Here is a 57671-nt window from a genome sequence, read left to right on the forward strand (position 1 = left end):
TCCCTGTTTACATAGCAGAAGGTGAAGAGGCTGCTCGCCAGTGGTTGCGTACTGAAGGCTTTAGAAATATTGATGAGCTCAATAAGGTTCTAGAGAAAACGGCCACTTCCTGGGAAGAGAAAGTAAAAAGAGATTGAAGAAAAGAACTCTTTCTTCAATCTGATCACTTGAAAACTTATGAGCTATTAATAATGACTTGACGATAACTCGAATTTGAAAAATGTCCAATTCTTATAGACTTCTGCATATTCTAGAATACGATTTGTTTTACTATCCTTGGTACTTTTGATTTGCCGAACACAAGGTTCGCCATCTTTCAATTGTAAAAAATCTTTGACTTCTTTAGGGTAGTCAGTGGTGATATCTGTTTCTTGCTTAAAGTTCTGCTCTGCCATTTGAATTTTGAAATCCTTGAAGAAGCGATGATAAAGAGAGTGGTAGTGATCATAGTCCGTCTCAGGGTTAAGGATATAATCATGAGCAATATAGGATTTCTGATAGAGGTAGGGCTCTTGATCAATGAAACGTTGGCGACTAAGGATATAGTAATATTCTGTTTTGTGCAGGTTCAAGAGTTTTAAATAGTGGGGATCATTTCCCTTCTCCAATGATAAGACCTTGATTTCCTCCCTGTGATTGGCGGTATCGTTTGTATAGGAAAAATGAACAATTTTATCCTTGGTACTGCGTGAGATGAAGGTTCCCTTCCCTCGCTTTCTGATGAGGAATCCATCTTTAACTAGCTCTTTTAAGGCATTTTTAACAGTTATTGAACTAACTCCATATTTGGACATTAATTCTGTTTCTGTGAAAAACTGGTCCCCTTTTTTGTAGTGGTTAGAGAGAATCAGATTATACAATTCATCTCTTATCCGTTGGTATTTGGGTTTGATTAGTTTGGTCATGTTTTTCTCATTTCAATCTATTGGTAAACAGTCTTATTATATCAGAAATAGCTTAGAAAACTCAAAAAATGATAGGCTGATAGCAAAATTATCATTTTATTTTCAGCTTTTAAATGAACTCTTAATTTAGGAGGTAAAGAAGTGACGCAATTTACCATCTCTGATGATTTTTATTTGGATCATAAAGCTTTTAAAATATTGTCAGGAGCTATACATTATTTTAGGTTGCCACAAGAGTCTTGGTATCACTCACTCTATAATCTAAAGGCACTTGGTTTTAACACAGTTGAGACCTATGTCCCATGGAATTTACATGAAAAAAAGGAGGGCCAATACGATTTTACAGGTAATCTTGATATCGAACGCTTTTTAACTTTAGCAAAAGAGCTGGGACTCTACGCTATTGTCAGACCCTCTCCCTTTATCTGTGCAGAGTGGGAGTTTGGTGGTCTACCTGCCTGGTTACTGACCAAAAATTTGAAACTCAGGTCTAGTGACCCCCAATTTCTTCATTATGTCAGTCGTTATTATGATCAGTTGATTCCCATTTTAAAAAAACATCAGCTTGATCATCAGGGTAATATCCTAATGTTCCAAATTGAGAATGAATATGGTTCCTATGGTGAAGATAAGGCCTATCTACTGGCTATCAAAAATCTCATGCGTGATAGAGGCCTAACTCAACCTTTCTTTACTTCTGATGGACCTTGGAAAGCTGCTATGGAAGCTGGAAGCTTACTAGCAGAAGACGTTCTTGTAACAGGAAATTTCGGATCAGATCCAAAGAAAAACTTTACAGCTATGAGGACCTTTTTCCAAGAAAATGGTAAAAACTGGCCCTTGATGTGTATGGAATTTTGGGATGGTTGGTTTAATCGTTGGGGAGAAGCCTTAGTTAGAAGAGACCCAGAAGAGACCGCCCAAACCATTATGGAAGTCATAGAAATGGGAAGTATCAATCTTTATATGTTTCACGGGGGAAGCAATTTTGCTTTTATGAATGGCTGTTCTGCCCGTGGTCAAAAAGATTTACCCCAGGTTACTTCTTATGATTATGGTGCACTTTTAGATGAAGCTGGAAATCCAACCCTAAAATACAGTTTGCTTCAGGATAAGATGAAAAAGGTCTACCCAGACTTAGATTACAAAGAACCTCTAGTCAAGAAAAGTATGGCCACAAGCCATATAAAGCTGACTCAAAAGGTTTCCTTGTTTGCTAGTCTTGACCAGCTCACTAATCCTAAAGCAAGTTTTTATCCTCAAAATATGGAAGCGCTTAACCAACAAGTGGGTTACCTTTTATATCGGACAGAGGTTAAAAAAAGTAAGGACGAAGCAGAGAGATTCCGTATTATTGATGCCAGAGATCGGGCTCAGGTCTTTGTCAATGAAAAGAAAGTAAGCACCCAGTATCAAGAAGAAATTGGTGAGGACATCTTTATAGATCTAGAAGAAGGGACCAATCAGCTTGATATTTTAATAGAAAATATGGGTCGTGTTAATTATGGGCCTAAACTAGAAGCTCCAAGCCAAAGTAAGGGTCTGGGAAGAGGTCTTATGCTGGACTTGCATTTCGTAGGTGATTGGCAAATGTACCCCTTGCCTTTAGAGCAAGTTGATAGTATTGATTACAGCAAGGGTTGGAAAGAAGGTCAACCAAGCTTTTATCACTATTCCTTTGATTGCATGCATCCAGAAGATAGCTATATTGATATGACAGGCTTTGGTAAAGGTGTTGTCTTTATCAATAATTTTAATCTTGGTAGGTATTGGGAAAAGGGTCCCATTTTCACTCTCTATATCCCTAAGGCCTTTCTAAAAACAGGTCGTAATTGTATTACCGTTTTTGAAACAGAAGGTAAATACCAAGAAGACATTCAATTAGTAAAAAATCCCATAATTAGGGAATAAAGGAGAGAAATTATGGCAATTATTGCATCTCGTATCGACGGTCGTCTAATCCACGGCCAGGTAGCAAACCTATGGACTACAAAGTTAAATATCAGCCGCATTATGGTTGTTGATAATGACATTGTTAACTCTGATTTGGAAAAAACAGCTCTAAAACTAGCAACGCCTAGTGGGGTGAAATTATCCATCTTGACAGAGGAAAAAGCAGCCACCAACATCTTAGCTGGTCGCTATGATTCACAACGGCTTATGATTGTTGCCAAAAAACCAGATTGCTTTTTAGCACTGATTGAACAAGGGGTTCCCATTAAAGAACTTAATGTAGGTAACATGTCACAAAGTTCTGAAACCCGTTCTGTGAGCCGTTCTATTAATGTTGTTGATAAGGATATTGCAGACTTTGATGCTATCAATGCCAAAGGTGTAAAACTTTATGCACAGATGGTTCCTGGTGATAGTCCAGCAGATTTCATGACTTTACTTAATAAAGTAAGGTGAGTTTACTTATAAGAAGAATATAATTCGGAGGAATGCACTATGATACAATGGTGGCAAATTTTACTACTCACTCTTTACTCAGCCTATCAAATATGTGATGAGTTGACTATTAACACCTCAGCTGGTTCGCCGGTCTTTGCTGGTCTAATAGCCGGAATCGTCATGGGGGATATTAAGACTGGGCTAGGGATCGGCGGAAGCTTACAACTGATGGTACTTGGTGTTGGAACCTTTGGGGGAGCTTCACGTATTGATGCAACTTCAGGAGCTGTCTTAGCAACGGCATTTTCAGTGTCGCAAGGTATTAAACCTGAGTTAGCCATTTCAACAATTGCTGTTCCAGTTGCAGCTTTGCTAGTTTATACTGACATTTTAGGACGTTTTTCAACAACCTACTTTGCTCACCGTATTGACAAACATGTTGAGAACTTTAACTATGCTGGTATCGAGCGTAACTATCTTTTAGGTGCTATACCATGGGCTCTATCACGCGCCCTTCCTGTTTTTCTTGCCCTAGCTTTAGGAGGCGGCTTTGTCAAAGCCCTAGTATCTGGAATTGGAGAGGTACAATGGATAGCTGATGGTCTTACCTTGGCCGGTAAAATGCTTCCAGGACTTGGTTTTGCCATATTACTTCACTATCTTCCTGTTAAACGTAACCTGCATTACCTAGGTTTAGGTTTTGCCATTACAGCTATTCTCACAACTATTTATAGCAATCTAGCCAGTGCAGGAGGAGCTATAGCAACTCTTTCCAAGAATTTTGATGCAACACCATTTAAGGGACTTCCTATGATTGGTATTGCAGTTATTGGGGCAGCTCTGGCCACCATTCACTATAAAAACAGACAGGGAGTCCTTCCTCCTGAAACTTCTCATGAGGCCGTGGTAACAGAAAGTGGGGAAATTGAAGATGACGAAATCTAATTATAAGCTAACTAAAGCTGACTTTAAGCAAATAAACAAACGTAGTCTATTTACTTTCCAACTGGGTTGGAATTATGAAAGAATGCAAGGGTCAAGTTACCTTTATATGATTCTTCCTCAATTACGTAAAATGTACGGGGATGGGACACCAGAACTTAAAGAAATGATGAAAACACATACTCAGTTCTTTAATACATCAAACTTCTTTCATACCATTATTACAGGTATTGATCTAGCCCTTGAAGAAAATGAAGGTCTAGCAGCCAAGGATGCCGTTAATGGGGTCAAAACAGGACTTATGGGGCCTTTTGCTCCAATAGGTGACTCTGTTTTTGCATCATTGGTTCCTGCTATTATGGGTTCTATTGCAGCTTCTTTAGCAATCAATGGCAATCCTATTGGTATCTTTCTCTGGGTTGGTTTAACTTTCTTAATTAATATTTTCCGTTGGAAACAATTAGAAATTGCCTATAAGGAAGGTACAAAACTTGTAACAACCATGCGTGATAAGCTATCTTCACTAGTTGATGCTGCCTCAGTAATGGGTGTCTTCATGGTTGGTGCCCTCATTGCAACAATGATTAATTTCAAGTTTATAATGGCACCAAAAATTGGTCAAAAAGTTATCAATATTCAAGACCTCTTTGATCAAATTTTCCCACGTTTGGTTCCAGCCTTGTTTACTGGACTTATCTTCTGGCTCTTAGGACGTAAAGGTATGACCCCAACTAAAGCAATCTTTATGATTATCATCTTTGCCCTAGCTATGGCCTACTTTAAGGTGTTAGGAGTTTAGGATGACTAAGAAATTAATATTGGTAAGTCATGGAAACTTTTGTCATGAGCTGAAAAAAAGCACTGAAATGATTATGGGGCCACAAGATGATCTGATCTCCATTGGATTAGAAGCAGAAGAAGCTGCTGAAGATTTTAAGGCTAAGTTTTTAAAAGAGGTGCAAAACTTATCTGATTCTGACTTTATAGTCTGTGCAGACTTGATGGGTGGAACACCTTGTAATGTCTTATCACGTCTTATTATGGAAGGTCGTCAATTTGAGCTCTATGCTGGAATGAACATGCCTATGGTTATTGGTTTTCTAAATAGTCAGTTGCTTGAGCAAGCAGTTGAGTTGAAAGAATTTGCTTGTCAGAACATTCATAAGGTTAATGATCTCTTGCAGTCCATGGATGAAGACGATGATGAGCTATAATATCAGATCCAAATAATAGAAAAAGTCATTTTTTTGCTACTCTCCTTAGGTTCTGTGGTCGGTAACGATTTCTTTCAGAATTCCATACCTAACTTTCGAGCCTAAGGTCTGGCAAGTTCCCAGTGTCTAAAATGTTAATATTAAAGGTATTTTAGACACTTTCAGCACGGCGGAGCTAGCCTTAATAAGCTCGCTTTGCTCGCAAAAATAGGAAATCTATTGATAGCTTGCAGAGCTTCTTAGCCTATTGGTCTAGGTAAATTGGGTTTGTCTACAATTTGAAAAAACAAGGCTAAAGGTCCTTGTTTTTTCTATTTACTATGGTCATATAGTAAGAACTTATAAAAAAGCCACTTCCTTGAAGAGAAGTGGTAAATCTTTAAAATCGTGCTTATTTTGCAGCGTTTTCGTCTTTGAGACCGTACTTTTTGTTGAAGCGGTCCACACGTCCGTCTGCTTGTGTGAATTTTTGACGTCCTGTATAGAATGGGTGTGAATCTGAAGAAATTTCAACACGAATAAGTGGGTAAGTTTCCCCTTCGAACTCAACAGTTTCATTGCTATTTTTAGTAGATCCACTAAGGAATTGGTAACCTGTAGTTGTATCTAGAAAAACAACTGGACGATAGTCTGGATGAATATCTTTTCTCATCTTAAATATATTTCCTTTCTGCCATGGCACTTGTGCCCCATAGTTATTAACCTCACTAGTTTAACAAAAAGTAGATGATTTGACAAGTCTTTTCTTCCCTTTAGAAAAAATAATTATTCTTTTTTCAAAGCTTCCTTTATTTCTTCAAAGATCTGATCATTTTCAGCTAGGCTATAAGAGTTGGCACCGCTGGCCAGAGGGTGTCCTCCTCCTTCATGTTTTTTAGCAATAGCATTGATAGCTTTTGATTTGCTGCGCATTCTAACACGGTAATGTCCATCAGCTTGTTCCACAAAGATAGCCCAGGCTTGGACAAGGTCAATTTTCCCCGGTGTGGCTACAATAGCAGAGCTTTCTGCATCTGTTACGCCATAGGATCTGAGGATGTCCTGGGTCAGAAGAACTCTGGCAGCTCCCTGTTCATCCATTTCTAAGTGATCAAAAACGTAGGCTTGTAGCTTTGCTATTTTCAAAGAAAAGGAATCCATCTGACGAGAAACTGTAGAGAAATCAAAATCAAATTCTCTTAATTGGCTTGCAATTCTAAGTGTTTTGCTACTTGTGGACTGGTATAAGAAACGTCCTGTATCACCAAGAATGCCGATGTATAGGAGGCGCGCTATCTGTGCTGACATTTTCAGGTTGTTGGTCAAGGCAAGGTCAGCGACTATCTCACTAGCACTTGAGGCTTTGGTATCCACCAAGGAGATATCACCGTAGATGTCCTCGTCAGGATGATGATCTATTTTGATAAGGAAGTCTCCCTTTAGATAGCGGTCATCATCAATGCGGGGACGGTTGGCAGTGTCAGTGACAATGACAAGGGCACCTTTATAGAGGTCATCAGAAACGGTATCCATCTCTTGGATCCAAAGAAGGCTAGGTTCGTTAAAGCCTGTTGTATACACTGCTTTGTCTGGATAATTCTCTTTAATGAGGGCTTTTAGTCCGGTCTGACTACCTAGAGCATCTGGATCGGGATTCTTATGCCTGTGAATGATAATGGTTTGGTATTCTTCAATTTTCTTTAAAATGTCTTTATATGTGTTCATTTTTAGCTTTCTATATCTTTAATCATATCAATGTGGGGAATATTATCTTCTAAGTAGACCTGGGAGCTTGCCTTAAAACCAAAGGTATGGTAAAAATCTTGTAAATAGGCTTGGGCATAAATGGTTTTATCAGGGAACTGCTTTTGACTATAATTGATAGCATTTTTTACTAAGTCTCGGCCTAAACCTTCTTTACGCAAGTCTTTAAGAACAAGGACACGTCCCAACTTAGTCATCTGATCAGTAGGAATGAGGCGGCAATAGGCCACAAGTCTTCCTTGATCACTTTTAAAAATATGGATGGCTTCTTTATCAATTTGGTCTATCTCTGGGTAAGGACATTCCTGCTCAACGACAAAAACATCAAGGCGGGCTTTAAAAATTTGGAAAAGTTCCTCAGTTGTTAATTGCTCAAAGCTTTTATAGTGCCACATTACATTTCTCCCTTAACTTATTTGTCTACCACAATTATATCACAAAATACTTTTAATCAAGTGGCCAGGCTATTGTCTATAAGGATAGAAATCACAGTAGGATATGATCTGATCAAGGCCTGTGGGCAGTTTGTGAGAGTAGTTTAGAGGTAGATCCTTAGTTTCTTGTACTAAAAGAACCTCCTAGTCATTGACTAGGAGGTTCTGGACTGACTGGTATCAGATCGTTTTCAGTGTCACATCCAGAGCTCTTTTTACAGCAGGACGGTTGCTAATCTTTTTTGACCATTCCATGAGGTGTTGGTATTGGGAAAGATTTAAAAATTCAGCTGCGTTTTCATAGAGTTTATTCTCAGCTAGGCGGCCATACCAAGACCAAATGGCAATGTCAGCAATACTGTAGTCATGTCCAGCTATATATGGTTTTTTAGCCAATTCTTTATCAAGAAGATCCAGCTGACGCTTACTTTCCATGCTATAACGATTGATGGGGTATTCTAGTTTTTCTGGAGCATAGTGGAAGAAGTGTCCGAAACCACCTCCAAGAAAGGGAGCTGCCCCTGTTTGCCAAAATAGCCAGTTGAGGATCTCGGTTTTTTCCTGATTATTTTGGCCTAATAAGAGCTTATATTTTTCTGCTAGATAGAGTAAAATGTTTGACGATTCAAAAATACGTAGGGTCTCATCTTCAGATTGATCCACTAAGGCAGGAATCTTAGAGTTTGGATTAATAGCCACAAAGTCACTACCAAACTGCTGACCCTGCCCAATGTCAATCTTGTAGGCATCGTAGTCTAGGTTTTGCTGAGCTAATTCTTTTAGTTCTTCAAACATGATCAAGGGTTTGATACCATTTGGAGTCTCTAAGGTATAAAGCTGGTAAGGGGCTTGGCCCTTAGGAAGCACTTGCTCAAAGCGAGCACCTGAGCTTGCCTGGTTCAAATCGTCTTTTTTAGCAGTATTTTTCCAAATCTTGGGAAGTTCATAAGTAGACATAAGCTAATTCTCTCAATCCTTTCTTTTCTAAGCTCATCATATCAAATTAAGACTGGATTGACAAAAGTTTGAATTGTCTTAAAGCTCTTGATAGCTTTAAGGCTAGGCCGAAATTCGCTATATTTATGAAATGCTAGTGATTTTCTAGGGGAAATGTGTTAGAATAAGTACAGTTTTAGTTAGTTTTGGAGGAAATTATGGCATTAGCAAAAATCGTTTATGCCAGTATGACTGGAAATACTGAAGAAATTGCTGATATTGTTGCTAATAAATTGCAAGAATTAGGACATGATGTCGAAGTTGACGAGTGTACCTCAGTAGATGCTTCAGATTTTGAGGATGCTGATATAGCAATTGTTGCGACATATACCTATGGTGATGGTGACTTACCTGATGAGATTGTCGATTTTTATGAAGATTTGCAAGACTTGGATTTAAGTGGAAAAATATATGGCGTTGTTGGTTCAGGTGATACTTTTTACGATTATTTTTGTAAATCTGTAGACGAATTTGAAGCGCAATTCGCAATTACGGGTGCTACAAAGGGTGCTGATTCAGTTAAGGTTGACTTGGCAGCAGAAGATGAAGATATTGAAAACTTAGAAGCCTTTGCAGAACATATCTCAAAAGCCGTAGATGCTTTATAATATCTTGGTTCTTGTAAAAAATGAAAGAACAAATGTTAGGTTTATTCCTGACATTTTTTTCATACTTGCCCATCATATTTAACTATAAATGTGAGTTATTGAAAGTAGAGGAGAATAGTCGTGATGGATCTTCAGCAGATTCGGCAGGAAATCGATACCGTCGATAAAGAATTGGTCTCATTATTAGAAAAAAGGATGTTTCTAGTAGAGGAAGTGACTCATTATAAAAAGAACAAGAAACTGCCTGTTTTGGATATCAATAGAGAAAGGCAGGTTCTAAGGAGAGTTTCTTCTTACATTGTTAATAAGAAATTTGATAAGGCTATTTTGAGCTCAATGGCCTCTATTTTGGAAGTTTCTAGAGACTATCAGAACCAAAAAATGGAAGAAGGCTTTGATGATTAAGTCTATTAAAGAAGCAAAAGTTATTGGAATTAAAACTTATCTAATCATAGGATTTCTAAGTCTACTGATTGGCTTGGTTGTAGGAACTGTTGACTTCATTTTTGGGATAGTTCTCTTGGAATTAGGATCATTTCGCACTGATCATCTGCTTTATTTGTTGCCATTTTTAGCACCCATAGGTCTGATTATTGTTTATCTCTATAAACACTATGGTAAAAAGGCTAGCAAGGGGATGGCTTTGCTTTTTCTTATCGATCAAAAAGAGGAAAAAGAGCTTCCTTTGATTTTGATACCACTGGTTATAGTGACTACCTGGTTAACCCATCTTTTTGGAGGCAGTGCTGGGCGTGAGGGTGTTGCAGTACAAATTGGCGCCACCATTTCCCACTATTTCCATTCTTTTGTCAGAGTAGAGAATGCTTCTAAAATATTTTTAGTAGTAGGGATGTCCGCAGGTTTTGCTGGCTTATTTCAAACCCCTATGGCTGCTGTTTTATTTGCCTTAGAGGTGCTTGTTCTGGATCATATGGTATTTATAGCCTTGGTTCCAGCAGTTCTGGCAGCCTTTACGTCCTCCATGACTACTCAGGCCTTGGGTCTAGAGAAATTTTCAATTTCTTTGACTGGTCAACTTTCTATGACACCTCTGTTATTGCTTAAATTCTTGTTATTGGGAATAGTCTTTGGCTTGGTAGGAAATCTTTTTGCCATCTCACTAAGTGCCTTAAAAACCTTATTTGCTGATAAAGTAAGGAATGCTTATTGGCGCATAGCCTGTATTGGCCTGATTATTTCACTAGCAATTTTGCTGCTTCATCAGGGGCGTTATAGTGGTTTAGGAACCAATCTTATTGCCAGTGTTTTTTCTCATCAAGAAGTTTATAGCTATGATTGGCTACTCAAGCTTATTTTCACGGTTCTGACAATAGCAGCAGGCTATCAGGGAGGAGAAGTGACGCCACTTTTTGCTATTGGTGCTTCTTTGGGATGTGTCCTTGCACCTATCCTTGGCCTGCCAGTATTGCTATGTGCAGCACTTGGCTATTGTGCGGTCTTTGCCTCAGCCACCAATACCTTTTTAACACCGGTCTTTATTGGCTTAGAAGTGTTTGGTGGTTCACAGACCTCAGCCTTCTTTTTGGTCGTAGCTATTTCTTATATGCTCAACCGCAAAGCTTCTATTTATCCTTTTCAAAAAATTGCTGAAAGCAGGGAATAGTAGCTTTACAATTAGTAGGAAATTTGATAGAATGTATTCCGTGTGTAATGGACATACAAAATAACGGCTAATCCGCTGAGACAAGTACCTAAGATTAGTAAGATAGGAGAATATAAAATGAATCCATTAATCCAAAGTTTGACTGAAGGTCAACTTCGCTCTGACATTCCTGCTTTCCGCGCTGGAGACACTGTTCGCGTTCACGCAAAAGTTGTCGAAGGAACTCGCGAACGTATCCAAATCTTTGAAGGTGTAGTTATTGCACGTAAAGGTCAAGGAATCTCAGAAATGTACACAGTTCGTAAAATTTCTGGCGGTATCGGTGTAGAACGTACCTTCCCTATCCACACTCCACGTGTTGATAAAATTGAAGTCGTACGCTACGGTAAAGTCCGTCGTGCTAAACTTTACTACCTACGTGCATTACAAGGTAAAGCAGCACGTATCAAAGAAATCCGTCGTTAATCTAAGATACCTAGGGCGTCTAGAAATCGACAGAAAAATAGGAAACTGCCAAAGTGACAAAGTCACACGGCAGTTTTTCTTTTTTCCGAGATTTCAGCCCGAGTTCAATTCAGGATACAGAGCCCGTCTAAATTTTCGAAAAAAATGCAAGCAATGCTGAAGAAGTTAAAAGACTTCAAAGCAATTGTGAGATTTTTGAGCAATTTAGGGCGAGTTCAACTAAAACACACTTGATTTCAGGTGTGTTTTTCTTTTTTGCCAAGATTGTAGGATTTATTCAAATACAGGATTTGAAGACTCTAGATAAGAGCTTTTTTATTGCCTAAATCCGTGAATCTTTTGTAATAAAAGTTTTTTTCACTTTTTATCCCCTACGGGATCCTTGTTTTAATCTTGGAATTTTATAGTAAGTCTCCTTATCAATGGTTAGTGATTTAAAGGGGGCTTCAATAGTTTGATCTATCAACTAACTGTGGTAAAATGGGAAAGAATATATTTGAGGAGAAGCTGAGATGGCAGAAATGAAAAATATAGCACCGGTCGTTATGTCTGACTTGCGAAAAGAGATTGTAAAGGTGCCGCAGGCGGTTCATGACTGTTCAGGTATCTATATTTATGGGCGACGCATACGTTCTGTTTTATTTAGTACAGACGTCTCCATTATTGCTAATCATAATGCCGATGCTATTTTAGCTGTTTATCCCTTTACCCCTAATCCAGCCATTTTAAAAAGCATCATGATGGTTTCTTCTGTTCCTGTCTTTGCAGGTATCGGAGGTGGTTTAACCACAGGTTTTCGCTGTGCCAATATGGGTTTGTTTTCTGAATCAGAAGGAGCTCAAGCTGTTGTGATCAATGGGCCTACAGAGATTGAAACCATTGCCCAGATAAATGAAACTATAGATATTCCAATTATTTATACAGTGGTTTCAGAAGCAAGTAATATTAAAAGTCGCATTGAAGCTGGTGTCGATATCTTAAATATTAGTTGTGGAACTGAAACACCAAGAATAGTTAAGAAAATTAGAGAAGAATTTCCCGGTTTTCCCATCATGGCAACTGGCGGGCCGACTGAAGAAAGTGTTAAAGCAGTGATTGAAGCAGGAGCCAATGCTGTGACTATAACGCCGCCAAGTAATGGTGAACTTTTCAAAAAGAAAATGGAAAAGTATCGAAAAAGTCAAAAAGACTAACGGTTTGATCTTGCATTTCTACATTTTCTAAGCTACAATAGATAAGGTAATTATTCCCTTATCAAGACCCCTTAGTTCAATGGATATAACAGCTCCCTCCTAAGGAGTAGTTGCTGGTTCGATTCCGGCAGGGGTCATATTATAGCGGCCAATTTTTGGCCTTTTTTCATTTTCATACATGACAATCTGTGTAGGAAAAGGTTAGAAGTCGGATGAGGAAAGAAGAATGCGTTTCAAAAAGAAGTATCTGGAAAATAAAATTGACTATGGGATTGTTTTTCCTGTTTTTTGTTTAATATTAATTGGTTTGGCTTCAATTTATGTTGCTGTCAGCCATGATTATCCAAGTAATGTTACAAAGATCATGGTCCAGCAAATATTGTGGGTTGGTTTTGGTTCTTTCTTTGCTTTTATTCTCATGTTTTTTAGCACAGCTTTTTTATGGAAACTAACCCCTTTTCTTTATCTTCTAGGATTATTCTTGATGATTCTTCCACTTACCTTTTTTAGCCCTCAACTGGTAGCTGCTACAGGGGCTAAAAACTGGGTATCTATTGGTTCTGTTACTCTTTTTCAACCTTCAGAATTTATGAAAATATCCTATATTCTGGTCTTGGCCAGATTAACAGTTTGGTTTAAGGGAAGAAAGGAAAGACTGAGCTTTGGTGATGATTGGAAGCTCTTAGGTTTATATATTTTACTAACGATCCCGGTAATGGTTTTCTTGGCTCTGCAAAAAGATTTGGGAACAGCCCTGGTTTTTCTAGCTATCCTTGCAGGTGTGACCTTGGTTTCTGGCATTTCTTGGTGGATCCTCCTCCCCATTATTTTATGCCTTATTATTGCAGTAGTTTCTTTTTTCTTTATTTTTTTATTCCCGGAAGGAAAAGCTTTGCTCTACAAATTAGGCATGGATACCTATCAGATGAACCGTATTACAGCCTGGTTAACACCATTTGACTTTTCAGAATCTATTGCTTACCAGCAGACACAGAGTATGATTTCAGTAGGAAGTGGGGGAATGTTTGGTAAAGGCTTTAATCATGTTTCTCTTCCCGTGCCCGTTAGAGAAAGTGATATGATCTTTACAGTCATTGCCGAAAACTTTGGTTTTTTAGGTTCTGCCTTCTTACTCGTCTTGTATTTGGTGCTCATTTATCGCATGTTAAGAGTCACTTTTGATTCAAATAACCTCTTTTACACTTACATATCTATAGGTTTTATCATGATGATTCTTTTCCATATATTTGAAAATATAGGGGCTGCTATAGGCATTTTACCCCTTACAGGTATTCCTCTTCCTTTCATTTCTCAAGGTGGCTCTTCCTTGATTTCTAATCTCATGGGCGTTGGACTGATTTTATCAATGAATTTTCAACATGTTGTGGCTAGAGAAAAAGAAAGTGAACTAGAACTACGTAGAAGCTATATTTATGATTAAAAAACTGGTCTTTGGGAGACTACCTTATTTTTCTCCTCAATACCAGTCTTTTATTTTGTAGAATACTATAAAAAATTGGTAAAATATGATATAATTAGGGTTATGAATTATCAGGATTATATTTGGGATCTGGGTGGAACCTTACTAGATAATTATGAGACATCCACTCAAGCCTTTATTCAAACTTTAGAAGAATTTAAACTTTCTGGAAGCCATGATGCTGTCTACCAAAAATTAAAAGAATCTACAGAAATTGCCATTAATGAATTTGCCCCCAAACAACCACAGTTTTTGCAACGTTATAAGTCTAATGAAGCAAAAAAATTAGCTGATCCAGTTTGGTGTAAGGGTACAAAAGAGATTCTTCAAAAAATTGTAGCTAATGGTTCTCGGAATTTTTTAGTTTCGCACCGCAACCGGCAGGTCTTAGACCTCTTAGCAAAAGCAAATTTTCTGCCTTTTTTTACTGAAATCATTACTTCAGATAATGGTTTTGCCAGAAAACCTAACCCTGAGAGCCTTATCTATTTAAAAAACAAGTTTAAGATTACTAATGGATTGGTGATAGGGGACAGAGAAATAGATAGAGAAGCTGGACAAGCAGCCGGATTTGATTGTTTGCTTGTTGATGGAAAAAAATCACTAGTGGAGATAGTAAATTAATGAACGAAGATAATAAACAGCTAGAAGACAAAGTACAAGAATATGACGCCAGCCAGATCCAAGTTTTAGAAGGACTAGAGGCTGTTCGTATGCGACCAGGTATGTATATCGGCTCAACTTCAAAAGAGGGTTTACACCACCTAGTATGGGAAATAGTAGATAACTCTATTGATGAAGCATTGGCAGGCTTTGCTAGTCATATTGAAGTCTTTATTGAAGAAGATAACTCAATCACAGTTATAGATGATGGGCGCGGTATCCCAGTAGATATTCAGGAAAAAACAGGTAGACCAGCGGTAGAAACTGTTTTTACAGTTTTGCATGCTGGAGGAAAATTTGGCGGTGGCGGCTACAAAGTTTCTGGTGGTCTCCATGGTGTAGGTTCATCTGTTGTTAACGCCTTATCCACACAATTGGATGTAAAGGTCTATAAAAACGGTAAGATCCATTATCAAGAATTTAAACGTGGAATTGTCTACGATGACTTAGCTGTTATAGGAACTACAGATCTGACGGGTACAACGGTCCATTTTACTCCCGATCCAGAAATCTTCAAAGAAACCGTTGAATTTGACTTTGATAAATTAGCAACAAGGATTCAAGAATTAGCTTTCTTGAACCGTGGCTTAAAGATCTCCATTACAGACAAACGTCAAGGTATGGAACAGGATAAAAACTACCACTATGAAGGTGGAATCAGCTCCTATGTGGAATATCTGAATGCTAAAAAAGAAGTAATCATCGAATCACCCATCTATACTGATGGTGAAATGGACGGGATAACCGTTGAAGTTGCTATGCAGTATACCACTGGCTACCATGAGAATGTCATGAGCTTTGCTAACAACATTCACACCCATGAGGGGGGGACGCATGAGCAGGGCTTTAGAACTGCCTTGACACGGGTTATTAATGACTATGCCAAAAAGAATAAGATTTTAAAAGAAAATGAAGATAACCTAACCGGTGAAGATGTCCGTGAAGGCTTGACAGCAGTTATTTCTGTAAAACATCCAAACCCACAGTTTGAAGGGCAAACGAAGACCAAATTAGGAAATTCAGAAGTTGTTAAAATCACTAATAGATTATTTAGTGATGCCTTCCAACGTTTCCTTCTTGAAAATCCCCAAGTAGCTCGTAAGATTGTTGAAAAAGGGATTTTAGCGTCAAAAGCAAGAATTGCGGCTAAACGGGCACGTGAAGTTACCCGTAAAAAATCAGGTCTTGAAATATCCAATCTGCCTGGAAAATTAGCAGACTGCTCTTCAAATGATGCTGTTCAAAATGAACTCTTTATCGTCGAAGGAGATTCTGCAGGAGGTTCTGCAAAATCAGGTAGAAATCGTGAATTCCAAGCTATCTTGCCAATCCGTGGTAAAATCCTCAATGTAGAAAAGGCCACTATGGATAAGATTTTAGCAAATGAAGAAATTAGAAGTCTCTTCACTGCAATGGGAACTGGCTTTGGTTCAGACTTTGATGTTTCAAAAGCAAGATATCACAAGCTGGTTATCATGACAGATGCCGATGTTGATGGTGCCCATATACGGACCCTTCTGCTAACTCTGATTTACCGTTTTATGAGACCGGTCTTAGAAGCTGGCTATGTCTATATTGCCCAACCACCTATTTATGGAATTAAGGTGGGAAGCGAAATAAAAGAATATATTCAACCAGGTGTTAATCAAGAAGAAGAGCTCAAAATTTCTCTTGAAAAGTATAGTGTTGGTCGTTCTAAACCTACAGTCCAACGTTATAAAGGATTAGGAGAAATGGATGATCATCAATTATGGGAAACAACCATGGATCCTGAAAACAGATTAATGGCAAAAGTAACCGTTGATGACGCGGCAGAAGCCGATAAGATATTTGATATGTTAATGGGAGATCGAGTAGAGCCTAGACGTGTCTTTATCGAAGAAAATGCCGTTTATAGTACGCTTGATATCTAGTCAAATATTCTTTGAAAAGCTATTAAAAGTATGTTATAATCGTAACGTTATAGTTATAAATGTATTTTTGATAAATTTTAATAAAAGACGATTAATTGCTATATGGTTGAGTATAAAAGTTAGCAAGGGATAAATCGTAACAAATAATAAGGAGATTAAGATGTCGAGCGGAATTATCTTGCTAATTGTAGCTATAGTCTTGTTGGTGATTATTGCCTATTTAATTGGCGTCATTATTCGTAAGCGAAATGATTCATTAATAGGTAACTTGGAAGATCGCAAACAAAAATTGTTTGGTTTGCCTATCAACGATGAAATAGAAGAAGTGAAGTCCCTTCATTTGATAGGACAAAGTCAAACCTCATTCAGAGAATGGAATCAAAAATGGGTTGACCTGACTCTTAACTCATTTACAGATATTGAAAATCATTTGTTTGAAGCAGAAAAACTTAATGATACTTTCAATTTTATTGGCGCAAAGCATGAAATTAACAACGTTGAAAGTCAACTTAATTTAGTTGAAGAAGACATCAACTCTATTCGCGAAGCTCTTTCCATTTTACGGGAACAGGAAGAAAAAAATAGTGCGCGTGTTACCCATGCCTTAGATCTATTTGAAAATCTCCAAGATTCAATCAATGGAAATGAAGATCAGTTTGGTTCTACCAAAGCTGAAGTTGTTAAACAAATGAAGAACATTGAAACAGAGTTTTCTCAATTTGTTGCACTAAATTCCTCAGGAGACCCTGTGGAAGCTTCTGAAGTCTTAGATAGAGCTGAGGAGCACACCATTGCTCTAGGACAAATCACCGAACAGATTCCTCCAATCGTGAAAAAATTAGAGCGTGATTTCCCAGACCAACTAGATGACTTAGAAACTGGCTATCGCCGCTTACTTGAAGAAAATTATCACTTTGCTGAAACAAACATTGAAGCTCGTTTCCAAGAAATCCGAGAAGCTATTAGATCTAATGCATCTGAATTGGTTAGCTTAGATTTAGATCGTGCACGGGATGAAAACACTCAGATTCAAGAACGTATTGATAGTTTGTATGATCTCTTTGAACATGAAATTGTTGCCCATAAAGCAGTTGTCAAGGACAGCAAAATATTACCAGACTTTTTGGCACATGCCCGCGAAAATAATAATAAATTAAAAGCTGAAATTACCAGACTGTCTCACAAGTATATTCTCAATGAAAACCAAGGCTTGAATGTCAAAGCATTTGATAAGGATCTTCAAGACATTGAAGAAAATGTCTTAGAGATTGCACAAGATTATAAAGATCTAGAAAAACCATTTTCAGAGCTTCAATTGATCTTAGATAAGAGTCTGAAGACCTTAGGTGCTATTGAGACTGGGCAATTAGAGGTTTTTGAGGCTGTAAAAGGCATAGAAAGTATTGAAGCAAAAGCAAGACAGGATGCAGAGATTTTCGTCTCACAATTGCACATGATTAAACGCTTCATGGAAAAACGTAACCTGCCTGGTATTCCTCAGGATTACCTAACGACCTTCTTCACAACAAGTACTCAATTAGAGGCTTTAATGGATGAATTAAGCAAGGGTAAAATTAACATTGACGCTGTTTCTCGTCTAAGAGAAATTGCTTCAGCTTCAGTTGCCAACTTGGAAGACTACAGTTACCAAGTAGTCCAAAATGCAACCCTAACGGAGCAACTGCTACAGTATTCTAACAGATACCGCAGTTTTGAAGCCGGTGTGCAAAATGCATTTGAAATTGCCATGCATCTTTTTGAAGATGAGTTTGACTATCAGGGTGCATTTGATGAAATCTCTTATGCCCTAGAAACTGTTGAACCAGGCGTTACAGAACGTTTTGTTTCTTCATATGAAAGAACCCGAGAACACATTCGATTTTAAAATGGCTAGGACCATCTGTCCTAAGCCCTTTTTTATTGTAATAAGCTCAGAGAAATTCTATAATCTTAATAAGTGTACAGTAGGAGTTCTGCTCAGAAATCATTAGTAGAAATCCAAGTGAAAAATTGACAGAGGGCCCAAATTGATCTGTATGCTCTCTTAGTTCAAAAAAGGGTTGGTCAGACTGCATCAGACTAAGCTGGCTACTGTATTTTTAAGCTTTGCTAGCAGCTGCCCTTTTACCAAGTAAGCTGGAGGTTATCAAATGAAGTATCTTTTACTTTTAAGAGGCATTAACGTTGGTGGTCATCATAAAGTGCTTATGGCTGAATTTAAAGCCTATTTATCAGAGCTAGCTTATGAAAATATCAACTCATATATTAATAGTGGCAACCTTTATTTTGAAAGCGACAAAGACTTAGCTCAGCTTTATCAGGAAATCAGTGAGGTCATCGAAAACCACTATACCTTTGCCATTCCTTTTCTGCTTATAAAACAAGAGGATTTTTTGGTAGAATATGACAGTTTACCAAGATGGTGGAAGGGGGATTTTTATCGTAAAAATGTTTTATTCTTGCTGCCGGGCTGTCATTCTGATCAATTAATAAGCTTTCAAGAAATTGGGGATGGGGAGTTTCTTTATATAGGAGATATAGCCCTTTACTGGGCCACTAGAGATGAAGATAACTATCAGAAAAGCTTTTACCATAAGACCTTTATCAAAAGTCCTTTATATAAATGTGTCAGTATTCGGAATGAGAGAACAGCAGAGTTTTTAGCAAGAAGTTTTGGACAAGAAAAAAGAATCTGAAATGCCCATGACCAATAAGTTAGAGTAGTCTATCAACTTATGGCTATGGTACATTTTAGATTCACTCTTGGAAATCTTATTTTTAAAAGCTTCTATCAAAAATAGCAGAGCTGTCTTTTAGATCTAAGGCATTATTTACCAAATAGGTTCTGCCAGAAGGAAGATTTTTTATCTGTAACGGGTTCTTTTTGATCCTCAAGGGAAGAGGTAATGGATGTTTCATCTAAGTTAACCGCACGATCGGTATGTAAAACTAAAGCAAAGGGTGAATTTGCACTGCTTTCATCAATAATAGTAGAAGGGATGCCTTTTTTACTTGCTAATTTCATATAAAACATTTGATATTGGGCATCAAGCTCAGCTGATAATTTAAGAGAAAGTGGTTGATACTTTTCGACATAAGCAGGTAAAAGTCGTTCAAATTCCGTTTTAGCAATATCATCTTCAATACCCACAAGTGGAATGGTTAATAAAACTCTTTCTGCAAAAGTACCTAAATAAAAACGCTGCTGATCTGGATTATTGCGCTGTTCACCGCTTGCGCATTTTAAAATTTTTTTATCTAAGGATTCCATATCAACCTCCTAAATAGCTTTACCCCCATTATACTTATTTTTTAATGAAATAGCTATTAAAACACGTATCCAAAAGCTTTCAGAAATGAAAAGGAAATTATGAAAAAATATTTTGGAAAATACATATCCTTTTCAAGTCTTTGCTTTTTAAGTTGAAAATCACTGGACTATGTGGTATTATTAACATGTAAAATATTAAAACTCATAAGGAGAGTATTATAATGTCAATTATTACTGATGTTTACGCTCGCGAAGTCCTAGACTCACGCGGTAACCCAACACTTGAAGTGGAAGTTTATACAGAATCAGGTGCTTTCGGACGTGGTATGGTTCCTTCAGGTGCTTCAACTGGTGAACACGAAGCAGTTGAACTCCGCGATGGTGATAAATCTCGCTACAACGGTCTTGGAACTGAAAAAGCAGTTGACAACGTTAACAACATTATCGCTGAAGCTATCATTGGTTTTGATGTTCGTGATCAACAAGCAATTGACCGCGCTATGATTGCTCTTGATGGAACTCCTAACAAAGGTAAACTTGGTGCTAACGCTATCCTTGGTGTTTCTATTGCTGTAGCTCGCGCTGCTGCTGATTACCTTGAAGTGCCTCTTTACAACTATCTTGGTGGATTTAACGCTAAAGTGCTTCCAACTCCAATGATGAACATCATCAACGGTGGATCTCACTCAGATGCTCCAATCGCTTTCCAAGAATTCATGATCATGCCAGTAGGTGCTGCTACATTTAAAGAAGCTCTTCGTTGGGGTGCTGAAGTATTCCATGCCCTTAAGAAAATTCTTAAAGAACGTGGTCTTGAAACAGCTGTTGGTGACGAAGGTGGATTCGCTCCTAAGTTTGATGGAACTGAAGATGGTGTAGAAACTATCCTTAAAGCTATCGAAGCTGCTGGTTATGAAGCAGGCGAAAACGGAATCATGATTGGTTTTGACTGTGCTTCATCAGAATTCTACGACAAAGAACGCAAAGTATATGACTACTCTAAATTTGAAGGTGAAGGCGGAGCAGTACGTACTTCTGCAGAACAAATTGATTACCTTGAAGAATTAGTAAACAAATACCCAATCATCACTATCGAAGATGGTATGGATGAAAATGACTGGGATGGTTGGAAAGCTCTTACTGAACGCCTAGGCGGACGTGTTCAATTAGTTGGTGACGACTTCTTCGTTACAAATACTGATTACTTAGCACGTGGTATCAAAGAAGAAGCTGCTAACTCAATCCTTATCAAAGTTAACCAAATCGGTACATTGACTGAAACTTTTGAAGCTATCGAAATGGCTAAAGAAGCTGGTTACACTGCTGTTGTATCACACCGTTCAGGTGAAACTGAAGATTCAACAATCGCTGATATTGCAGTTGCAACAAATGCAGGACAAATCAAAACAGGTTCATTGTCACGTACGGACCGTATTGCAAAATACAACCAATTACTTCGTATTGAAGATCAACTTGGAGAAGTTGCTCAATACAAAGGAATCAAATCATTCTATAACCTAAAAAAATAATATAGTTCAGTGAACTATATTATCCTGAGCTAAGATATTAGCGAAGTTTGAGAATAGGAAAGAGCTTAGGCAGAAGCCTAGGCTCTTTCATTTTGCGTTAAGACAGAAATCTCTGATTTCGTAGTCGCATCTCCGTCAGGCTAATTAGGCAATTTATAGCCAATCAGCTAGGACGCATAGTTCAGTGAACTATACTATCTTGAGCTAAGGTATTAGCGAAGTTTGAGAAAGAGCTTAGGCTAAAGCCTAGGTTTTTTTCTGTTGCCATTTGTTTTTATTAGTAGGCTAGAAATTAAGAGCAGCATCTTCTAAAAAGGGTCTTGATTTGCTTTCTATAATGTTCAGAAAAGGAATAAGTATTTGGTCTTTTATAGAGGAACGTTAGGTTTTTGCTATAAAAATACATGTAAAAAATTAAAAATATTATTTTTTTGAACTTTTCGCTAACGTTTGATGATGAAAATATTAAAAATGTATTTATTTTACATAAACTTTCTGTTAAAATAATCATATAAAAAATGAATTAGGCGAAAGGAGTTTTTATGTTGAATAGGAGATTTTTTACTTATGCTTCACTATTAGCTTTGGTAGCTGTACCTGCTGCAGTGGGAGAAGTGTCTAGACAAGATCAAACCGTTTATGCGGCAGAAGTGACAGCAGCTACACCCGTGGCTACAGAGAGTCAAGCTCAAGCTGCGGTGGCTGAGGAAATCAGTGATGTAGAGAGGGCCTCAGCTGTTACTAGTGATGAAAGCGAAATTCCAGCAATTAGAGTACAAGAGGTAGAAGCAATTGCTCTCAATGACACCCTTACTGTTTCACAAGATTCAGCAAAGAAGACAAATCAAACTGGTATCGAAGCCGTCAGACAGAGTCCACAAAATGCCTCTTACACTATTTCTGGGAAAATCATCAGTCCAGTAGATGGCTGGGGTGGTAAAGGCTTTTACGTCCAAGATAATAGCGGCTCAGGGCTCTACATTTATCCAGATAAAAAGGACTTTGGCTTTAACATGGGAGATAGTGTTGAAATTTCAGGTACCCTGTCTCATTTCAATGGTGAGCTTCAGCTCAAAGATATTACAGCTCATAAGAAAGTCTCAGCTGATTTTTCAACTCCTGTAGTGGAAACAAGTATTCCTGAATTAGAAAATGCTAAACCATCTACTCTTGTCAAAATTTCTAATGTTACTGTTGGTAAAATTAAATCTGAGAAATATGAAACTTCATCTTTTGACCTGACAGATGCCTCAGGCAGACGTGTTGCTGTTCGCTTAGATAACCGTACAGGTATTAAGACATCTGATTTGATGACTAAAGTGAATGAAGGGGATGTCATCAACCTAACTGCTATTCATTCTACCTTTAAAAATAAACTCCAGCTTAAGCCATTTAGCTTAGACCAATTTGAAATAGTTAAACCAGCTGTGCGAAAAGAAGAAATTGCCCCAGAGTACAAGCTGGTTAAGATTGGACAGATTCAAGGTGAAAGTCATGTGTCTCCACTACTTGATCAAGCCGTTAGAGTAGAAAAAGTAGTAGTAACCTATCTTGATGATGAGACACATTTCTATGTGCAAGACCTAAAAGGTGATGGAAATCGGGCGACCTCAGATGGTATCCGTGTTTTTGTTAGAAATACTGCTGTCAAAGTTGGTGACGTATTAGATATTTCAGGAACTGTTGAAGAATTTTTTGGTAAGGGATTTGATGAAACTATAGAGAAAACAGATCTTACCATGACCCAAATCAAGGCTGCTAAGGTGACTAAAACAGGCACTTCTCAACTTCCTGCTCCAATAATCTTAGGTAAGGATCGCATGGTACCTAAGGACATCATTGATAATGATGGATTAACTGTCTTTGATCCACAAGAAGATGCCATTGACTACTGGGAATCCATGGAAGGGATGTTGGTTGCGGTGGACGATGCTAAAATCCTTGGGCCAATGAACCATAAGGAAATCTATGTTCTACCAGGATCAACAAAACGTCACTTAAATAACTCTGGTGGGGTCTTGCTCCAACCAGGAAGATATAACACAGACATTATTCCAATTTCATTTAAAGAAGGCAATGTGACCATTAAATCAGGAGACTACTTTACAGGTCGTATTGCTGGACCTGTAGGTTACAGCTATGGTAACTATAAGGTTTTTGTAGATGACAAGACTCTACCAAAATTCAATGATGGCCAATTAAAACCAGAAAAGACCCATATTATCAAAGATCTCAATAAATTAAGCATTGCTTCTTATAATATCGAAAACTTCTCAGCTAATCCTGAAGAAACAAAAGATGAGAAGGTTAAGCGCATTGCCCAATCCTTTATCCATGATTTAAATTCCCCTGATATTATTGGTTTGATTGAAGTTCAAGATAATAATGGCTCTAAAAATGATGGAACAACAGATGCTACTTTGAGCGCAAACCGTCTGATAGATGCTATCAAGGCCTTGGGTGGTCCGACCTATGTTTACCTCGATATTGCGCCAGAAAATAATGTTGATGGCGGCAAACCTGGAAGTAATATCCGTAATGGTTTCCTTTACCAACCATCACGGGTCCGTCTATCTGATAAACCAAGAGGTGGCGCAAATGATGCTCTTACTTGGAAAAATGGCGAGCTTAACATGAGTCTTGGTCGTATTGCACCAACAGATGCTGCCTGGAAAGAAGTGAGAAAATCTTTAGCTGCTGAGTTTATCTTCCAAGGTAATAAGGTTGTCGTGGTTGCTAATCATTTGAACTCTAAGCGTGGGGACGATGCCCTTTATGGACGTATGCAACCTGTGACCTTTAAATCAGAAGAGAAACGTCATATACTTGCTAAGATCTTAAGGGACTTTGCTAAAGAAGGATCAGCACATCAGGCTAATATTGTGATGTTGGGTGATTTCAATGATTTTGAATTCACTAAAACTATCCAATTGATTGAAGAAGGAAACATGACCAATTTGGTAAGTAGACATGATCTTTCAGACCGTTATTCTTACTTCTACCAAGGTAATAACCAAACACTTGATAATCTCCTCGTGTCAAGCAACCTCTTAAATCATTATGAATTTGATATGGTTCATGTCAACTCACCATTTATGGAGGCCCATGGACGTGCTTCTGACCATGATCCTTTATTGATCCAGTTATCTTTTGCTAAAGCTAATACCTCAAGAAAAGCAGAACCAATGGCAGTAAGTCCTATGACAGTGACTCCTAAATCAGAAGGTAAGATCAGAAGCTTACCACAAGCATTGTCAGCTGTGACAAAAGCAGCTTCTCATTCTGAGGAAAAAGGTCTACCAAAAACAGGCGACAAAGCTAGCTTTGTGATGACTCTACTAGGAATAACAAGCTTGCTATCTGTCTTTGGACTGTTTTCAAAAAAACAAGAAGTAGAATAAGACTTTAAAGCCAACTAACTATCACTAAAAAGTAAGGCAGCAGTCAATAATACTTTATCGTATGTCAAAAATGAATTTTGCCTATAATTTTTTATTGATAAAAAAGTCAAATTTTTCTTATTTGTTGCTCTGTTTTTTAATTTATTAAAATTTTATATGTGGAGCATCTCCCTTGTAAATGTTTTCATATAAGCATTTATAGGGTTTTTCGTTTTTGTTCTTCTTGTCAAATCAAAAATTTATACTAATAGAAAATTAATGATTTCGATAATAAAAAATTATTAAAAGGATAAATTATTATTGACTATGAATGCGATTTCATGTAGACTAAACTTATAAAAAATTTAAGGAGGTTCAGTCATGAACAGATACCCCAAATCAATTGGGCCATACTCCATCTACACAGTAGGAGGAAATATTTTATATGCTTCTGGTCAATTGCCAGTCATTCCGACTACAGGCCAATTAGCTGAGGGTTTTGAAGAACAATGTCGTCAATCCTTTGCAAATATTAAGGGTATTTTAGAAGAGCAGGGTCTGGATTTGAGTCATCTTTTTAAGTTAACTATCTACTTATCAAATTTAGAAAATTTTGAAAGTTTAAATCAGATTATGGAAGAATTACTGGATGAGCCTTATCCGACAAGGACAGCTTATCAGGTCTCGGCTTTACCAAAGGGTGCTTTAATTGAGATTGAAGCAATGGCAAGATTAACAAATAGCAGATTTTAAGCTATAGATTGGTGGAAAATTTATATGGATATTATTATTGGGACAAGTCTTCTTATACTTGTGTTGGCTATCTTTACCTTATTTAATTATAAGGCTCCTTACGGAGCCAAGGCAATGGGTGCCTTAGCATCAGCTGCCTGTGCGTCATTCCTCGTTGAAGCTTTTCAAGATTCTTTCTTTGGTAAAGTTTTAGGATTAAAGTTCTTGAGTGAAGTTGGTGGAGCCAATGGCTCACTTTCAGGAGTGGCAGCAGCAATCTTGGTAGCAATCGCTATTGGCGTTACACCTGGTTATGCCGTTTTAATTGGTTTAGCCGTTTCAGGCACAGGTATTATACCAGGCTTCATCGCAGGTTATCTGGTTTCATTCTTAATCAAATGGATGGAAAAAAATATCCCTGGTGGACTTGATTTAATCTCAATTATTATTATTGGTGCCCCTCTAACTCGTTTCATTGCTCAACTAGTCACCCCGCTCATAAACAATACCTTATTATCTATCGGAGATATATTAACTTCAAGTGCCAACAGTAATCCTATTATTATGGGAATTATTCTTGGTGGAACCATAGTCGTTGTTGCGACTGCGCCTCTATCTTCAATGGCTCTTACAGCCATGCTCGGTTTGACTGGTATTCCAATGGCCATTGGTGCCTTGTCAGTATTTGGTTCTTCATTTATGAATGGTGTGCTTTTCTATCGTTTAAAACTTGGGGAAAGAAAAGATAATATAGCATTTGCTATTGAACCTCTCACTCAGGCCGATGTAACATCAGCTAACCCTATTCCTATTTATGTGACCAATTTCTGTGGTGGAGCTGCCTGTGGTATCTTAATTGCCTTAATGAAACTGGTCAATGACACACCGGGAACAGCTACGCCTATTGCTGGCTTTGCCGTAATGTTTGCCTATAATCCAATGGTTAAAGTCTTGATTACAGCCTTAGGATGTATTATTCTAAGTGTTATAGCAGGTTACATCGGTGGTGGTGCTTTCAAGAATTTCAAACTCGTTACCAAGCAAGAATTACAAGCTATGGATAAATAGACCTCCTAAGCTTTTATGGGGTAAATTTATCTGACTATAGACTAAAAATGAGAAAATAAATGTAATGAAGGAGGCTTAGGATGAGTCTAGAAACTTGGAAAAAAGAAATACCTGAAATTGAGAAAATGATGAACTATGAAGAACTTTTTTGGATGAACGACCACTATCAAGGGGTTGAAGTAGCTAACAAAGTTTCACAATTTGGTAAAGAAGATATCCGAGATGCTGAGGAACGTTTAAACCGTTTTGCTCCTTATTTTGCAGAAAATTTTGAATGTACTCGTGAAAACAATGGAATCATTGAGTCAGAGATAAGCCCTATTCCTAAATTTAAAGCTTACTTGGAAGAAGAATACAAGATTTCCATTCCTGGAAAAATGTATTTAAAACGTGATGACGCTTTGCCAATTGCAGGGACTATCAAGGCTCGCGGAGCTATTTACGAAGTATTAAAACACGCAGAAACACTAGCTATTGAAGCAGGAATCTTAAGTGGCTATGATGATGACTACCGTAAGTTTGGAAGCCAAGCCTTTAAAGATTTCTTTAAAGAATACAAGATCATGGTCGGAACCACAGGTAATTTAGGAATCAGTGTAGGACTTATGGGAGTTTCTTTAGGTTTTGAAGTTGTCATCCACATGTCCTACGATGCTAAGGAATGGAAGAAAAAATACCTTAGAGACCATGGTGTTGTCGTTATAGAACATAAGACAAACTTTACAGAAGCTGTCAATAAGGGTCGTGCAGAATCAGACGCTGATCCAAAATCTTACTTTGTCGATGACGAGCACTCTGTGGATCTTTTCCTAGGCTATACTGTCGGACCTTGCCGTTTGAAAAAACAATTGGAAAAAGAAGGTATTAGTGTAGATAAAGATCATCCCTTGTTTGTTTTCTCCCCATGTGGAATAGGCGGTAGCCCAGGTGGAACAGCATTTGGCTTGAAGCAGATTTATGGTGATCATGTTCATTGTTTCTTTGTCCAACCAACTCATATGCCTTCTATGTTAGTAGGACTTCTGACAGAAGAATATTCTAAGGTATCTGTTTCTGACATTGATATTGATGCTAAAACCAATATGGATGGTTTAGCTGTGCCTAGAACCTCTGGATTTGTGGCTGAACTTATGCATCATTACTTTAATGGTGGTCTGACAATCTCTGAAGAAAATCAAAAACGTTTTCTAACACAAATGATTGATTTAGAAGATATTCCTCTAGAACCAGCTGCATTAGCTGGAACTATCGGCCCTGCAACGTTATTTGCAACAAAAGAAGGGCGTGACTACCTCAAAGCCTATGACCTTGAAGATAAAATACAAAATGCAACTTATATTGCTTGGGCAACAGGTGGTAGTATGGTACCAAAAGAAGATATGCAAGAGTTCTATCAACAAGGAAAAAGCTAGCAGTATTAAGATAAATAAAACAGAAATTGAGGTAGGCCTATTCTAGGTGGTAGACCAATAGTGACTATTTCCTATGGCACTAGTAGGTTACGATCAGAAAAGCAAGGCCTCTCTTTTCTTTCTTTGACGGATAGGAGTAATACTGACTATCTTAAATCATTAAATGTAAGGAGTTAAGAGTGACAAATTCTATATTATCAAAGATGACATCTATTGAGATGGAAGCAAAACGAATTGATGACGCTTATAAGGCTGAAAAAAAAGCCTATGCTGATCAGAAAAAAGATGATATTGAAACCATAAGATTAAACTGTGATCAAGAAAGACAAAGACAATTAGAAGAAAAAGAAAATAGTCTCTTAGAAGTCCTAGCTGAGCAAAAAAAGCAATTGTCAGAAAGACAAAGAAAAAATGAAGCCAAGCTTCAGCATATTTTAGAAGAAAAAAAGGATAGCTTTGTTGATCAGATTGTGGACAAGGTGGTAGAGAAATATGGCCATTAGTCAAATGAAAAAACTATCTATTCTCTTAGAAAAAGAGAAATTAGATCCCTTTTTGCAGCTTTTACAAAAAACACAATTAATTGAAATACGTGATATTAGCCAGCTTGATCATTGGCAGGAAGCCTTTAGTAAAGAGTCTGTTAGCCTACCTAAAATTTATCAATTTGATGAAGAAGGACAAGAAGAATTAGAAGGAGACAGGGCTCTAAACTATTTAAAAGGCCGCCAGGAAGAGCTAGAAAGGGCTATTAAGGAACTGGAGACTTTTCTACCCAAAGAAGGGAAATGGGCTTCCTTAAAAAAGGGAAAGCTCTCTGTCTATTTTGAAGATTTGGAAAAATGGGATAGGCAATCTCAAGCTAATCATCTTTTTGCATCCTTTAAACAAAAAAGAGACCGGCTAGAGGAGCTTAATAAAGAGATCGAAAAACTGCAATCGGAACTAGAAGAACTCCGTAAGTGGGAAAAATTAGAAGTACTACCTGAGGAACTGGCACAATTTGAAGCGATCAATGCACAAGTAGGGACTATTCCAAGTACAGAGGATGATCGTTACTATCGCCAACTCCTAGCTGATCCTCGTGTAGAGGTTGAAAGTATTTTTCACAGGGAATTAGAATATGGTTTGATTCTTTTTTGGAATAAAAAAGATCCCATTTCTTTAGAAGATTATCAATTTAAAGCGCTTTCTTACAGATATCAGACCTTGCCAGCTGAAATGATTAAGGAAAAAGAACAGTTTCTTACTGATTATCAGGCTGAAAAAACTTTCTTAATAGGAGAACTAGCTCAGTCAAAAGAAGAACTTGAGCAAATGCAGATTCAAATAGAATATTATTTGGACTTAAGTTCAAGGCAAGCCTCGAAAAAATACTTAGCCAGTACCCAACATTTGGTGGCCTTGGAAGCTTGGATAGAAGCCGAAGAAGAAAAGCAACTAAAGGAAATTGTTGAAAAGACCTTTGCTAAGGCTGTTTTTATTGAGTCTGAGGATGTTGACCAGGCTGATTGGGAAGAGGTTCCTATCAAACTGCGGAATCACTCCTTGATTGAACCCTTTGAGTTAGTAACAGAAATGTATGCCTTACCAAAATATTATGAGAAGGATCCAACCCCTATTCTAGCACCTTTTTATTTCACTTTTTTTGGAATGATGGTGGCAGACTTAGGCTATGGTCTAATATTATTTTTGGCAACCAAGCTAGCTATGACTGTTTTGAAGCTTGATCAAAAAAAGAAACGTTTTATGAAATTTTTTAACATCCTAGGAGTAGCTGTTTCTCTATGGGGAATTGTTTACGGTTCTTTTTTTGGCTTCAATCTGCCTTTTCTTATCCTTTCAACCAGAACGGATGTTATGACGATCTTACTCTTATCTGTCTTTTTTGGTTTTGTGACAGTTATTGTTGGTCTACTTTTGGGCGGACTGCAAGAAGTCAAAATGAAAGATTATGCTCAGGCCTATAGTTCAGGCTTTGCATGGTGTTTAATTTTAATAGGAATCTTATTGCTGGCCCTAGGTATGAACATGCCGTCCTTAGCAGCTCTAGCAAGTATTGGGAAATGGCTAGCAATTGTCAATGCAGTAGGAATAGTTCTTGTAGCTATTGTCAAGGCAAAAAGTTTAAAAGGCTTAGGTATAGGCCTATATAATTTGTACAATATTAGTGCGTACGTTGGTGATTTGGTAAGTTTTACCCGCCTGATGGCCTTAGGCCTTTCAGGGGCAAGTATTGGTTCAGCCTTTAACTTGATTGTGGGAATTTTCCCACCCTTGGGAAGGTTTAGCATAGGGATTTTGATTTTTATCTTATTACATGCAATCAACATTTTTCTTTCCCTACTTTCAGGCTATGTCCATGGGGCTAGACTTATGTTTGTTGAATTCTTTGGAAAATTCTATCAAGGCGGAGGAAAAGCCTTTCAGCCCCTTAAATCAGCTGAAAAGTATGTCTTTATTAAGAAAGAAAAATAAATGGAGGAAAAATAATATGGAAAATTTAGCGTCTTATTTTGCATCACATGGGGGAGCCTTTTTTGCAGCCCTAGGTATTGCTATTGCAGTTAGTTTTAGTGGTATTGGTTCAGCCTATGGTGTTGGTAAAGCGGGGCAAGCAGCAGCAGCTCTATTAAAAGAGGAACCTGACAAATTTGCATCAGCTCTGATCTTACAACTATTACCTGGTACCCAAGGTTTGTATGGTTTTGTTATTGGTATTTTAATTTGGTTACAGTTAACACCAGACCTATCCCTAGAAAAAGGCGTGGCCTACTTTTTTGTATCTCTGCCTATTGGTATTGTGGGTTACTTTTCAGCTAAGCATCAAGGGAATGTTGCGGTTTCAGGTATGCAAATATTGGCCAAACGTCCTGAAGAATTTATGAAAGGTGCTATTTTAGCTGCCATGGTTGAAACCTATGCCATCCTTGCCTTCGTTGTTTCCTTCATATTAACCTTGCGTGTTGGCTAGTTATAAGTCAAAGATATGCCCAATGTTAAAAGTGACTAAGAAGCAAGTGATTGTATATTTTCTTTAAAAAGGAGGAAACCATGTGAGTGATATGGATAAACTAAAAAAGACTGTCCTTGAGCAAGCTCATCAAGATGGTCAAGGTCAGTTAAAAGTTGATATTAAAGAAATTGATGAGAATTTTGAAGCTGAAAAAGCGACTGTCTTAAAAGAAAAAGAAGATGAGAGACTAATCCAATTAAAAGCTTTAGAACAGCGTTATCAGGTTGAAATCCAACAGGTTAAAAATCAAGGAAGACAAAGAACCTTAAGTCTTAAGCAAAGTATTTTAAGTGATTTATTTCAATCAGCCTTAGAAAAAATGGAATCCTTTGATAAGGAGCAGGATCTGTCTTTTCTTTACTCTGTTCTGGGCCAATATGAGGATCAGGAACTCTGCCTTTGGCTTGGTGAAAAAACAGGGAAAAAAATGGATCAGGCTGATTTGTCCAAGCTGTGCCAAGATTTTTCTAAACTAGAAATTGCTTCTGAATGGCTTAAGGGAGAAGCTGGCTTTCTTATCTCCATAGGAGATATTGACTACTCTTATGTTTATAGTGAACTGATTGATTCCATTTATAAGGAAGAATGTACCCTGATTACAAATGCCATATTCAATGAGGATTAGGAGGCTTTATGGATAAGGATCAATTTTCCCAAATCAATACCACTGTCAGTGTAAAAGAAAAAGACTTACTTTCAGCTGAGCAATTTAAGACCCTTATAAATGCAAGTAGTAAAGAAAGCATCCATAGGGTTCTTCAGGAGACGCCTTATCATATCGATCTAGCAGATTTAGATAATTTAAATGAGGTGGAGAGGGTTCTAATGAAGGAACTGGCAAGGACTTTCAAATGGGCCTTTGAAGAGTGTCCTGTTCCAGAAGTTATTCAACTTTTTAGCCTACCTTATTTTTACCATAATCTAAAGGTACTCTTAAAATCAAGAGCCAGCCAAAAAGATCTCAACTCCTTACTGATTCCAATTGGTATGCAGCCCCTATCAGCCCTGGAACATTTGGTCAGAACACTGAAATCTGACCATTTCCCTGAATTTTTAGTGGAAGAAGTGCAGTCTATCTGGAAAGAATATCTGGATTACGGTGATAGTCGTGTCCTTGAGATTGGAGCTGATTTGGCTTATTTCAAACATTTGAAAAAAATAGCAAAGCAGTTAGATGATGAAGTCTTTCTCAAAGCAGTTAGCATGTTAACAGATAGCTATAACCTTATCACTATTAAACGGGCTCAAAAGATGAAGAAGTCACATGGCTTTATTAAACAGCTTCTAACAGATCAGGCAAGTTTAAGCAATCAGGAATTTATAGATATGGCTTCAAGTCGGAGCCTTCTTACTTGGTATCATGGGCTTTTACCAGATAATTATTCAAAAGAGCTGGGCCTTTATGAATCAAAAATTGCAGAGGGCAAGATCACTATCCCTGAATTAGAATATCTTTCAGAACTGTTGATTTTTCAGCTTTTCGATGCTAACAAATATAGCTGTCAAGGGCCATACGTCATTGCACGATTTTTGTTGGCTAAAGAATTTGAGATCAAAAATTTAAGACTTATCTTATCGGCGCAGGCCAATCAATTACCACTTGATTTGGTTAAAGAAAGGATGAGACCACTTTATGGACAATAAAACATATAAAATTGGTGTCATTGGTAACCGTGATGCTATTCTTCCCTTTCATATGATAGGTTTTCAAACCTTTCCTGTTACAAAAGCTCAAGAAGCTATTAATACTTTAAGAAAATTAGCTTTGGAGGACTTTGGAATTGTCTATCTAACAGAAGATATAGCAGAATTGATACCTGAAACGATAGCCTATTATGATAGGTCAGTAAGACCAGCCCTTATTTTGATACCAACCCATAAGGGTAAGCAGCATATTGCTTTAAATCGACTCCATGAGCGTGTGGAGAGAGCTGTTGGTCAAAACATTCTTTAGGTCTGTCATCTTCTTAAAGAGGGCGACTTTAGCCAGGACTTTCATCGTTAGCTTCTTTTTTACTTAAGAAGCCTGTCCACTTAGAGGAAGATTTTATAAAGAATAAAGTATCATGTTAAGAAGGAGAAAAACTTGAGTCAAGGAAAAATAATAAAAGTTTCAGGACCACTTGTTGTAGCTTCTGGAATGCAAGAAGCTAATATTCAAGATATCTGTCGTGTAGGAAAGCTTGGCCTGATTGGAGAAATCATTGAAATGCGAAAAGATCAAGCCTCCATACAAGTTTATGAAGAGACTTCAGGTGTTGGTCCTGGTGAACCAGTAGAAACCACAGGTAGCCCTTTATCAGTAGAATTAGGGCCGGGCTTATTGTCAGAAATGTTTGATGGTATTCAACGACCATTGGAACGCTTTAAAAAGGCTACAGAAAGTGATTTTTTACTTCGTGGGATTAATATTCCTAGTTTAGATAGGGAGAGAAAATGGACTTTTACAGCCTCTGTTGAGCCAGGTTCTGAGCTTGTATCTGGTGATATTATAGGGCATGTTCAAGAAACAAAGGTTATTGAACATCGGATTATGGTTCCAAATCATGTCTCTGGTAAACTCATCTCGATCCAATCTGGTGATTTTACTGTTGATCAGCCTCTTTATGAGATTGAGCAAGCTGATGGAAGCATCTATCAAGGAAGTCTAATGCAAAAATGGCCTGTACGACATAGTCGACCAGTTGCAAAAAAACTGATTCCAGTAGAGCCTTTGGTTACAGGACAACGTGTTATAGATACTTTCTTTCCTGTAACTAAGGGAGGAGCCGCAGCAGTGCCTGGTCCATTTGGTGCAGGAAAAACCGTTGTTCAACACCAGATCGCTAAGTTTGCCAATGTGGATATTGTTATCTATGTGGGATGCGGAGAACGCGGAAATGAAATGACCGACGTTCTGAATGAATTTCCAGAACTGATTGATCCTAACACCGGTCAATCTATTATGGAAAGAACAGTCCTCATTGCCAACACCTCAAATATGCCCGTAGCGGCGCGTGAGGCTTCTATCTATACTGGGATAACCATTGCAGAATATTTCCGTGATATGGGTTACTCAGTCGCAATCATGGCCGACTCTACATCAAGATGGGCAGAAGCTCTTCGTGAAATGTCTGGTCGATTAGAAGAAATGCCCGGTGATGAAGGCTATCCAGCCTATTTGGGAAGTAGGATTGCAGAATATTATGAACGAGCTGGGCGCTTCCAGCTACTTGGAAGTGATCAGCGTGAGGGAAGTATTACAGCCATTGGAGCCGTTTCGCCACCTGGAGGAGATATTTCTGAGCCTGTAACCCAAAATACTCTTAGGATTGTCAAGGTCTTTTGGGGACTTGATGCACCTTTGGCTCAGAGAAGGCATTTCCCAGCTATTAACTGGCTAAGTTCTTATTCTCTTTACAAGGATGAGATTGGTAACTATATCAGCCAGCATCAAAAGGCGCATTGGACAAAAAAGGTTAGACAAGCAATGACCATTTTACAGGATGAGTCTGGTTTAGAAGAGATTGTCCGTCTGGTAGGGATTGATTCCTTATCTGAACAAGACCGGCTAACCATGGCTGTTGCTAAACAAATTCGTGAAGATTATCTGCAGCAAAATGCTTTTGATAATGTGGATACCTTTAGTTCATTTCTTAAACAAGAGGCAATGCTTAGCAATATTTTAACCTTTAAAGATCAAGCTAGTAATGCTTTGAAATTGGGAGCCTATTTCTCTGAGATAATGGAAGGCACTAGTGAACTTCGAGATAAGATCGCTAGAAGTAAGTTCATTCCAGAAGAAGATATTGAAAAGATAAGAGGTCTCTCAAATCTTATCAAGGAAACCATGCATGAGATTTTAGAGAAAGGAGGAATCTAGGATGAGTGTCATTAAAGAATATCGGACCGTCAGAGAAGTTGTAGGACCCTTAATGATTGTTGATCAGGTTTCTGGCGTTCACTACAATGAACTGGTTGATATCAAAATGCAAAATGGCCAAAGACGTCAGGGACAAGTTTTAGAAGTTCATGAAGATAAAGCTATGGTTCAGCTTTTTGAAGGTTCAAGTGGTATTAATCTGGCTAAGTCAAAGGTTCGCTTTACAGGCCATCCTTTAGAGATCGCCGTTTCAGAAGATATGGTTGGAAGAATATTTGATGGAATGGGGAAAGCTATTGATGGTGGTCCAGATTTGATTCCTGAAAAGTATGTAGACATTGACGGCCAAGCTATCAACCCTATTGCGCGTGACTATCCTGATGAATTCATTCAGACAGGTATCTCTGCTATTGACCACTTAAATACCCTGGTTCGAGGGCAAAAACTTCCTGTTTTTTCAGGTTCTGGATTGCCTCATAATGAATTAGCTGCGCAAATAGCACGTCAAGCTACGGTATTGAATGATGATGCTAACTTTGCCGTTGTTTTTGCTGCTATGGGAATTACCTTTGAAGAAGCAGAATTCTTTATGAATGACCTTCGTCAAACAGGTGCTATTGACCGCTCTGTGCTCTTTATGAACCTGGCAAATGACCCAGCCATTGAAAGAATTGCTACTCCGCGGATTGCTTTGACAACTGCTGAATACTTGGCCTATGAAAAAGACATGCATGTTCTGGTCATTATGACTGATATGACCAACTATTGTGAAGCTTTAAGGGAAATTTCAGCGGCAAGGCGTGAGGTTCCTGGTAGACGTGGTTATCCAGGTTATCTTTACACCAACTTATCAACCCTCTATGAGCGTGCAGGACGTCTGGTTGGCAAAAAAGGATCTGTGACCCAGATTCCAATTTTAACCATGCCAGAAGATGATATCACCCATCCTATTCCAGATTTGACAGGTTATATTACCGAAGGGCAAATTATTCTTTCTCATGAGCTCTACAACAGTGGTTTACGTCCACCAATTGATATCCTGCCTTCCCTATCTCGTTTGAAAGATAAGGGGTCTGGAGAGGGCAAGACCAGGGCTGATCATGCAGCGACCATGAATCAGTTGTTTGCAGCCTATGCCCAGGGTAAGCAAGCCAAGGAATTAGCCATTGTTTTAGGAGAATCTGCCCTTTCAGAATCAGACAAACTCTACGTGACATTTACTAAGGAATTTGAAGAAAAATATATCAATCAAGGTTTTTCTCAAAATCGCAGCATTGAAGAAAGCCTCAATTTAGGCTGGGAACTGCTTTCCATTCTACCTAGAACCGAATTGAAACGGATTAAAGACGACATGCTTGATCAGTATTTAGGCAAGTCCTAATTTAGAGAAAGGTTATCTCCTATGGTAAGATTAAATATTAAACCAACACGGATGGAACTTAATAATTTAAAGAAACGCCTAAAAACTGCGAAAAGAGGACATAAATTATTAAAGGACAAACGTGATGAACTCATGCGCCATTTTGTAGATTTAATTCGTGAAAATGATCAACTGAGACGACAGGTAGAAGATATTCTGGTTTCTAATATGCAGGATTTTGTCTTGGCGAAATCTCTTGAAAATGATGCCATGATTGAAGAATTATTTGCAGTTCCAGTCAGGGAAGTTTCCCTCTTTATGGAAGTTGAAAATATCATGAGTGTCCATGTTCCTAAATTTCATATCAAAGAAAAATCTAGTGAAAAAGGCAATGATTTTTCCTATAGTTTTTTGTCTTCTAATAGTGAAATGGATCAGACCATTCAAAATATGGAAGATCTCTTAGATCAACTCTTAAGACTGGCAGAAGTCGAAAAGAAATGCCAGTTAATGGCAGATGAAATTGAAAAAACACGACGTCGTGTCAATGGTCTGGAGTATGCTATTATCCCACAATTGGAAGAAACCATTCATTATATTGAGTTAAAACTTGAAGAAGCCGAAAGATCTAATTTAGTACGTATTATGAAAGTTAAATAATAGAGACTTACTTTGCTTAGAGATAAAAGAAAATCTCCCTCTTTGTCTTGGAGCACGAAGGTAAAATCTAGTGAAAATCCCAACTTAATGCTATACTCAGTCTATTAAGTAGGAGGAATTGCAAATGACTGAAGAAGATGTGCTTAAAGTTCAAACTCTGGAAGAAAAATACGATGATTTTCAACCCAAATTGCAGGCACTTAAAGCATCACTAACTGATCTTAGTGACCATTATAGGGACTACCAAGACTTACTTGCTTTTTATGGCAGTGATGACTGGTACCGTCTGCATAAGGCAGATACCAGTCAAATAAAGGCAGGAATCTTAAGTGAAGATCAGCTCTATGATTTGATTTCTGACCATAATGACCTGATCATGGATTTGCTTGAATTAACGACAAAAATGTACAAAAATGTCTAAAAGATGTGCCATAGCTTAAAGAGGCTAATGACGCTCTTTCAATTGATGGCTTATAGATCGATTGAAAGGGTGTTTTTTCTGTGTCTAAAATGCCAGTTTGGAAAAAAGAAAATAAGATCAATCTATGGTATGATTTAGTCAGTAAATGAAGAGGGAGAGAAGTTATGAATAATGAGACAATTGACTTAATCACAAAGCATGTTTCAGTCAGAAATTTTACAGACCAAAGGTTAACAAAAGAAGAAGTGGATACCTTAGTTTCTTGTGCTCAGGCAGCTTCTACAGCTAGTTTTTTACAGGCCTATTCCATTATCAGTATTGATGATCCAAGACTCTTAAAAGAGCTGGTTAAAAGAGGTCATCTGCAAAATTTTATTTTGGATGCGGGGCACTTCTTTATTTTTTGTGGCGATTTTAAAAGACATCAGGATTTTGCCCAAAGTCAGGAGCTTGATATTTGAGCATCTATAGAAGGCACGGATGCTTTATTGGTTGGTGCTATAGATGCTAGTTTGGCAGCTCAAAATATGACACTAGCAGCAGAATCTATGGGAATGGGGGCCTGCTATATAGGTGGTATTAGAGATGAGATAGAAGTCATCTCAGAGATATTGGCTTTACCAGATTATGTTTATCCCCTTTATGGTCTAGCCCTTGGTTACCCTCTTAAAAAGAATGAACTTAAACCCCGTTTTCCTCAGGAAGCCATCCACCATCATGATGGATATGACACAGAAACCTTGCCGAAAACCCTAGCATATGAAAGACTTACCTCTACTTATTATGCTAAGAGAACAAATGGAACATTTAAAAGAATATGGTCTGAAACAGCCTTTAAAACCTTGACAGGCTTACCACGTCTTCACATGAAAAATTTCCTTGAAAAAAGAGGACTAGGAAGACATTAAAGGAATTTCATTTTTGATATTTTTTTAACTGCTAGGTTAAAAGCCACTTTCTTTTAAGGTTCTTGCTTTTAGTTTTAAGTCTGAGGATTGAAAAATTCCCAGTCAGTGGCTGAGATTCTAGACATTTTAAGTCGCTCTGCCAGAAAGAAGTTAACTTTGACATTAGAGACAGCTTTTATTCCTTTTTTCTTTATGGTACAATGTAGGAGTTGCAAGGCAACCCTTGGTGCTTAGTTCCCTTTCACCAAGCATATTATAAACGTAGTAAGGTCTTTCATGCCTTATTTTGACGTCAAAGGAGAAAAAATGAAAAATTATAAGATTAAGGATTTTGTCCATATCGCCTTAGTTGTTGCCCTCTATGTTGTTTTGACCATAACCCCGCCCCTCAATGCCATATCTTATGGAATGTATCAATTTAGGGTCTCTGAAATGATGAATTTTCTTGCCTTTTATAATAGAAAATACATTATTGCTGTGACCATTGGCTGTATGATTTCTAATTTTTACAGTTTTGGTTTGATAGATGTTCTTGTTGGTGGTGGCTCGACTTTATTGTTTGTCAGTTCAGGGGTCATTTTATTTGACAGGTATAAAAAAGATTATTTTTTTAATGGACTGATTAATAAAGCCTTTTTCTACTTTGCTATTTTCTTTTCATTGTCTATGCTAACAGTAGCTATTGAACTCAGTTTCTTTGGTTCACCACTTTTACTGACCTGGCTGACAACAGCAGTAGGAGAATTTGTTTCACTTCTGATTGGTTCTTTTATCATTGATAAATTAGGAAAACAAATTGATTTGACACAGTAATTGTCTTATTCTAATTAACTTAAAAAACGAGCTGAAGTCTAGAGCTTTGGCTTTTTTAATGTTCTTTAAAAGCTTATATGATCCTTAAAGGATTTTTTGATCAGGGCTTCTTGATAAACTAACTGAAAATTTAATAAAGTTATAAAGCAGGCTACTGATGTATTGGCAGCTTTTTTAGAGAAGCAAGAGACCGTTAATGCATTTTGATTGAAATGTGATAAAATAGTGATATGGAAAAAGAAATGAGAGAATTGACACAGCTGTTAAATAAGTACCGACATGATTATTATACAAATGATAATCCTTCGGTCAGTGACGCAGAGTATGATAAACTTTATCGCCAATTAGTAAAATTAGAAGAAGCCTATCCAGAATTTATTGCAAAAGACAGCCCAACACAGGGAGTGGGGGGGCTTATTTTGTCTGGATTTGAAAAGTACCAGCATCCCTATCCCCTTTATAGCTTGCAAGATGCTTTTTCTTATGAAGAACTCTTAACTTTTGATCGTAGGGTAAAGGCAGAATTTCCAAAGGCCACTTACATTGTTGAGTTAAAGATTGATGGCCTGTCTATTTCCCTAACTTATGAAAAAGGAAAGCTAGTAACGGGTGCAACACGTGGGGATGGTAGTGTAGGAGAGAACATTACTGAAAATTTAAAAAAATTAAAGGATATTCCACGCACCTTAAGTGAGCCTCTTGACATTACTGTACGTGGAGAAGCTTACATGTCTAGGCAGTCCTTTCAACAGATTAACCAGGAGCGGCAGGAAAATGGTCAAACGGAATTTGCGAATCCTAGAAATGCTGCTGCTGGAACGCTCCGACAATTGGACACTTCAATTGTTGGTAAAAGGAATCTGGCCAGCTTTTTGTATCAAGAGGCCAGTCCCAGTCAAGAACTGAATCAGGAAGGTGTTTTAAAAAAGCTTAAAAGATTAGGTTTTGCTGTTAATGACCGTTATCTGATGACGTCATCTATGGAAGACATCTGGCACTTTATTGAAGAAATTGAAAGTGAACGTGAAAAGCTGAGCTATGAAATTGATGGGATCGTCATTAAAGTTAATAATTTGGCTATGCAAGAAGAGCTTGGTTTTACCATAAAAGCTCCTAGATGGGCCATTGCCTATAAATTTCCTGCGGAGGAAAAAGAAGCGACATTGCTGTCTGTTGATTGGACAATCGGCAGAACAGGTGTCTTAACCCCAACAGCCAATTTAACCCCTGTCCAGCTGGCAGGAACAACAGTTAGTAGAGCGACCTTACACAATGTAGATTATATTGCTGAAAAAGATATAAGAGTTGGTGATAGGGTTATTGTTTATAAGGCAGGAGACATTATACCTGCTGTTTTAAGGGTGGTTTCAGACAAAAGAAGTTCCCAGCAGGCAATGGTCATTCCAAAGCTTTGTCCTTCTTGTGGCAGTGATCTCGTTCATTTAGAAGAAGAGGTTGCTCTTAGATGCATTAATCCTCTTTGCCCAAGCTTGATTCAACGAAGCTTAGAGCATTTTGCAAGCCGTAATGCTATGAATATTGCTGGTTTAGGCCCTGCTAGTGTTGAAAAATTATATAAGGCAGAGCTTATTAAGGACGTGGCTGATCTGTATCGTTTGGACTTGGAGAGCTTATTAACCTTAGAGGGAATTAAAGAAAAATCAGCTGAAAAATTACTGTCAGCTATTGAGGAATCAAAGGAAAAATCGGCAGATAAGCTTTTATTTGGTTTAGGTATCCGTCATGTTGGAGCGAAAGCTAGCAAACTCCTTTTAGAAGAATTTGAAAGCCTTGAAAATCTTATTGATGCCAGTGAAAGTGCCATTGCTAGTATTGATGGACTTGGTAGTGTCATTGCGAATTCGATTCACGAATATTTTGCCAAAAAAGAAAGCCATCAACTGATAGCAGAATTAAAAGAGGTTGGTGTTAATTTAAAATACCTGGGTAAAAGAGTAGATAAGACGGCTCAATTATTTGGAATGACGGTTGTTTTGACAGGTAAATTAGAGCAAATGAATCGAAATGATGCCAAGGCTAAGTTGGAGGAGTTAGGAGCTAAGGTTACCTCAAGTGTTTCTAAAAAGACAGACTTAGTTATTGCAGGCAGCGAGGCTGGTTCAAAGCTGGATAAGGCCCGCTCCTTGGGTATAGAAATCCAAGATGAAGAATGGTTACTTAATGTGTAAGTGATGAGGTAAGGTAATGAAAAAACAAATGAGAGCGAGACTCATATATAATCCAACTTCTGGTCAGGAGATAATGAAAAAAAATGTGGCAGAAGTCTTAAATATTCTTGAGAGTTATGGTTATGAAACTTCCGCCTTTCAAACAACAGCCCAGCCCTTATCAGCCCAAAAAGAAGCCATGAGAGCTGCAAAGGCAGGTTTTGAACTGCTTATAGCAGCTGGTGGTGATGGGACTATCAACGAGGTGGTCAGTGGGGTGGCTCCGCTGAAAAACCGACCAAAAATCGCCATTATTCCCACAGGTACCACAAACGATTTTGCCCGTGCTTTGAAAATACCACGTGGTAATCCTATAAAAGCTGCACAAATCATTGGAAAAAATCAGACGATTAATATGGATATTGGTAAGGCTAGAGGAGATACTTATTTTATCAATATCGCCGCAGCAGGTAGTTTGACGGAATTGACCTATAGTGTTCCCAGTCAACTAAAGACCATGTTTGGTTACCTAGCCTACCTTGCCAAAGGGGTGGAATTGTTACCGCGCGTGCGTAATGTTCCTGTCAAAATCACCTATGATACAGGTGTCTTTGAAGGAGAGGTTTCCTTAATATTTGCTGCCATTACAAACTCAGTTGGAGGCTTTGAATTTATTGCTCCTGATGCAAAATTGGACGATGGTCAGTTCACCTTAATACTGGTTAAAACAGCCAACCTTTTTGAAATAGTACATCTTTTAAGACTGGTTATTGATGGGGGTAAGCACGTCAACGATCGGCGGGTAGAATACATAAAGACTAGTAAGGTTATCATTGAACCTTTATCTGATAACAGAATGATGATCAATTTAGATGGAGAATATGGTGGCGATGCACCAATTGTCTTAGAAAATCTTAAAAATCATATCACCTTCTTTGCAGATACCGATTTGATTTCTAATAATGCCTTTGGTATTAATGAGGAAGAACCTGAAATTGAAGAGATCGCACAGAAGTTTGCCCATGAAGTTGAAGATATGGAAGAAAAAAATGGAGGATTAGCTGAAGAATGAACCATTGCGTCATCTTACACTACCATAATCAAGAAGGACATTACTCTAATCTGACCTTAAGGCAAGAGCAAGACGGGCAAAAAGGAAAAGAACTTACTTTTTCATATAAGGATAGCTTTGGTGCCCTAGCCTATTTGGACTGCGAGACAGGACATGTTCCTAGTCAAGTCTTTGTCAGTGTTAAGAGAGATTATCTAGAGCCTAAGCCCGTAGTAGTCTATAAGATTGAAAGACAGGCTGAACTTGCTGAAACTGAAGTTTGGATTGTTGAAGGCGATCAGACAATCTACCATTCAAAACTGGCTGCGCAAGCAAGTGCTTTTTTTAGTCCAGAGAAAAAACAATCCTATGACCTGGCTTTAAATAGTCTTGATTTTGATAGAAAATGGGGTTTTTCTGGTTGGCTTGGCTTTAAATTTCAAAAGGAAGAAACGACTTTTCGTTTATGGGCACCCACAGCTACAAAGGTAGAACTTATTTTCTATGCTTCAAGTGATAACAATGCTCCAATCGTTCAAAAGCATGCCATGACACGAGGCCAAAGCTTTACGCCAGATCAGCATGAGGAAAATACCCATGGTGTCTGGGAAATTTCTCTAAAGGGCGATTACAATTTCACCTGCTATTCTTACCGCCTGTATGATGAAGATCAAGCTTTTAGAGATTCTAGGGATCCTTATTCTATTGCCGCAACAGCCAATGGCCGAAGGTCTGTTCTTATTTCTTCAGAAGATTTGATTCCAGATGGCTTTAAGGTCAAACAAAGAGAAGAGGCTACTTGGCGGCTAGAAAATCCTAATAAGGCTGTGATCTATGAAATGCATGTCAGAGATTTTTCAATATCAGAAAACTCTGGGATTAGTGCAGAAAAACGGGGTAAATTTAAGGGCTTAATTGAAGAAGGCACTCTTAATGATTATGGTGATGCCACTGGCTTTGACTATATTAAGGCCTTGGGTGTGACCCATATCCAATTACAGCCCATATTTGATCATCATCAAAGCTTTGACGAAAATGGGAACTATGCCTACAACTGGGGCTATGATCCAGAGAATTATAATGTTCCCGAAGCTAGCTTCGCAAGTAATCCTCACGACCCAGCCAACCGTATCTTAGAATTGAAAAAGGTCATCCAAGCCTATCATGATGCTGGTCTCAACGTCATTATGGATGTGGTCTATAATCATACTTACTCTTCTAGAGATTCGGCATTCCAATTGACCGTGCCAGATTATTATTATCGGATGCAAGCTGACGGTAGTTTCCAGAATGGCTCAGGCTGTGGTAATGAAACTGCAAGCGAAAAAGAAATGTTTCGCAAGTACATGATTGATTCCCTATTATATTGGATAAGAGAATACAATATCGATGGCTTTCGCTTTGATTTGATGGGGCTTCATGACATCGAAACCATGAATCTTATAAGAGAAGAAGTGGATAAGATTGACCCTAGAATCTTATTGTATGGTGAAGGTTGGGATATGGGCAATGGCTTAAGTGCTGATAAAAAGGCCATGAAAAGCAATGCTCACCAGCTGCCTAGAATTGGTTTTTTTAATGACGACCAGAGAAATGCTATAAAAGGTGCTGAGATTTTCGGAGACTTAGTAGAAGGCTTTGTAACAGGAGCTGCAACTGAGGAAGTTCTTGCCAAAGCAATCATAGCGAGTGAGCAACTGGCTGATTATAGCAGTCCTGATCAGGTGATCAATTATGTTGAGGCTCATGATAATTACAATCTGAATGATCTGTTTTGGGCACTAAAACCCAATGATAGTCTTGATATTCATAGGAAGCGCGTTCAACTAGCCACAGCAATGAATATCTTGATGCAGGGTGTCACTTTTATGCAAATTGGTCAAGAATTTTTAAGAACCAAGCTGTTTGCGACAGGAAAGGACAATCAGCTAAGCCAGGAAGATAAAGAACGGGCTATGAATTCCTATTGTTCATCTGATCAAGTTAACCAAGTTGATTGGAACCAAGTAAGCCTTGAAAAAGAGACTGTTGATTTTGTGAGAAATCTAATATCCTTGAAAACAAAAACCCCATACTTTTCTTATCAAACATTTGAAGAAATCAGAAAACATGTTTCTATTGAAAGTGCTGAGAAAAAGTCGGGCTTTATCAGTTTTAGTATCAAAGATAAAAGAAAATATCAATTGGTCTTTAGCTATCACACCACGCCCTTACAGCTGTCAGATAAGAATATCATTGAAACAAATGATAAACACCTTAAAGAAGAGGCTAAAGTTATCAATGACTTAACAGCTCTGATCCTTGATATGACAGAATAACTGGCTTTTTCTTCAGACTGAAATAACCTGACTGCTCAGGTTATTTTTTTTGTATAAAGGATTTAAAAACAGATAAGTGCTTCAAAAAGACAATCTTGTCCGTTTTTTGAAGAAGATCTCCTTCCTTTGAATTAAAGTCTACTTATTGTTATAATGAAGCTGTTAGGCTATTTTATCTAAGAGACCATTCCTTTCAAAGTAAAGGTTAGGAAAGGTTTAAGAAAGCGCAAACAGTATCCATATTTCTGTTGACATTCTTAATATTAAGGAATAGAATAGCAAAGTAAAAAAATTTTAAAGGAGAATTCTATTATGAATCCGATTTTCGCATTGGCTCTTGCCTGTTTTGGTGTATCACTTGCTGAAGGTTTTTTAATGGCAAACCTATTCAAATCAGCTGCACGTCAACCTGAAATAATTGGGCAATTACGTTCACTTATGATTTTAGGGATTGCATTTATTGAAGGTACCTTCTTCGTAACACTTGCAATGGCATTTATTCTAAAATAAGAAGTTTATATTCTATAAAAAATATCAGAAAAAGAATTAAAGTTAAAAGTTCCTCTTTTATAGGTAAAGATTTTATTGAACTCTTTCCATAGAATCTTGCTTTAACTTGGTAATTCTTTGAATTGAAAAAGGAGGGAATAAGTTGGAAGAAATTACTCCAACACTGACACTAGGTCCTGTGACCTTTAATTTAACCCTGCTTGCTATGTGTGTCATTACAGTTGTCCTTGTTTTTGCTTTTGTTTATTCTGCTAGCCGGCATATGGCTTTGAAGCCTAAAGGTAAACAGACAGCTTTGGAATATATCTTAGATTTTATTTCAGGCGTAACAGATGAACATATTGAAAAACAACACCGTAGTCGTTACTCACTTTTCTTTTTCTGTCTTTTTCTATTTGTAATGGTAGCTAATAACCTGGGACTAATGACCAAACTGGAAACTCCAGAAAAGTTTAACCTCTGGACATCACCGACAGCTAATATCGGTTTTGACTTATCATTATCTTTGTTGATTGCTATCATATGTCATTTTGAAGGTATACGACAACGTGGTTTCTTGGCTTACTTGAAACGCTTTGCAACACCAACTATTATGACGCCAATGAATCTTTTAGAAGAAGTGACCAATGTGCTATCATTGGCTTTACGTCTTTATGGTAATATTTTTGCTGGTGAAGTCGTAACAGGACTGATTCTTAAAATGATAGTTGCAAATATGGCTTGGTTCCCAGTTGCACTGGTTTTAAACATGGTTTGGACAGCTTTTTCTGTCTTTATTTCATGTGTTCAAGCTTATGTTTTTACTAAGTTAACATCTATGTATCTTGGTAAAAAAGTCAATGAAGAAGAGGAATAAGAAAGGAAAACCTATATGGAATTAACAGTAGGTGAAATTATTGGGAATTTTATTCTAGTAACAGGTTCAATTCTTGTTTTGTATCTTTTACTAAGAAAATTCGCTTGGGGTGCTATTAGTGGCATTTTAGAAGAAAGATCTGCTAAGATTGCTAATGATATTAATAAGGCTGAAGAAGCACGACAAACGGCTGAAGATCTAGCAAAGGCACGCGAAGAAGAACTAGACGGTGCTAAGCAAGAAGCAAGTCAAATCATCACAAATGCAAAAGACCTCGGTCAGGCAAAAGGTGAAAAAATAGTGGCTGAAGCTACTGAAGAAGCAAGTCGTCTAAAAGATAAAGCGCAATCAGATATTGCTCAAAGTCAATTAGAAGCAGTTGCAAGTGTTAAAGGTGAAATGTCTGACCTAACTGTACTGTTAGCAGAAAAAATCTTAGGCACTAAGCTAGATAAAGATGCTCAAAGCCAACTTATTGATTCATATCTTGATGATTTAGGAGAAGCCTAATGACTAAAAAAGAACAGGCTCTTGTTGAGCAATATGCAAAAAGCCTTGTTGAGGTAGCTGCTGAACACCAAGTTATGGAGCCATTGAAAAAAGATGTGCTTGCCATTTTGGAAGCTTTTGAAGCGACCAAACTTGATGAAAGCCTATCAAGTCTAGCTCTTCCACAGGATAAAAAAATAAAGCTTGTAAGGTTACTTAAAGACACTAGTTCAGTTTATTTAAACAATTTTTTAGAAGTCATTATTCAAAATCAAAGGGAAAATTTCCTTTATGAGATTTTACAAAATGTCTTAAAAGAAATGTCTAAGCTTACTGAAGAATATGATGTTTATGTGACATCTGCAGTTCCCCTAACAGAGGAACAAAAAGGGCGTGTAAAAGCTGTTGTTAGGAGCAAAATGGGCCTAAAAACAGGACGTTTAATAGAAAAAGTGGATCCTTTTCTCATTGGAGGGTTTATGATTGCTGTTAATAATAAAATCATTGATACCAGTATCAAACGTCAATTACACGAATTCAAAATGAAATTAATATAGAAAGTGGTGTGACTTTTGGCAATTAATGCACAAGAAATTAGCGCTTTAATTAAAAAGCAAATTGAAGACTTCCAGCCAAATTTTGATGTCACAGAAACTGGAGTCGTTACCTATATTGGTGATGGTATTGCTCGTGCTCGTGGTCTTGATAATGCCATGGGAGGAGAACTTCTAGAATTTTCAAATGGTGCCTACGGTATGGCTCAAAACTTGGAGTCAAATGATGTTGGTATTATTATTCTCGGTGATTTCTCAACAATCAGAGAAGGTGACGTTGTTAAACGTACCGGAAAAATCATGGAAGTACCAGTTGGTGAAGCGCTTATTGGTCGTGTGGTAAATCCACTTGGTCAACCTGTCGATGGCTTAGGAGAAATTGTAACTACTGGTTTTAGACCTGTAGAAACACCAGCTCCCGGTGTTATGCAACGTAAGTCTGTTTCAGAGCCACTCCAAACGGGACTAAAGGCTATTGATGCTTTAGTACCCATTGGTCGTGGTCAAAGGGAATTAATCATCGGTGACCGTCAGACTGGTAAGACAACAGTTGCAATAGATACTATTTTGAACCAAAAAGGTCAAGATATGATTTGTATCTATGTTGCAATTGGACAAAAAGAATCAACTGTTCGTACACAGGTTGAAACTCTTCGTAAATACGGAGCTCTTGATTACACAATTGTTGTGACAGCATCTGCATCTCAACCTTCTCCATTATTATACATTGCACCATATGCTGGTGTGGCAATGGCAGAAGAGTTTATGTACAATGGCAAACACGTCTTAATCGTCTATGATGATTTATCAAAACAAGCCGTAGCTTACCGTGAACTATCTTTACTACTTCGCAGACCACCAGGACGTGAGGCCTTCCCTGGAGACGTTTTCTATTTGCATAGTCGTCTTTTAGAAAGGTCAGCAAAAGTTTCTGATGACTTAGGAGGAGGCTCTATAACAGCTCTGCCATTCATTGAAACACAGGCCGGTGACATTTCAGCTTATATCGCAACCAATGTGATCTCTATCACCGATGGCCAAATTTTCTTACAAGAAAATCTCTTTAATTCAGGCATTAGACCAGCCATTGACGCTGGGTCTTCAGTTTCCCGTGTTGGTGGTTCAGCTCAAATCAAGGCTATGAAAAAAGTAGCTGGTACTTTGAGACTTGACTTAGCATCCTATAGAGAATTAGAAGCCTTTACGCAATTTGGCTCTGACTTAGATGCTGCAACACAAGCTAAATTAAATCGTGGTCGTCGTACCGTTGAAATCTTAAAGCAACCACTGCATAAACCACTACCTGTTGAAAAACAAGTTACTATTCTTTATGCCTTGACACATGGTTACTTGGATGATGTTCCAGTAAATGACATCTTAGCATTTGAAGAAGCCTTATATGACTATTTTGATATGCATTATGATCATTTGTTTGAAACAATCCGTTCAACCAAAGATCTTCCTGATGAAACTGAACTTAAAGCTGCTATTCAAGCCTTTAAAGATCAATCAAATTTTAATAATTAATGGGAGGATTCTAGTATGGCAGGCTCTCTAAGTGAAATTAAAGCAAAGATTATTTCAACTGAGAAAACAAGTAAAATAACTAGTGCCATGCGTATGGTTTCTTCGTCCAAACTTGTCAAATCTGAACAAGCTGCTCGCGATTTTCAAATATATGCTTCAAAAATAAGACAAATTACTACTGATTTATTAAAAACAGAGCTTGATGAAGGTTCTGAAAACCCTATGTTGGTTTCAAGACCAGTTCAGAAGACAGGTTACATCGTGATCACTTCTGATAAGGGTCTTGTTGGCGGCTATAATTCTAAAATTCTAAAATCAATCATGGAAATGATTGAAGAGTATCACAAAGATGGTGATTACTCTATTATTTCAATTGGTAGTGTTGGTTCTGACTTTTTTAAAGCTCGTGGCATGAATGTTTCTTTTGAGCTTCGTGGTTTAGAAGATCAGCCTAGTTTTGAAGAAGTTAGAAAAATTATCTCTAAATCTGTAAGTATGTATCAGAACGAGATATTTGATGAATTATATGTTTGTTACAATCATCATGTCAACAGTTTGACCAGTCAAGTTCGCGTACAACAAATGTTACCTATTTCTGACTTGGTTGCTGAAGAAGCAACAGAAGAAGGGGTCTCAGGCTTTGAATTGGAACCAAATTATCAACAAATTTTGGACCAACTCTTACCACAGTTTACTGAAAGCCTTATTTATGGGGCTATTATTGATGCAAAAACAGCAGAGCATGCAGCCGGTATGACTGCCATGCAGACTGCTACAGATAATGCTAAAAATGTTATCAATGATTTAACCATTCAGTATAACCGTGCGCGTCAAGCAGCCATTACACAAGAAATTACAGAAATTGTTGCAGGAGCAAATGCTTTAGAATAGACCAATCTTCTAAAAGCTTCTAAACAATAACTAGTTATTTGGTTGATATATTTATCTAAAAAGATAAAAGCTATTAAAGGATAGGTTAATTGTCAAACAGGCAGTTAAAAGATCCTTTCAAGTTTAAGTAAGGAGAAATTAATGAGCTCAGGCAAAATTGCTCAGGTCATTGGACCAGTTGTAGACGTTCTGTTTGCAAATGGTGAACAATTACCAGAGATTAATAATGCATTGGTAGTTTATAAAGATAGTGATAAGAAACAAAAGATTGTCCTTGAAGTTGCCCTTGAATTAGGGGAAGGACTTGTTCGTACTATTGCTATGGAATCAACTGATGGGCTTACTCGTGGATTGGAAGTTCTGGATACTGGACGTGCTATTAGTGTTCCAGTAGGTAAAGAAACTCTAGGACGCGTCTTTAATGTACTTGGTGAAACAATTGATTTGGAAGAACCATTTGCTGAGGATGCTAAGAGAGAACCAATCCATAAAAAAGCACCAGCCTTTGATGAATTATCAACGTCATCAGAAATTCTTGAAACAGGTATCAAAGTTATTGACCTCCTTGCGCCTTATTTAAAAGGTGGTAAGGTTGGACTTTTCGGTGGTGCTGGAGTTGGTAAAACCGTACTTATTCAAGAACTTATTCATAATATTGCACAAGAACACGGTGGGATTTCAGTATTTACCGGTGTTGGTGAGCGTACCCGTGAAGGGAACGACCTATTCTGGGAAATGAAAGACTCAGGCGTTATCGAAAAAACAGCCATGGTCTTTGGACAAATGAATGAACCACCAGGAGCACGGATGCGTGTTGCCCTTACAGGTTTAACGATAGCTGAATACTTCCGTGACGTAGAAGGGCAAGACGTACTGTTATTTATTGATAACATCTTCCGCTTCACGCAAGCAGGTTCTGAAGTTTCTGCCCTTTTAGGTCGTATGCCTTCTGCCGTTGGTTACCAGCCAACACTTGCTACAGAAATGGGGCAATTGCAAGAACGGATTACTTCAACTAAAAAAGGTTCCGTTACCTCTATTCAAGCTATTTACGTCCCTGCGGATGACTATACCGATCCTGCGCCAGCAACAGCCTTTGCCCACTTGGATTCGACAACTAACCTGGAACGTAAATTGACTCAAATGGGTATCTATCCAGCTGTGGATCCACTTGCATCAAGCTCTCGTGCCCTATCACCAGAAATTGTTGGTGAGGAACATTATGCAGTTGCTACAGAGGTTCAACGTGTCCTTCAACGTTACCGTGAATTGCAAGACATCATTGCTATCCTAGGTATGGATGAATTGTCTGATGAAGAAAAAACATTGGTTGGCCGTGCTAGAAGGATTCAATTCTTCCTATCACAAAACTTTAACGTTGCTGAACAATTTACTGGACAACCAGGTTCTTATGTTCCAGTTGCAGAAACTGTTCGAGGCTTTAAAGAAATTCTTGATGGTAAGCATGACCACATACCAGAAGATGCTTTCCGTAGCGTAGGTCCAATTGAGGATGTTATTGCAAAAGCTAAAACAATGGGATATTAGTGAGGTGCTATCATGTCACAAATGACTGTCCAAGTAGTTACTCCTGACGGTATCAAATATGATCATCATGCCAAATTCATTTCTGTTGAAACACCAGATGGAGACATGGGTATCTTGCCTAAACATGTCAATTTGATAGCTCCCTTGGTTATTCATGAGATGAAAATCCGTCGTACTGACGATGATAATCATGTTGACTGGATTGCTATTAATGGTGGCATTATTGAAGTTAAAGATAATGTTGTGACCATTGTAGCTGACTCTGCAGAACGTTCTACAGACATTGACATCAGTCGAGCAGAGCGTGCTAAGCAAAGAGCAGAGCGTCAACTTGAAGAAGCAGAAACAACTCATAATATTGATGAGGTTCGCAGAGCAAAAGTAGCTCTTAGACGTGCCTTAAACCGTATTAGTGTAGGAAATAGATAAAAAATAGACTCTTTTATGAGCCTGTTTTTTTATTGACCTAGAGAAAAGTTTTCTATTGAACAGACTTTTGATATAATAGCTATATGGAATATATTACGAATTTATTAACACTTATATGTCATCTCTTATTTATCGGTATTTCTTATCAACTCTTAATTAGTATTTTTGATTGGACACGATTAGTACGCCATAGGCAAGATAATTTAGGAAAAATTCGTCTTTTTGTCTTTTTTCTAGCCATAATTATCGGATATTTAGTTAGCCATTTTATTCTTGAACTTATACAAGTTAGTCAAAATCTTTTTTTAGTATTCAGATAAGGTATCAAAATTAGAAATGTGGTATAATTTTACTATTATAAGTCAAATGAAATGGAGTATATCGTGGATAAAATCATAATTGAAGGTGGGCATACCAAGCTAAGTGGTGAAGTAGTCATTGAAGGAGCTAAAAATGCTGTTTTACCTCTGTTAGCGGCAACCATTTTGCCTTCTAGTGGGAAAACCATTTTACGAAATGTACCCATACTTTCAGATGTCTATACAATGAATAATGTGGTGCGTGGTTTAAATATTCAGATAGATTTTGATGAAGACAACAAAGCTATTACAGTAGATGCTTCAGGCAAGATCTTAGATGTCGCACCTTATGAATATGTTAGCCAAATGCGTGCTTCAATAGTTGTTTTGGGTCCAATCTTAGCGCGTAATGGTCATGCAAAAGTTTCAATGCCTGGCGGGTGTACAATTGGTAGTCGTCCTATTGACCTACATTTGAAGGGTCTAGAAGCAATGGGTGCCAAGATTACTCAAGTCAATGGTGATATTACAGCCACAGCTTCAAAGCTAAAAGGTGCTTCGATTTATATGGACTTTCCTTCTGTGGGAGCTACTCAGAACTTAATGATGGCTGCCACCCTTGCTGAAGGAACAACCGTTTTAGAAAATGCAGCCCGTGAGCCTGAAATCGTTGACCTTGCTCAATTGTTAAATAAGATGGGAGCTAAGGTTCGTGGAGCAGGTACCGAAACCTTGACCATTACAGGTGTGGATAGCCTCCACGGAGTTGATCATGATGTTGTCCAAGACCGTATCGAAGCCGGTACTTTTATGGTTGCTGCAGCCATGACCTCAGGAAATGTTCTCATCAAAGACGCTGTTTGGGAACACAATCGTCCGCTCATTTCAAAACTAATGGAAATGGGAGTTAAGGTTACAGAAGAAAAAGATGGTATCCGTGTGCAAGCTGACCGCACTTCCTTAAAACCTGTAACGGTTAAAACCCTTCCCCATCCTGGATTTCCAACTGATATGCAAGCCCAATTTACAGCATTAATGGCAGTTGTTAATGGGGAGTCTACCATGATTGAAACAGTATTTGAAAATCGCTTTCAACACTTAGAGGAAATGCGTCGTATGGGACTAAATTCTGAGGTTTTGCGTGACACTGCCATGATTCATGGAGGACACCAGCTTCAAGGGGCTCCTGTCATGTCTACTGATTTAAGGGCTAGTGCTGCACTTATTTTAACTGGTATGGTAGCCAATGGAACAACAACGGTTACTAAGCTAAGTCATTTAGACAGGGGTTACTACCAGTTCCATATCAAATTAGCCAAGCTAGGAGCTACTATTAAACGTGTTAATGAGGATTAGTGAATGTTAAAAGGTTGGAAATATGTTGTTAGGCAATTGCTGCTGATTCTAGCCGTGGCTATTTTAGCTTGTCTTTTCTTAGCAATTGGATTAATGATAGGATATAGTTTTATTGGAGATGGACATAATCCCTTGTCCATCTTATCACTAGATAAATGGGCTGAATTAGTCACTAAATTTACAGGAAAGTAGGCATTGCCTGCTTTTTATAATAAGAAGAGGTAAAATGTCAAAAAAATATCATCATAGAGGCAAATACTTAAATGGCTTTCTAGCCATTTTATTAGTTTTGGGACTGACTTATCTTTTAGCCAGTCCTCAAGTGGGAACAAAAAATCCCATACAAGAAATCTACCAGAATCTTAGAGGACATAAGAGTCAGTCTCATCAGCAAAGCTCACAGGACACTCCTAGTGAGGAACTAGCAAGATCCACCCTAACAGATAGTGTCAGACAGCAGCTGGGCAAAAGGATTGAATGGAATGGTGCTGGAGCCTTTATTATTAATAGCAACAAAACAGACCTGGATGCAAGAGTCAGTAGCAAACCTTATGCTAACAATGAAACAAAGATTATCCAAGGTAAAAGAGTTGCAAGTAGAGCCAACGCCTTACTTGCAAAGTCTACAAGGCAATATCGTAAAAGACACCTGACTGGAAATGGCTACAGTGATTGGAAGCCTGCTGGCTGGCACCAGATACATGGTTTAAGTGGAGAATATGACCATGCTGTGGATAGGGGACATCTATTAGGCTATGCACTGGTAGGTGGCTTGAAAGGCTTTGATGCTTCAACAAGTAATGTTAGTAATATCGCGACCCAATTATCTTGGGCTAATCAGGCCTACCTTCCTAACTCGACCGGTCAGAATTATTATGAAGGTCTGGTTAGAAAAGCACTTGATAAGAATAAAAGGGTTAGGTATCGGGTGACCTTAATCTATGAAGCTGATAATATCTTGGCAAATGGCAGTCATTTGGAAGCCAAGTCTGATGATGGCAGCTTAGAATTTAATGTCTTTGTGCCAAATGTTCAAAAGAATGTAAGAGTCAATTATCAAACAGGACAGGTCAGAAAATCGGCTTAAGCAGTCCCACTAAGCCTGCTAGAAAAGTTTCCATTGTCAATTATCTCATTTTCTGATAAAATAAGAGTAATTGAATAGAGGTCAGTGAGACTAGTAATAACAGGGAAATTAACAGGGAGTGAAGGCCTTAGACTGTAAGCCTTCTTGATGAAAGTGTTATGAATTCACTCATAGATGACTTGAAATTAAGGTCTGAACAATCAGATAAAAACGGATGGTACCGCGTGTCAACGCTCCGCAAAGAAGTGGAGTAGTGGCACGCTTTTTTCTTTATCTACGCAAGAAGGGAATAACATGGATTTACAAATACAATTAGAAGAACTTAGAAATCAAACATTGGAGCAATTAAAAAAGCTTGATGGTGATCATAGCAAAGAATTACAAGACTTAAAAGTTTCTGTTTTAGGGAAAAAAGGCTCTCTCACAGAGCTTTTAAAGGGTCTAAAAGATCTTTCAGCTGATATGAGACCTATAGTGGGAAAAGAAGTTAATAAGCTTCGTGATGACCTCAATCAGGCCTTTGACCAGCAATCAAAAATTGTCGAAGCAGCAAAAATTAAGGCTCAGTTGGAAGCAGAAAGTATTGATGTTACTCTACCTGGACGACAAATCAATCTTGGGAATCGTCATGTATTGACACAAACCAGCCAAGAAATTGAAGATATCTTTTTAGGCATGGGCTTTCAAATTGTTGATGGTTTTGAAGTAGAAAGAGACTACTACAACTTTGAAAGAATGAACCTGCCAAAAGACCACCCAGCAAGAGACATGCAAGATACTTTTTATATCACTGAAGAAATCTTGTTACGTACCCATACCAGCCCTGTTCAGGCTCGTACTTTGGACCAACATGACTTTACTAAGGGACCACTTAAAATGATCTCACCAGGGCGTGTCTTCAGAAGAGACACAGATGATGCTACGCACTCACACCAGTTCCATCAAATTGAAGGACTAGTCGTTGGGAAAAATATTTCAATGGGAGATTTAAAAGGTACCCTTGAAATGATTATCAAAAAGATGTTCGGTGATGAACGAAAGATTCGTTTACGTCCATCTTATTTCCCATTCACAGAGCCTTCTGTAGAAGTGGATGTTTCCTGCTTTAAATGTGGTGGTAAAGGCTGTAATGTCTGCAAGAAAACAGGATGGATTGAAATTCTTGGAGCAGGTATGGTACACCCAAGTGTGCTTGAGATGTCTGGTGTAGATGCTGAAGAATACTCAGGATTTGCCTTTGGTCTAGGCCAAGAACGTATCGCTATGCTTCGTTATGGTATCAATGATATACGTGGTTTTTATCAAGGTGACGCCAGATTCTCACAACAATTTAAATAATCAGGGTGCCATTATTAAGAAATAGCTTAAGTCCTAATGAGTAGTGAACGATTGTTTGCTGGCTGCTTGCCTTGTAGCTAGGACTTAAAGAAAAGATTGTGAAATGATAGAAAGAAAGTGAAATATGTTAGTATCCTATAAGTGGTTAAAAGAGTTGGTTGATATCAATGTAGCGCCAAAAGATCTGGCTGAAAAAATGTCAACAACAGGTATTGAAGTAGAAGGTGTAGAAGTACCCTCAGAAGGTCTTTCAAAAATAGTAGTAGGGCACGTACTAACTTGTCAAGATGTCCCAGAAACACACTTATATCTTTGTCAGGTAGACACAGGAGACGAAGAACCAAGACAAATTGTCTGTGGAGCACCAAATGTCACAGCTGGCATTAAGGTAATTGTTGCTCTTCCAGGAGCACGCATTGCTGATAATTATAAAATCAAAAAAGGTAAAATTCGAGGAATGGAATCCTTAGGTATGATCTGCTCCCTACAGGAACTAGGTCGTCCTGATGCTATTATCCCTAAAGAATTTTCAGAAGGCATTCAAATCCTACCTGAAAATGCCATTCCTGGTGACAGTGTTTTCCCATATCTGGACATGGATGATGACATTATTGAATTATCCATCACACCAAACCGTGCAGATGCTCTATCCATGCGCGGCGTTGCCCACGAAGTGGCAGCAATCTATGGAAAATCCGTCCACTTCCCTGAAAAAAAATTGCAAGAAGCTGATAAGGACAGTTCTGAGGCTATAGAGGTAGAAATAGCAACTGATAAGGTTCTAACCTATGCCAGCCGGGTTATTGAAAACGTGACAGTCCAATCCAGTCCACAGTGGTTACAAAATCTACTGATGAATGCTGGCATTCGTCCTATCAATAATGTGGTTGATGTTACCAATTATGTCCTTCTTTATTTTGGACAACCCATGCATGCCTTTGACTTGGATAAGTTTGAATCTAAGAAAATTGTAGCACGCAATGCCCGTCCTGGTGAAAAACTTGTCACACTTGATGGTGAAGAAAGAGAATTAATTGCTGAGGATATTCTTATTTCAGTGAATGACAAGGCAGTTGCTCTAGCTGGAGTCATGGGTGGTAAAGAGACAGAAATCAATCAAACCTCTAAAAATGTTGTCTTAGAAGCAGCAGTCTTTGATGGCAAATCTGTCCGTAAAACAAGCAGTCGTTTAAATTTACGTTCAGAAAGTTCTTCACGTTTTGAAAAGGGAGTTAACTACGATACTGTTCTTGAGGCCTTAAACTTTGCTACTGCAATGATTCAAGAATTGGCAGGAGGAAGTGTGCTTGCTGGCGTGCAAGAAGCAGGGACGCTACCCAAAGAACCTGTCCAAGTGTCAACAAGCCTTGATTATGTGAATATCCGTTTAGGAACTGAATTAAGCTATGCTGATATGGAATCAATCTTTGCCAAACTTGGTTTTGGCTTAAGTGGTGATGCTCAAAACTTTACAGTTTCAGTACCTCGTCGCCGTTGGGATATTAGTATCCAAGCTGACTTGGTTGAAGAAATTGCGCGTATTTATGGTTATGATAAACTGCCAACCACTCTGCCAGAAGCAGGCGGAACAGCTGGTGAATTAACAAAATCTCAGGATTTAAGCAGAAAAATTCGGACCATAGCAGAAGGTTCTGGATTAACAGAAATCAATTCCTACACCTTAACCACACCAGAAAAAGCAGTGGAATTTGCTTTGCAACCAAGTCATTTGACTGAATTAATGTGGCCAATGACTGTAGAACGTTCTGTTTTAAGACAAAATATGCTATCTGGTATCTTAGACACCATTTCTTATAACGTAGCACGTAAAAATCAAAACCTGGCTCTTTATGAAATTGGAAAGGTCTTCCAGCAAGAGAAGGATCCAAAAGAAGATCTACCACATGAAATCAATACCTTTGCCTTTGCTATTTCTGGATTGATTAGAGAAAAAGATTTTCAAACTCAAGCCTTTCCTGTTGATTTTTATTATGCCAAAGGAATTGTTGAAAGTCTCTTTGAAAAATTAGATATCACAGTTAGCTTCCAAGTAGAAAAGGATCTGACTTCTATGCATCCTGGTAGAACTGCTAAAATAGTTCTAGACGGAGAAGTGATAGGATTTGTTGGTCAGGTGCATCCGCAAACTGCCAATGACTACGATATTCCTGAGACCTATGGTGCTGAGTTGAATTTAGAAGCCATCGAAAAAGCTTTACATGACAATCAAAGCTTCCAGGAGATTAC

Annotated in this window: 54 protein-coding genes, 1 tRNA gene, 2 pseudogenes and 1 riboswitch (1 of these 58 running past the window's edge); of the genes and pseudogenes, 51 read left to right on the plus strand and 6 right to left on the minus strand. The window is 38.0% G+C overall.

Annotated elements, in window-relative coordinates:
* Nucleotides 1–137, plus strand: a pseudogene (locus tag HBN42_RS10010) (tagatose-bisphosphate aldolase); the annotation flags it as partial.
* A 48-nt stretch (nucleotides 138–185) separates the two neighbouring features.
* Here HBN42_RS10010 and HBN42_RS00010 read toward each other — a convergent pair.
* Nucleotides 186–905, minus strand: a complete 720-nt coding sequence (locus HBN42_RS00010) for a GntR family transcriptional regulator (protein ID WP_165992515.1) — start codon at nucleotides 903–905, stop codon at nucleotides 186–188.
* Nucleotides 906–1046: 141 nt separating this feature from the next.
* Here HBN42_RS00010 and HBN42_RS00015 point away from each other — a divergent pair, with 141 nt between their 5' ends.
* The 5 genes from HBN42_RS00015 to HBN42_RS00035 are packed head-to-tail and all read left to right on the plus strand — an operon-like array spanning nucleotide 1047 to nucleotide 5452.
* Entirely contained in the window at nucleotides 1047–2816 is a 1770-nt protein-coding gene (locus tag HBN42_RS00015; RefSeq protein WP_165992516.1) for a glycoside hydrolase family 35 protein, read from the plus strand.
* Nucleotides 2817–2828: 12 nt separating this feature from the next.
* Complete coding sequence (locus HBN42_RS00020) at nucleotides 2829–3314, plus strand: PTS sugar transporter subunit IIB (RefSeq protein ID WP_165992517.1); 486 nt, start codon at nucleotides 2829–2831, stop codon at nucleotides 3312–3314.
* A 39-nt stretch (nucleotides 3315–3353) separates the two neighbouring features.
* Complete coding sequence (locus HBN42_RS00025) at nucleotides 3354–4241, plus strand: PTS mannose/fructose/sorbose/N-acetylgalactosamine transporter subunit IIC (protein ID WP_165992518.1); 888 nt, start codon at nucleotides 3354–3356, stop codon at nucleotides 4239–4241.
* Nucleotides 4228–5037, plus strand: a complete 810-nt coding sequence (locus HBN42_RS00030) for a PTS system mannose/fructose/sorbose family transporter subunit IID (protein WP_165992519.1) — start codon at nucleotides 4228–4230, stop codon at nucleotides 5035–5037. Before HBN42_RS00025 ends, HBN42_RS00030 begins: the two co-directional genes overlap by 14 nt.
* Before the next feature lies 1 nt (nucleotide 5038).
* Complete coding sequence (locus tag HBN42_RS00035) at nucleotides 5039–5452, plus strand: PTS sugar transporter subunit IIA (protein ID WP_165992520.1); 414 nt, start codon at nucleotides 5039–5041, stop codon at nucleotides 5450–5452.
* Between the two features lie 391 nt (nucleotides 5453–5843).
* On the opposite strand, the gene HBN42_RS00040 is transcribed toward HBN42_RS00035, so the two are convergent.
* From HBN42_RS00040 to yghU, 4 genes are all read right to left on the minus strand, one after another.
* Nucleotides 5844–6104 carry a type B 50S ribosomal protein L31 gene (locus tag HBN42_RS00040; RefSeq protein WP_165992521.1) on the minus strand — a complete coding sequence of 87 codons (261 nt, stop codon included), beginning with the start codon at nucleotides 6102–6104 and terminating at the stop codon, nucleotides 5844–5846.
* A 113-nt stretch (nucleotides 6105–6217) separates the two neighbouring features.
* Complete coding sequence (locus HBN42_RS00045) at nucleotides 6218–7156, minus strand: DHH family phosphoesterase (protein ID WP_165992522.1); 939 nt, start codon at nucleotides 7154–7156, stop codon at nucleotides 6218–6220.
* A gap of 2 nt (nucleotides 7157–7158) precedes the next feature.
* Complete coding sequence (locus tag HBN42_RS00050) at nucleotides 7159–7590, minus strand: GNAT family N-acetyltransferase (protein ID WP_165992523.1); 432 nt, start codon at nucleotides 7588–7590, stop codon at nucleotides 7159–7161.
* Nucleotides 7591–7809: 219 nt separating this feature from the next.
* Nucleotides 7810–8586 (minus strand): glutathione-dependent disulfide-bond oxidoreductase, encoded by a 777-nt coding sequence (yghU, locus tag HBN42_RS00055; protein WP_165992524.1) that lies wholly within the window; start codon nucleotides 8584–8586, stop codon nucleotides 7810–7812.
* A gap of 197 nt (nucleotides 8587–8783) precedes the next feature.
* Here yghU and HBN42_RS00060 point away from each other — a divergent pair, with 197 nt between their 5' ends.
* From HBN42_RS00060 to HBN42_RS00110, 11 genes are all read left to right on the plus strand, one after another.
* Nucleotides 8784–9233 carry a flavodoxin gene (locus HBN42_RS00060; RefSeq protein WP_165992525.1) on the plus strand — a complete coding sequence of 150 codons (450 nt, stop codon included), beginning with the start codon at nucleotides 8784–8786 and terminating at the stop codon, nucleotides 9231–9233.
* Nucleotides 9234–9356: 123 nt separating this feature from the next.
* A complete protein-coding gene (locus tag HBN42_RS00065; RefSeq protein ID WP_165992526.1) occupies nucleotides 9357–9638 on the plus strand; it encodes a chorismate mutase in 282 nt (93 codons plus the stop codon).
* Nucleotides 9631–10857: a chloride channel protein gene (locus HBN42_RS00070; protein WP_165992527.1), complete on the plus strand. Its 1227-nt coding sequence runs from the start codon at nucleotides 9631–9633 to the stop codon at nucleotides 10855–10857. Before HBN42_RS00065 ends, HBN42_RS00070 begins: the two co-directional genes overlap by 8 nt.
* A gap of 117 nt (nucleotides 10858–10974) precedes the next feature.
* Nucleotides 10975–11322, plus strand: coding sequence for a 50S ribosomal protein L19 (gene rplS / locus HBN42_RS00075; RefSeq protein WP_165992528.1), 348 nt, complete (start codon nucleotides 10975–10977; stop codon nucleotides 11320–11322).
* A gap of 512 nt (nucleotides 11323–11834) precedes the next feature.
* On the plus strand, nucleotides 11835–12515 hold the full coding sequence (locus HBN42_RS00080; RefSeq protein ID WP_165992529.1) for a beta/alpha barrel domain-containing protein: 681 nt from the start codon (nucleotides 11835–11837) through the stop codon (nucleotides 12513–12515).
* Between the two features lie 65 nt (nucleotides 12516–12580).
* Nucleotides 12581–12652: transfer RNA gene (locus HBN42_RS00085), tRNA-Arg, on the plus strand.
* Nucleotides 12653–12741: 89 nt separating this feature from the next.
* Complete coding sequence (locus tag HBN42_RS00090) at nucleotides 12742–13956, plus strand: FtsW/RodA/SpoVE family cell cycle protein (RefSeq protein WP_165992530.1); 1215 nt, start codon at nucleotides 12742–12744, stop codon at nucleotides 13954–13956.
* Nucleotides 13957–14058: 102 nt separating this feature from the next.
* Nucleotides 14059–14619, plus strand: coding sequence for an HAD-IA family hydrolase (locus HBN42_RS00095; RefSeq protein ID WP_165992532.1), 561 nt, complete (start codon nucleotides 14059–14061; stop codon nucleotides 14617–14619).
* Nucleotides 14619–16571, plus strand: a complete 1953-nt coding sequence (gene gyrB, locus HBN42_RS00100) for a DNA topoisomerase (ATP-hydrolyzing) subunit B (RefSeq protein WP_165992534.1) — start codon at nucleotides 14619–14621, stop codon at nucleotides 16569–16571. Before HBN42_RS00095 ends, gyrB begins: the two co-directional genes overlap by 1 nt.
* A gap of 160 nt (nucleotides 16572–16731) precedes the next feature.
* The gene (gene ezrA / locus HBN42_RS00105; RefSeq protein ID WP_165992536.1) at nucleotides 16732–18456 is read left to right on the plus strand and encodes a septation ring formation regulator EzrA; all 1725 of its coding nucleotides are present in this window, start codon (nucleotides 16732–16734) and stop codon (nucleotides 18454–18456) included.
* Nucleotides 18457–18721: 265 nt separating this feature from the next.
* On the plus strand, nucleotides 18722–19267 hold the full coding sequence (locus HBN42_RS00110; RefSeq protein WP_165992538.1) for a DUF1697 domain-containing protein: 546 nt from the start codon (nucleotides 18722–18724) through the stop codon (nucleotides 19265–19267).
* Between the two features lie 131 nt (nucleotides 19268–19398).
* Here the strand turns inward: HBN42_RS00110 and HBN42_RS00115 are convergent, their stop codons facing one another.
* Nucleotides 19399–19842 carry a YueI family protein gene (locus HBN42_RS00115; protein WP_165992540.1) on the minus strand — a complete coding sequence of 148 codons (444 nt, stop codon included), beginning with the start codon at nucleotides 19840–19842 and terminating at the stop codon, nucleotides 19399–19401.
* Between the two features lie 221 nt (nucleotides 19843–20063).
* Here HBN42_RS00115 and eno point away from each other — a divergent pair, with 221 nt between their 5' ends.
* From eno to pheT, 34 genes and pseudogenes are all read left to right on the plus strand, one after another.
* Nucleotides 20064–21371, plus strand: a complete 1308-nt coding sequence (gene eno / locus HBN42_RS00120) for a surface-displayed alpha-enolase (RefSeq protein ID WP_165992542.1) — start codon at nucleotides 20064–20066, stop codon at nucleotides 21369–21371.
* Nucleotides 21372–21913: 542 nt separating this feature from the next.
* A complete protein-coding gene (locus HBN42_RS00125) occupies nucleotides 21914–24772 on the plus strand; it encodes an endonuclease/exonuclease/phosphatase family protein (protein WP_165992544.1) in 2859 nt (952 codons plus the stop codon).
* Nucleotides 24773–25132: 360 nt separating this feature from the next.
* Nucleotides 25133–25504 (plus strand): RidA family protein, encoded by a 372-nt coding sequence (locus HBN42_RS00130; protein WP_165992545.1) that lies wholly within the window; start codon nucleotides 25133–25135, stop codon nucleotides 25502–25504.
* A 24-nt stretch (nucleotides 25505–25528) separates the two neighbouring features.
* Nucleotides 25529–26551 carry a PTS sugar transporter subunit IIC gene (locus HBN42_RS00135; RefSeq protein WP_165992547.1) on the plus strand — a complete coding sequence of 341 codons (1023 nt, stop codon included), beginning with the start codon at nucleotides 25529–25531 and terminating at the stop codon, nucleotides 26549–26551.
* Between the two features lie 80 nt (nucleotides 26552–26631).
* Nucleotides 26632–27963, plus strand: a complete 1332-nt coding sequence (locus tag HBN42_RS00140) for a D-serine ammonia-lyase (RefSeq protein WP_165992549.1) — start codon at nucleotides 26632–26634, stop codon at nucleotides 27961–27963.
* Between the two features lie 179 nt (nucleotides 27964–28142).
* The gene (locus HBN42_RS00145) at nucleotides 28143–28466 is read left to right on the plus strand and encodes a hypothetical protein (RefSeq protein ID WP_165992552.1); all 324 of its coding nucleotides are present in this window, start codon (nucleotides 28143–28145) and stop codon (nucleotides 28464–28466) included.
* A complete protein-coding gene (locus HBN42_RS00150; RefSeq protein ID WP_165992554.1) occupies nucleotides 28456–30441 on the plus strand; it encodes a V-type ATP synthase subunit I in 1986 nt (661 codons plus the stop codon). Before HBN42_RS00145 ends, HBN42_RS00150 begins: the two co-directional genes overlap by 11 nt.
* Nucleotides 30442–30457: 16 nt before the next feature.
* Nucleotides 30458–30937, plus strand: coding sequence for a V-type ATP synthase subunit K (locus HBN42_RS00155; RefSeq protein ID WP_165992556.1), 480 nt, complete (start codon nucleotides 30458–30460; stop codon nucleotides 30935–30937).
* A gap of 82 nt (nucleotides 30938–31019) precedes the next feature.
* On the plus strand, nucleotides 31020–31604 hold the full coding sequence (locus HBN42_RS00160; RefSeq protein ID WP_165992558.1) for a hypothetical protein: 585 nt from the start codon (nucleotides 31020–31022) through the stop codon (nucleotides 31602–31604).
* An 8-nt stretch (nucleotides 31605–31612) separates the two neighbouring features.
* Complete coding sequence (locus HBN42_RS00165; protein ID WP_165992562.1) at nucleotides 31613–32623, plus strand: V-type ATPase subunit; 1011 nt, start codon at nucleotides 31613–31615, stop codon at nucleotides 32621–32623.
* Complete coding sequence (locus HBN42_RS00170; RefSeq protein WP_165992565.1) at nucleotides 32613–32933, plus strand: V-type ATP synthase subunit F; 321 nt, start codon at nucleotides 32613–32615, stop codon at nucleotides 32931–32933. Before HBN42_RS00165 ends, HBN42_RS00170 begins: the two co-directional genes overlap by 11 nt.
* Nucleotides 32934–33065: 132 nt before the next feature.
* On the plus strand, nucleotides 33066–34841 hold the full coding sequence (locus HBN42_RS00175; RefSeq protein ID WP_165992568.1) for a V-type ATP synthase subunit A: 1776 nt from the start codon (nucleotides 33066–33068) through the stop codon (nucleotides 34839–34841).
* 1 nt (nucleotide 34842) lies between these two features.
* Entirely contained in the window at nucleotides 34843–36222 is a 1380-nt protein-coding gene (locus HBN42_RS00180) for a V-type ATP synthase subunit B (RefSeq protein WP_165992571.1), read from the plus strand.
* A gap of 21 nt (nucleotides 36223–36243) precedes the next feature.
* On the plus strand, nucleotides 36244–36861 hold the full coding sequence (locus tag HBN42_RS00185) for a V-type ATP synthase subunit D (RefSeq protein WP_165992573.1): 618 nt from the start codon (nucleotides 36244–36246) through the stop codon (nucleotides 36859–36861).
* 124 nt (nucleotides 36862–36985) lie between these two features.
* Nucleotides 36986–37282: a DUF4298 domain-containing protein gene (locus HBN42_RS00190; RefSeq protein WP_165992575.1), complete on the plus strand. Its 297-nt coding sequence runs from the start codon at nucleotides 36986–36988 to the stop codon at nucleotides 37280–37282.
* 164 nt (nucleotides 37283–37446) lie between these two features.
* Nucleotides 37447–38190: pseudogene (gene nfsA, locus HBN42_RS00195) on the plus strand (oxygen-insensitive NADPH nitroreductase).
* Nucleotides 38191–38381: 191 nt separating this feature from the next.
* Nucleotides 38382–38499: riboswitch (PreQ1 riboswitch) on the plus strand.
* Complete coding sequence (locus HBN42_RS00200) at nucleotides 38497–39003, plus strand: QueT transporter family protein (protein WP_165992577.1); 507 nt, start codon at nucleotides 38497–38499, stop codon at nucleotides 39001–39003. It overlaps the preceding riboswitch by 3 nt.
* Before the next feature lie 230 nt (nucleotides 39004–39233).
* Nucleotides 39234–41192, plus strand: coding sequence for an NAD-dependent DNA ligase LigA (ligA, locus tag HBN42_RS00205; protein ID WP_165992579.1), 1959 nt, complete (start codon nucleotides 39234–39236; stop codon nucleotides 41190–41192).
* A 16-nt stretch (nucleotides 41193–41208) separates the two neighbouring features.
* Complete coding sequence (locus tag HBN42_RS00210) at nucleotides 41209–42243, plus strand: diacylglycerol kinase family lipid kinase (RefSeq protein WP_165992584.1); 1035 nt, start codon at nucleotides 41209–41211, stop codon at nucleotides 42241–42243.
* Nucleotides 42240–44540, plus strand: coding sequence for a type I pullulanase (gene pulA, locus HBN42_RS00215; RefSeq protein ID WP_165992587.1), 2301 nt, complete (start codon nucleotides 42240–42242; stop codon nucleotides 44538–44540). The genes HBN42_RS00210 and pulA overlap by 4 nt, the downstream gene beginning before the upstream one ends.
* Before the next feature lie 312 nt (nucleotides 44541–44852).
* Nucleotides 44853–45050 (plus strand): F0F1 ATP synthase subunit C, encoded by a 198-nt coding sequence (locus HBN42_RS00220; RefSeq protein WP_165992590.1) that lies wholly within the window; start codon nucleotides 44853–44855, stop codon nucleotides 45048–45050.
* A 142-nt stretch (nucleotides 45051–45192) separates the two neighbouring features.
* Nucleotides 45193–45906, plus strand: coding sequence for a F0F1 ATP synthase subunit A (gene atpB / locus HBN42_RS00225; RefSeq protein ID WP_165992593.1), 714 nt, complete (start codon nucleotides 45193–45195; stop codon nucleotides 45904–45906).
* Nucleotides 45907–45921: 15 nt separating this feature from the next.
* Nucleotides 45922–46416: a F0F1 ATP synthase subunit B gene (gene atpF, locus HBN42_RS00230; protein WP_165992595.1), complete on the plus strand. Its 495-nt coding sequence runs from the start codon at nucleotides 45922–45924 to the stop codon at nucleotides 46414–46416.
* Nucleotides 46416–46952, plus strand: a complete 537-nt coding sequence (locus HBN42_RS00235) for a F0F1 ATP synthase subunit delta (RefSeq protein WP_165992598.1) — start codon at nucleotides 46416–46418, stop codon at nucleotides 46950–46952. The genes atpF and HBN42_RS00235 overlap by 1 nt, the downstream gene beginning before the upstream one ends.
* Nucleotides 46953–46967: 15 nt before the next feature.
* The gene (gene atpA, locus HBN42_RS00240) at nucleotides 46968–48476 is read left to right on the plus strand and encodes a F0F1 ATP synthase subunit alpha (protein WP_165992599.1); all 1509 of its coding nucleotides are present in this window, start codon (nucleotides 46968–46970) and stop codon (nucleotides 48474–48476) included.
* Between the two features lie 15 nt (nucleotides 48477–48491).
* Nucleotides 48492–49367 carry a F0F1 ATP synthase subunit gamma gene (locus HBN42_RS00245; RefSeq protein WP_165992601.1) on the plus strand — a complete coding sequence of 292 codons (876 nt, stop codon included), beginning with the start codon at nucleotides 48492–48494 and terminating at the stop codon, nucleotides 49365–49367.
* A 141-nt stretch (nucleotides 49368–49508) separates the two neighbouring features.
* The gene (atpD, locus tag HBN42_RS00250; protein ID WP_165992603.1) at nucleotides 49509–50915 is read left to right on the plus strand and encodes a F0F1 ATP synthase subunit beta; all 1407 of its coding nucleotides are present in this window, start codon (nucleotides 49509–49511) and stop codon (nucleotides 50913–50915) included.
* Between the two features lie 12 nt (nucleotides 50916–50927).
* Nucleotides 50928–51344, plus strand: coding sequence for a F0F1 ATP synthase subunit epsilon (locus HBN42_RS00255; protein WP_165992605.1), 417 nt, complete (start codon nucleotides 50928–50930; stop codon nucleotides 51342–51344).
* Between the two features lie 83 nt (nucleotides 51345–51427).
* Nucleotides 51428–51664 carry a DUF1146 family protein gene (locus HBN42_RS00260; RefSeq protein ID WP_165992607.1) on the plus strand — a complete coding sequence of 79 codons (237 nt, stop codon included), beginning with the start codon at nucleotides 51428–51430 and terminating at the stop codon, nucleotides 51662–51664.
* Between the two features lie 63 nt (nucleotides 51665–51727).
* Complete coding sequence (gene murA / locus HBN42_RS00265) at nucleotides 51728–52999, plus strand: UDP-N-acetylglucosamine 1-carboxyvinyltransferase (RefSeq protein WP_165992609.1); 1272 nt, start codon at nucleotides 51728–51730, stop codon at nucleotides 52997–52999.
* 3 nt (nucleotides 53000–53002) lie between these two features.
* The gene (locus HBN42_RS00270) at nucleotides 53003–53191 is read left to right on the plus strand and encodes a DNA-directed RNA polymerase subunit beta (RefSeq protein ID WP_165992611.1); all 189 of its coding nucleotides are present in this window, start codon (nucleotides 53003–53005) and stop codon (nucleotides 53189–53191) included.
* A gap of 34 nt (nucleotides 53192–53225) precedes the next feature.
* On the plus strand, nucleotides 53226–54086 hold the full coding sequence (locus HBN42_RS00275; protein WP_165992613.1) for a DNA/RNA non-specific endonuclease: 861 nt from the start codon (nucleotides 53226–53228) through the stop codon (nucleotides 54084–54086).
* A 294-nt stretch (nucleotides 54087–54380) separates the two neighbouring features.
* Nucleotides 54381–55424, plus strand: a complete 1044-nt coding sequence (gene pheS / locus HBN42_RS00280) for a phenylalanine--tRNA ligase subunit alpha (RefSeq protein WP_165992615.1) — start codon at nucleotides 54381–54383, stop codon at nucleotides 55422–55424.
* 124 nt (nucleotides 55425–55548) lie between these two features.
* Nucleotides 55549–57671 carry the 5' portion of a phenylalanine--tRNA ligase subunit beta gene (gene pheT, locus HBN42_RS00285; protein WP_165992617.1) on the plus strand. Its footprint extends 283 nt past the window's final position, so the window shows 2123 of its 2406 coding nt (coding positions 1–2123); it begins with the start codon at nucleotides 55549–55551; its stop codon lies beyond the right edge, outside the window.

It is taken from the genome of Streptococcus catagoni (assembly GCF_011421425.1).
In the GTDB taxonomy this organism is placed as follows: Bacteria; Bacillota; Bacilli; order Lactobacillales; family Streptococcaceae; genus Streptococcus; species Streptococcus catagoni.

What these genes read in the sequence shown, in the direction of transcription:
- HBN42_RS00010 (WP_165992515.1), bottom strand. Translation starts at nt 905, where the DNA reads ATGACCAAACTAATCAAACCCAAATACCAACGGATAAGAGATGAATTG.
- HBN42_RS00020 (WP_165992517.1), top strand. Translation starts at nt 2,829, where the DNA reads ATGGCAATTATTGCATCTCGTATCGACGGTCGTCTAATCCACGGCCAG.
- HBN42_RS00025 (WP_165992518.1), top strand. Translation starts at nt 3,354, where the DNA reads ATGATACAATGGTGGCAAATTTTACTACTCACTCTTTACTCAGCCTAT.
- HBN42_RS00030 (WP_165992519.1), top strand. Translation starts at nt 4,228, where the DNA reads ATGACGAAATCTAATTATAAGCTAACTAAAGCTGACTTTAAGCAAATA.
- HBN42_RS00035 (WP_165992520.1), top strand. Translation starts at nt 5,039, where the DNA reads ATGACTAAGAAATTAATATTGGTAAGTCATGGAAACTTTTGTCATGAG.
- HBN42_RS00040 (WP_165992521.1), bottom strand. Translation starts at nt 6,104, where the DNA reads ATGAGAAAAGATATTCATCCAGACTATCGTCCAGTTGTTTTTCTAGAT.
- HBN42_RS00045 (WP_165992522.1), bottom strand. Translation starts at nt 7,156, where the DNA reads ATGAACACATATAAAGACATTTTAAAGAAAATTGAAGAATACCAAACC.
- HBN42_RS00050 (WP_165992523.1), bottom strand. Translation starts at nt 7,590, where the DNA reads ATGTGGCACTATAAAAGCTTTGAGCAATTAACAACTGAGGAACTTTTC.
- yghU (WP_165992524.1), bottom strand. Translation starts at nt 8,586, where the DNA reads ATGTCTACTTATGAACTTCCCAAGATTTGGAAAAATACTGCTAAAAAA.
- HBN42_RS00060 (WP_165992525.1), top strand. Translation starts at nt 8,784, where the DNA reads ATGGCATTAGCAAAAATCGTTTATGCCAGTATGACTGGAAATACTGAA.
- HBN42_RS00065 (WP_165992526.1), top strand. Translation starts at nt 9,357, where the DNA reads ATGGATCTTCAGCAGATTCGGCAGGAAATCGATACCGTCGATAAAGAA.
- HBN42_RS00070 (WP_165992527.1), top strand. Translation starts at nt 9,631, where the DNA reads ATGATTAAGTCTATTAAAGAAGCAAAAGTTATTGGAATTAAAACTTAT.
- rplS (WP_165992528.1), top strand. Translation starts at nt 10,975, where the DNA reads ATGAATCCATTAATCCAAAGTTTGACTGAAGGTCAACTTCGCTCTGAC.
- HBN42_RS00080 (WP_165992529.1), top strand. Translation starts at nt 11,835, where the DNA reads ATGGCAGAAATGAAAAATATAGCACCGGTCGTTATGTCTGACTTGCGA.
- HBN42_RS00090 (WP_165992530.1), top strand. Translation starts at nt 12,742, where the DNA reads ATGCGTTTCAAAAAGAAGTATCTGGAAAATAAAATTGACTATGGGATT.
- HBN42_RS00095 (WP_165992532.1), top strand. Translation starts at nt 14,059, where the DNA reads ATGAATTATCAGGATTATATTTGGGATCTGGGTGGAACCTTACTAGAT.
- gyrB (WP_165992534.1), top strand. Translation starts at nt 14,619, where the DNA reads ATGAACGAAGATAATAAACAGCTAGAAGACAAAGTACAAGAATATGAC.
- ezrA (WP_165992536.1), top strand. Translation starts at nt 16,732, where the DNA reads ATGTCGAGCGGAATTATCTTGCTAATTGTAGCTATAGTCTTGTTGGTG.
- HBN42_RS00110 (WP_165992538.1), top strand. Translation starts at nt 18,722, where the DNA reads ATGAAGTATCTTTTACTTTTAAGAGGCATTAACGTTGGTGGTCATCAT.
- HBN42_RS00115 (WP_165992540.1), bottom strand. Translation starts at nt 19,842, where the DNA reads ATGGAATCCTTAGATAAAAAAATTTTAAAATGCGCAAGCGGTGAACAG.
- eno (WP_165992542.1), top strand. Translation starts at nt 20,064, where the DNA reads ATGTCAATTATTACTGATGTTTACGCTCGCGAAGTCCTAGACTCACGC.
- HBN42_RS00125 (WP_165992544.1), top strand. Translation starts at nt 21,914, where the DNA reads ATGTTGAATAGGAGATTTTTTACTTATGCTTCACTATTAGCTTTGGTA.
- HBN42_RS00130 (WP_165992545.1), top strand. Translation starts at nt 25,133, where the DNA reads ATGAACAGATACCCCAAATCAATTGGGCCATACTCCATCTACACAGTA.
- HBN42_RS00135 (WP_165992547.1), top strand. Translation starts at nt 25,529, where the DNA reads ATGGATATTATTATTGGGACAAGTCTTCTTATACTTGTGTTGGCTATC.
- HBN42_RS00140 (WP_165992549.1), top strand. Translation starts at nt 26,632, where the DNA reads ATGAGTCTAGAAACTTGGAAAAAAGAAATACCTGAAATTGAGAAAATG.
- HBN42_RS00150 (WP_165992554.1), top strand. Translation starts at nt 28,456, where the DNA reads ATGGCCATTAGTCAAATGAAAAAACTATCTATTCTCTTAGAAAAAGAG.
- HBN42_RS00155 (WP_165992556.1), top strand. Translation starts at nt 30,458, where the DNA reads ATGGAAAATTTAGCGTCTTATTTTGCATCACATGGGGGAGCCTTTTTT.
- HBN42_RS00165 (WP_165992562.1), top strand. Translation starts at nt 31,613, where the DNA reads ATGGATAAGGATCAATTTTCCCAAATCAATACCACTGTCAGTGTAAAA.
- HBN42_RS00170 (WP_165992565.1), top strand. Translation starts at nt 32,613, where the DNA reads ATGGACAATAAAACATATAAAATTGGTGTCATTGGTAACCGTGATGCT.
- HBN42_RS00180 (WP_165992571.1), top strand. Translation starts at nt 34,843, where the DNA reads ATGAGTGTCATTAAAGAATATCGGACCGTCAGAGAAGTTGTAGGACCC.
- HBN42_RS00185 (WP_165992573.1), top strand. Translation starts at nt 36,244, where the DNA reads ATGGTAAGATTAAATATTAAACCAACACGGATGGAACTTAATAATTTA.
- HBN42_RS00190 (WP_165992575.1), top strand. Translation starts at nt 36,986, where the DNA reads ATGACTGAAGAAGATGTGCTTAAAGTTCAAACTCTGGAAGAAAAATAC.
- HBN42_RS00200 (WP_165992577.1), top strand. Translation starts at nt 38,497, where the DNA reads ATGAAAAATTATAAGATTAAGGATTTTGTCCATATCGCCTTAGTTGTT.
- ligA (WP_165992579.1), top strand. Translation starts at nt 39,234, where the DNA reads ATGGAAAAAGAAATGAGAGAATTGACACAGCTGTTAAATAAGTACCGA.
- HBN42_RS00210 (WP_165992584.1), top strand. Translation starts at nt 41,209, where the DNA reads ATGAAAAAACAAATGAGAGCGAGACTCATATATAATCCAACTTCTGGT.
- pulA (WP_165992587.1), top strand. Translation starts at nt 42,240, where the DNA reads ATGAACCATTGCGTCATCTTACACTACCATAATCAAGAAGGACATTAC.
- HBN42_RS00220 (WP_165992590.1), top strand. Translation starts at nt 44,853, where the DNA reads ATGAATCCGATTTTCGCATTGGCTCTTGCCTGTTTTGGTGTATCACTT.
- atpF (WP_165992595.1), top strand. Translation starts at nt 45,922, where the DNA reads ATGGAATTAACAGTAGGTGAAATTATTGGGAATTTTATTCTAGTAACA.
- HBN42_RS00235 (WP_165992598.1), top strand. Translation starts at nt 46,416, where the DNA reads ATGACTAAAAAAGAACAGGCTCTTGTTGAGCAATATGCAAAAAGCCTT.
- HBN42_RS00245 (WP_165992601.1), top strand. Translation starts at nt 48,492, where the DNA reads ATGGCAGGCTCTCTAAGTGAAATTAAAGCAAAGATTATTTCAACTGAG.
- atpD (WP_165992603.1), top strand. Translation starts at nt 49,509, where the DNA reads ATGAGCTCAGGCAAAATTGCTCAGGTCATTGGACCAGTTGTAGACGTT.
- HBN42_RS00255 (WP_165992605.1), top strand. Translation starts at nt 50,928, where the DNA reads ATGTCACAAATGACTGTCCAAGTAGTTACTCCTGACGGTATCAAATAT.
- HBN42_RS00260 (WP_165992607.1), top strand. Translation starts at nt 51,428, where the DNA reads ATGGAATATATTACGAATTTATTAACACTTATATGTCATCTCTTATTT.
- HBN42_RS00270 (WP_165992611.1), top strand. Translation starts at nt 53,003, where the DNA reads ATGTTAAAAGGTTGGAAATATGTTGTTAGGCAATTGCTGCTGATTCTA.
- HBN42_RS00275 (WP_165992613.1), top strand. Translation starts at nt 53,226, where the DNA reads ATGTCAAAAAAATATCATCATAGAGGCAAATACTTAAATGGCTTTCTA.
- pheS (WP_165992615.1), top strand. Translation starts at nt 54,381, where the DNA reads ATGGATTTACAAATACAATTAGAAGAACTTAGAAATCAAACATTGGAG.